This is a genomic window from Arthrobacter echini (genome assembly GCF_004803505.1).
Classification (GTDB): domain Bacteria; phylum Actinomycetota; class Actinomycetes; order Actinomycetales; family Micrococcaceae; genus Arthrobacter_D; species Arthrobacter_D echini.
Window position 1 is genome coordinate 1 of the sequence record NZ_SSWH01000012.1, and the last position, 57010, is coordinate 57010.

General features: G+C 68.6%; 54 protein-coding genes and 2 pseudogenes (1 of these 56 cut by a window edge). 38 read left to right on the forward strand and 18 right to left on the reverse strand.

Going from position 1 to position 57010, the window contains the following annotated elements; genetic code table 11:
* A partial coding sequence (locus tag E8P82_RS12385; protein WP_211096874.1) for a transposase occupies window positions 1-340 on the forward strand: 340 nt, incomplete at its 5' end.
* Window positions 341-470: 130 nt separating this feature from the next.
* Here E8P82_RS12385 and E8P82_RS12390 read toward each other — a convergent pair.
* The 3 genes from E8P82_RS12390 to E8P82_RS12400 all read right to left on the reverse strand — a co-directional run bounded on the left by E8P82_RS12390 (window position 471) and on the right by E8P82_RS12400 (window position 2427).
* Window positions 471-992 (reverse strand): PIN domain-containing protein, encoded by a 522-nt coding sequence (locus E8P82_RS12390; RefSeq protein WP_136455298.1) that lies wholly within the window; start codon window positions 990-992, stop codon window positions 471-473.
* Between the two features lie 41 nt (window positions 993-1033).
* Complete coding sequence (locus E8P82_RS12395; RefSeq protein ID WP_136455300.1) at window positions 1034-1495, reverse strand: helix-turn-helix domain-containing protein; 462 nt, start codon at window positions 1493-1495, stop codon at window positions 1034-1036.
* A 245-nt stretch (window positions 1496-1740) separates the two neighbouring features.
* A complete protein-coding gene (locus tag E8P82_RS12400) occupies window positions 1741-2427 on the reverse strand; it encodes a hypothetical protein (protein ID WP_136455302.1) in 687 nt (228 codons plus the stop codon).
* 136 nt (window positions 2428-2563) lie between these two features.
* Here E8P82_RS12400 and E8P82_RS12405 point away from each other — a divergent pair, with 136 nt between their 5' ends.
* Complete coding sequence (locus E8P82_RS12405; protein ID WP_136455304.1) at window positions 2564-2956, forward strand: helix-turn-helix domain-containing protein; 393 nt, start codon at window positions 2564-2566, stop codon at window positions 2954-2956.
* Window positions 2957-2987: 31 nt separating this feature from the next.
* On the opposite strand, the gene E8P82_RS12410 is transcribed toward E8P82_RS12405, so the two are convergent.
* From E8P82_RS12410 to E8P82_RS12420, 3 genes are all read right to left on the reverse strand, one after another.
* Window positions 2988-3599 (reverse strand): ClpP family protease, encoded by a 612-nt coding sequence (locus tag E8P82_RS12410; protein ID WP_136455305.1) that lies wholly within the window; start codon window positions 3597-3599, stop codon window positions 2988-2990.
* Window positions 3596-4210 carry a ClpP family protease gene (locus E8P82_RS12415; RefSeq protein WP_136455307.1) on the reverse strand — a complete coding sequence of 205 codons (615 nt, stop codon included), beginning with the start codon at window positions 4208-4210 and terminating at the stop codon, window positions 3596-3598. The genes E8P82_RS12410 and E8P82_RS12415 overlap by 4 nt, the downstream gene beginning before the upstream one ends.
* 150 nt (window positions 4211-4360) lie before the next feature.
* Entirely contained in the window at window positions 4361-5611 is a 1251-nt protein-coding gene (locus tag E8P82_RS12420; RefSeq protein ID WP_136455309.1) for an MFS transporter, read from the reverse strand.
* 72 nt (window positions 5612-5683) lie between these two features.
* Between E8P82_RS12420 and E8P82_RS12425 the strand changes: the two genes are divergently transcribed.
* Window positions 5684-6250: an ArsR/SmtB family transcription factor gene (locus E8P82_RS12425; protein ID WP_136455310.1), complete on the forward strand. Its 567-nt coding sequence runs from the start codon at window positions 5684-5686 to the stop codon at window positions 6248-6250.
* Window positions 6251-6411: 161 nt separating this feature from the next.
* Window positions 6412-7571, forward strand: a pseudogene (locus E8P82_RS12430) (Gfo/Idh/MocA family protein).
* 56 nt (window positions 7572-7627) lie between these two features.
* Here E8P82_RS12430 and E8P82_RS12435 read toward each other — a convergent pair.
* Window positions 7628-8956 (reverse strand): uracil-xanthine permease family protein, encoded by a 1329-nt coding sequence (locus E8P82_RS12435; protein ID WP_136455312.1) that lies wholly within the window; start codon window positions 8954-8956, stop codon window positions 7628-7630.
* A gap of 101 nt (window positions 8957-9057) precedes the next feature.
* Here E8P82_RS12435 and E8P82_RS12440 point away from each other — a divergent pair, with 101 nt between their 5' ends.
* Both E8P82_RS12440 and E8P82_RS12445 read left to right on the forward strand, forming a co-directional pair.
* Window positions 9058-9909 (forward strand): SDR family NAD(P)-dependent oxidoreductase, encoded by an 852-nt coding sequence (locus E8P82_RS12440; protein ID WP_136455313.1) that lies wholly within the window; start codon window positions 9058-9060, stop codon window positions 9907-9909.
* On the forward strand, window positions 9906-11273 hold the full coding sequence (locus tag E8P82_RS12445; RefSeq protein WP_136455315.1) for an aldehyde dehydrogenase family protein: 1368 nt from the start codon (window positions 9906-9908) through the stop codon (window positions 11271-11273). Before E8P82_RS12440 ends, E8P82_RS12445 begins: the two co-directional genes overlap by 4 nt.
* A 72-nt stretch (window positions 11274-11345) precedes the next feature.
* On the opposite strand, the gene pgm is transcribed toward E8P82_RS12445, so the two are convergent.
* Window positions 11346-12977, reverse strand: a complete 1632-nt coding sequence (pgm, locus tag E8P82_RS12450; protein ID WP_136455317.1) for a phosphoglucomutase (alpha-D-glucose-1,6-bisphosphate-dependent) — start codon at window positions 12975-12977, stop codon at window positions 11346-11348.
* A 158-nt stretch (window positions 12978-13135) separates the two neighbouring features.
* On the opposite strand from pgm, the gene E8P82_RS15055 reads away from it, so the two are divergent.
* On the forward strand, window positions 13136-13297 hold the full coding sequence (locus E8P82_RS15055; protein WP_168796572.1) for a hypothetical protein: 162 nt from the start codon (window positions 13136-13138) through the stop codon (window positions 13295-13297).
* A 218-nt stretch (window positions 13298-13515) separates the two neighbouring features.
* On the opposite strand, the gene E8P82_RS12455 is transcribed toward E8P82_RS15055, so the two are convergent.
* The 3 genes from E8P82_RS12455 to E8P82_RS12465 form a co-directional block, all read right to left on the reverse strand.
* Window positions 13516-15039: a long-chain-fatty-acid--CoA ligase gene (locus E8P82_RS12455; protein ID WP_136455319.1), complete on the reverse strand. Its 1524-nt coding sequence runs from the start codon at window positions 15037-15039 to the stop codon at window positions 13516-13518.
* Between the two features lie 258 nt (window positions 15040-15297).
* The gene (locus E8P82_RS12460; protein ID WP_136455321.1) at window positions 15298-16761 is read right to left on the reverse strand and encodes a peptide MFS transporter; all 1464 of its coding nucleotides are present in this window, start codon (window positions 16759-16761) and stop codon (window positions 15298-15300) included.
* Window positions 16762-16805: 44 nt separating this feature from the next.
* A complete protein-coding gene (locus tag E8P82_RS12465) occupies window positions 16806-18200 on the reverse strand; it encodes an amidase (RefSeq protein WP_136455322.1) in 1395 nt (464 codons plus the stop codon).
* A gap of 142 nt (window positions 18201-18342) precedes the next feature.
* Here E8P82_RS12465 and E8P82_RS12470 point away from each other — a divergent pair, with 142 nt between their 5' ends.
* The 4 genes from E8P82_RS12470 to E8P82_RS12485 all read left to right on the forward strand — a co-directional run bounded on the left by E8P82_RS12470 (window position 18343) and on the right by E8P82_RS12485 (window position 21080).
* A complete protein-coding gene (locus tag E8P82_RS12470) occupies window positions 18343-18669 on the forward strand; it encodes a rhodanese-like domain-containing protein (protein WP_136455324.1) in 327 nt (108 codons plus the stop codon).
* Entirely contained in the window at window positions 18666-19604 is a 939-nt protein-coding gene (pheA, locus tag E8P82_RS12475) for a prephenate dehydratase (RefSeq protein WP_136455326.1), read from the forward strand. Before E8P82_RS12470 ends, pheA begins: the two co-directional genes overlap by 4 nt.
* An 80-nt stretch (window positions 19605-19684) precedes the next feature.
* A complete protein-coding gene (locus E8P82_RS12480) occupies window positions 19685-20659 on the forward strand; it encodes a DNA topoisomerase IB (RefSeq protein ID WP_136455327.1) in 975 nt (324 codons plus the stop codon).
* A 106-nt stretch (window positions 20660-20765) separates the two neighbouring features.
* On the forward strand, window positions 20766-21080 hold the full coding sequence (locus E8P82_RS12485; protein ID WP_136455329.1) for a hypothetical protein: 315 nt from the start codon (window positions 20766-20768) through the stop codon (window positions 21078-21080).
* Here the strand turns inward: E8P82_RS12485 and E8P82_RS12490 are convergent.
* Window positions 21077-22210 carry a diacylglycerol/lipid kinase family protein gene (locus E8P82_RS12490; protein ID WP_136455330.1) on the reverse strand — a complete coding sequence of 378 codons (1134 nt, stop codon included), beginning with the start codon at window positions 22208-22210 and terminating at the stop codon, window positions 21077-21079. The two genes, E8P82_RS12485 and E8P82_RS12490, sit on opposite strands and share 4 nt — an antisense overlap.
* Before the next feature lie 67 nt (window positions 22211-22277).
* Between E8P82_RS12490 and serS the strand changes: the two genes are divergently transcribed.
* The 3 genes from serS (at window position 22278) to gdhA (ending at window position 25923) form a co-directional block, all read left to right on the forward strand.
* On the forward strand, window positions 22278-23558 hold the full coding sequence (serS, locus tag E8P82_RS12495) for a serine--tRNA ligase (protein ID WP_136455332.1): 1281 nt from the start codon (window positions 22278-22280) through the stop codon (window positions 23556-23558).
* 50 nt (window positions 23559-23608) lie between these two features.
* Entirely contained in the window at window positions 23609-24445 is an 837-nt protein-coding gene (locus E8P82_RS12500; protein WP_136455334.1) for an HAD family hydrolase, read from the forward strand.
* Window positions 24446-24588: 143 nt separating this feature from the next.
* Entirely contained in the window at window positions 24589-25923 is a 1335-nt protein-coding gene (gdhA, locus tag E8P82_RS12505; RefSeq protein ID WP_136455335.1) for an NADP-specific glutamate dehydrogenase, read from the forward strand.
* A gap of 33 nt (window positions 25924-25956) precedes the next feature.
* Here the strand turns inward: gdhA and E8P82_RS12510 are convergent, their stop codons facing one another.
* On the reverse strand, window positions 25957-26592 hold the full coding sequence (locus E8P82_RS12510) for a hypothetical protein (RefSeq protein ID WP_136455337.1): 636 nt from the start codon (window positions 26590-26592) through the stop codon (window positions 25957-25959).
* A 140-nt stretch (window positions 26593-26732) separates the two neighbouring features.
* Window positions 26733-27203 (reverse strand): annotated as a pseudogene (locus E8P82_RS12515) (inorganic diphosphatase); the annotation flags it as partial.
* 188 nt (window positions 27204-27391) lie between these two features.
* Here E8P82_RS12515 and dacB point away from each other — a divergent pair.
* The 23 genes from dacB to dhaM all read left to right on the forward strand — a co-directional run bounded on the left by dacB (window position 27392) and on the right by dhaM (window position 51404).
* The gene (gene dacB, locus E8P82_RS12520; RefSeq protein WP_136455340.1) at window positions 27392-28837 is read left to right on the forward strand and encodes a D-alanyl-D-alanine carboxypeptidase/D-alanyl-D-alanine endopeptidase; all 1446 of its coding nucleotides are present in this window, start codon (window positions 27392-27394) and stop codon (window positions 28835-28837) included.
* 118 nt (window positions 28838-28955) lie between these two features.
* Complete coding sequence (locus tag E8P82_RS12525; protein WP_136455342.1) at window positions 28956-30086, forward strand: zinc-dependent metalloprotease; 1131 nt, start codon at window positions 28956-28958, stop codon at window positions 30084-30086.
* Complete coding sequence (tilS, locus tag E8P82_RS12530) at window positions 30079-31167, forward strand: tRNA lysidine(34) synthetase TilS (protein WP_136455344.1); 1089 nt, start codon at window positions 30079-30081, stop codon at window positions 31165-31167. The genes E8P82_RS12525 and tilS overlap by 8 nt, the downstream gene beginning before the upstream one ends.
* A gap of 3 nt (window positions 31168-31170) precedes the next feature.
* Complete coding sequence (hpt, locus tag E8P82_RS12535) at window positions 31171-31722, forward strand: hypoxanthine phosphoribosyltransferase (protein WP_136455345.1); 552 nt, start codon at window positions 31171-31173, stop codon at window positions 31720-31722.
* Between the two features lie 176 nt (window positions 31723-31898).
* On the forward strand, window positions 31899-33956 hold the full coding sequence (gene ftsH, locus E8P82_RS12540; protein ID WP_136455347.1) for an ATP-dependent zinc metalloprotease FtsH: 2058 nt from the start codon (window positions 31899-31901) through the stop codon (window positions 33954-33956).
* A 102-nt stretch (window positions 33957-34058) separates the two neighbouring features.
* On the forward strand, window positions 34059-34676 hold the full coding sequence (gene folE, locus E8P82_RS12545; protein WP_136455349.1) for a GTP cyclohydrolase I FolE: 618 nt from the start codon (window positions 34059-34061) through the stop codon (window positions 34674-34676).
* 10 nt (window positions 34677-34686) lie between these two features.
* A complete protein-coding gene (gene folP, locus E8P82_RS12550; protein WP_136455350.1) occupies window positions 34687-35595 on the forward strand; it encodes a dihydropteroate synthase in 909 nt (302 codons plus the stop codon).
* Window positions 35592-36008: a dihydroneopterin aldolase gene (gene folB, locus E8P82_RS12555; protein WP_136455352.1), complete on the forward strand. Its 417-nt coding sequence runs from the start codon at window positions 35592-35594 to the stop codon at window positions 36006-36008. Before folP ends, folB begins: the two co-directional genes overlap by 4 nt.
* Entirely contained in the window at window positions 36005-36499 is a 495-nt protein-coding gene (gene folK, locus E8P82_RS12560) for a 2-amino-4-hydroxy-6-hydroxymethyldihydropteridine diphosphokinase (RefSeq protein WP_136455354.1), read from the forward strand. Before folB ends, folK begins: the two co-directional genes overlap by 4 nt.
* A gap of 6 nt (window positions 36500-36505) precedes the next feature.
* Window positions 36506-36988, forward strand: a complete 483-nt coding sequence (locus E8P82_RS12565) for a DUF3180 domain-containing protein (RefSeq protein ID WP_246021341.1) — start codon at window positions 36506-36508, stop codon at window positions 36986-36988.
* Entirely contained in the window at window positions 36981-37496 is a 516-nt protein-coding gene (locus tag E8P82_RS12570) for a PH domain-containing protein (protein WP_136455355.1), read from the forward strand. The genes E8P82_RS12565 and E8P82_RS12570 overlap by 8 nt, the downstream gene beginning before the upstream one ends.
* 56 nt (window positions 37497-37552) lie before the next feature.
* Complete coding sequence (locus tag E8P82_RS12575; RefSeq protein ID WP_246021349.1) at window positions 37553-39103, forward strand: PH domain-containing protein; 1551 nt, start codon at window positions 37553-37555, stop codon at window positions 39101-39103.
* Window positions 39090-40046, forward strand: coding sequence for a Rossmann-like and DUF2520 domain-containing protein (locus tag E8P82_RS12580; protein WP_211096875.1), 957 nt, complete (start codon window positions 39090-39092; stop codon window positions 40044-40046). The genes E8P82_RS12575 and E8P82_RS12580 overlap by 14 nt, the downstream gene beginning before the upstream one ends.
* Window positions 40047-40167: 121 nt before the next feature.
* Entirely contained in the window at window positions 40168-41187 is a 1020-nt protein-coding gene (panC, locus tag E8P82_RS12585) for a pantoate--beta-alanine ligase (protein WP_136455358.1), read from the forward strand.
* 103 nt (window positions 41188-41290) lie between these two features.
* Window positions 41291-42748, forward strand: a complete 1458-nt coding sequence (gene lysS, locus E8P82_RS12590) for a lysine--tRNA ligase (protein ID WP_136455430.1) — start codon at window positions 41291-41293, stop codon at window positions 42746-42748.
* A gap of 2 nt (window positions 42749-42750) precedes the next feature.
* Window positions 42751-42963 (forward strand): hypothetical protein, encoded by a 213-nt coding sequence (locus E8P82_RS12595; protein ID WP_136455359.1) that lies wholly within the window; start codon window positions 42751-42753, stop codon window positions 42961-42963.
* A 69-nt stretch (window positions 42964-43032) separates the two neighbouring features.
* On the forward strand, window positions 43033-43362 hold the full coding sequence (locus E8P82_RS12600; RefSeq protein ID WP_136455361.1) for a histone-like nucleoid-structuring protein Lsr2: 330 nt from the start codon (window positions 43033-43035) through the stop codon (window positions 43360-43362).
* Between the two features lie 122 nt (window positions 43363-43484).
* Window positions 43485-45992, forward strand: coding sequence for an ATP-dependent Clp protease ATP-binding subunit (locus tag E8P82_RS12605; protein WP_136455363.1), 2508 nt, complete (start codon window positions 43485-43487; stop codon window positions 45990-45992).
* A gap of 187 nt (window positions 45993-46179) precedes the next feature.
* Window positions 46180-48207: a S9 family peptidase gene (locus E8P82_RS12610; protein WP_136455364.1), complete on the forward strand. Its 2028-nt coding sequence runs from the start codon at window positions 46180-46182 to the stop codon at window positions 48205-48207.
* Between the two features lie 78 nt (window positions 48208-48285).
* Entirely contained in the window at window positions 48286-48795 is a 510-nt protein-coding gene (locus tag E8P82_RS12615; protein WP_136455366.1) for an amino-acid N-acetyltransferase, read from the forward strand.
* A gap of 212 nt (window positions 48796-49007) precedes the next feature.
* The gene (gene dhaK / locus E8P82_RS12620) at window positions 49008-50009 is read left to right on the forward strand and encodes a dihydroxyacetone kinase subunit DhaK (protein WP_136455368.1); all 1002 of its coding nucleotides are present in this window, start codon (window positions 49008-49010) and stop codon (window positions 50007-50009) included.
* Between the two features lies 1 nt (window position 50010).
* Complete coding sequence (gene dhaL, locus E8P82_RS12625) at window positions 50011-50661, forward strand: dihydroxyacetone kinase subunit DhaL (RefSeq protein WP_136455369.1); 651 nt, start codon at window positions 50011-50013, stop codon at window positions 50659-50661.
* Window positions 50658-51404, forward strand: coding sequence for a dihydroxyacetone kinase phosphoryl donor subunit DhaM (gene dhaM, locus E8P82_RS12630; RefSeq protein WP_136455371.1), 747 nt, complete (start codon window positions 50658-50660; stop codon window positions 51402-51404). The genes dhaL and dhaM overlap by 4 nt, the downstream gene beginning before the upstream one ends.
* Before the next feature lie 6 nt (window positions 51405-51410).
* On the opposite strand, the gene E8P82_RS12635 is transcribed toward dhaM, so the two are convergent.
* The 4 genes from E8P82_RS12635 to E8P82_RS12650 all read right to left on the reverse strand — a co-directional run bounded on the left by E8P82_RS12635 (window position 51411) and on the right by E8P82_RS12650 (window position 56336).
* Entirely contained in the window at window positions 51411-52409 is a 999-nt protein-coding gene (locus E8P82_RS12635; protein WP_136455373.1) for an HhH-GPD family protein, read from the reverse strand.
* A gap of 79 nt (window positions 52410-52488) precedes the next feature.
* Window positions 52489-53565, reverse strand: coding sequence for a DNA integrity scanning diadenylate cyclase DisA (gene disA, locus E8P82_RS12640; protein WP_136455374.1), 1077 nt, complete (start codon window positions 53563-53565; stop codon window positions 52489-52491).
* A 221-nt stretch (window positions 53566-53786) separates the two neighbouring features.
* Entirely contained in the window at window positions 53787-55172 is a 1386-nt protein-coding gene (radA, locus tag E8P82_RS12645; protein WP_136455376.1) for a DNA repair protein RadA, read from the reverse strand.
* 36 nt (window positions 55173-55208) lie between these two features.
* Window positions 55209-56336 (reverse strand): FUSC family protein, encoded by a 1128-nt coding sequence (locus E8P82_RS12650; RefSeq protein WP_136455377.1) that lies wholly within the window; start codon window positions 56334-56336, stop codon window positions 55209-55211.
* 246 nt (window positions 56337-56582) lie between these two features.
* Here E8P82_RS12650 and pstC point away from each other — a divergent pair, with 246 nt between their 5' ends.
* Window positions 56583-57010, forward strand: partial view of a phosphate ABC transporter permease subunit PstC gene (gene pstC / locus E8P82_RS12655; RefSeq protein WP_136455379.1) — the 5' end (the start) only. 505 nt of this gene lie beyond the right edge of the window; only the first 428 of its 933 coding nucleotides appear in the window; it begins with the start codon at window positions 56583-56585; its stop codon lies beyond the right edge, outside the window.

Here is a 57010-nt window from a genome sequence, read left to right on the forward strand (position 1 = left end):
AGACGCCACACACCGGAAACATGCCATCATCGAGCAGGTCAACGCCGACCTCAAGGACAGTGCCCTGGCGCACCTGCCGTCGGGTCATTTCGGGGCCAACAGTGCCTGGCTGGTCACCGCGGTGATGGCCTACAACCTCACCCGGGCCGCCGGGGTACTCGCCGCCGGGACCTTCAGGAAAGCCAGAACAGCAACGATCCGCCGCACACTCATCAACGTCCCGGCCCGCACTGCCTCCAGCGCCCGAAGGATCCGTCTTCACCTACCCCAAGCCTGGCCGTGGCACCAGGCCTGGGAGAAACTCTTCGCAGCCGTGCATCCACCACCGCAACGACCCTGACAAACAGCCCACCAGCCGGCAACGGCATCACCAAGGAACCACCGTGGAACACCACCGACAGCGAGGCCGGGCACTGAACAACACCCAAAATCCAGATACCCAGCGCACCGACCAACACCCCCGAAACCCATCACCGATCGGTGGATCGAGGCTTAGACCCCTCACGCCGTGACCAGTAGCTACATTGCTTCTTAGTTGCTGCGCTGACAGAGTCCGGTCTTCTTTGCTCAATGAGGCACAACATGTCGTCGGGAGTTAGGATCTCGAACTCGACGCTGTCCGCAAAATCTTCGAAATCGGAGATGTTGGATGTGACGAGATAGTCAACACGTCCATGTATGGCTGCGGCCAAGACGTGTGCGTCGAACTTGTCCTTACCTTCGAGGAACATGGGGTCGATAGAGTAGCCGGAGACTATCGCGTTGGGGAAGGACTCCGTGAGGAGTTGTCGCCATCGGCCAATCTGAGCGTCCGACGCGCCAGAGTGCTTACGTCTGCGGTTGTAAATGAACTCTGCTAGTACGTCTTCGCTCCACCGAAGGTCGATGCCTTCGATGCCGGAGTTCAGTGAAAGCAGACAAAACCAGTCACGCAGAGTACGGGGGTAAATGACGCTCGTGTCTAGGAAGAGGAGAGTGGGCCCCGGCTGCATGGTCTCAGCCTATGTGCAACGGGGCCACTCGAACAGGATTATCAGTCCTGGTTGAAGCTCAGTGCATCTTCGAAATTGCGCAGCGAATCGAATGAATCACGCTGCTTGCCAAGGCGGGCTTCGGCGAACTCATGTACGTCGGCGCGGTCGAAGCGTGTGTGGGAACCGACCTTGTGTGATGCTATGTCTCCGTTGGCGGCGAGTTTGAGCAAGGTCGGCCGAGAGATGCCAAGCGTTTTAGCGGCCTCTACACTTGTCATCGCCTTCGAGAACTGGGTGATACCGATGGATTGACCGGACGCCGCCAGTCGGAGAATCGTTTGCAGTAGGTTGCTGAGGTCTTCAGGCACGGTCACAGCCTCCCCTGCAGATGACTCGATGCGGATGATGAGGTCTTGGGCACCTACTTCATTGAAACGACGCGAAACCTCTTTGGCTTCAGCGGTTTGAGTAGATGTGACGTCAATGGTTCGAACGTTCTGGATGGCAGTAAGAGCAGCCATGAGGAGGTCTCCTTTTTCACTTATATCCAGCATGCGCCATATGTGTAATAAGTGCAAGTGGAGCGTTGATGGCATCGACGGATCGGCCGCCCGGATCCTCCTCGGGTGCCCTCCCTGCTGATTGAGGTGCGCATCCTGGTCGCTTCTTAGATCTGTCGGCGAGGTGTTCCTCCGGTCACGGCAACGTTCGTAGCGCTCGAAGGAGGAAGTTGATGAAGGAAAAGATCCCGCACGAGCGTCGGCTCTCACTCGCGCGAGGTGATGTCGCTGCTGAGCAGGATCCTGAAGGTGTGGTCCTCGGTGAGGACGTTGACAAAGCCCGAATCGACGCTGAGGACGTAGCCGGTGATGGTGCCGTCGGTAGTGCCGATCTGTTCCTCGGGTACCCAGGGCGTCTGGACGAGTGCTGCGACGAACAGTACGGAGACACCGGTGACCCAGCCGACGCTGGTCATTGCCTTGGAGAATACGCGGCGCACACTGCTTCTCTCCGGAAGGATGCGGATGAGGGCGAACATCCCGAACACAGCCGCTGCCGCGACAGGCAGCCACACGAGCTGGAAGCTCACGGTCAGGGCGATCATCGTGACCGCGGCCAGGACGGTGGAGAGTACGACGACGGCCTGACGACCGCGGGACGACCACACGAAGGTCGCGACCAGTAGCGGAAGGACGCCGATCAGGAGAATCGCCACCAGCAGGTATCCGGCCATGAGCGTCCCGACCAAGAGGGCGAGGCCGTCGCTGAAGCTGATCGTGGTACTGACGGCGAAGGCGGTGTTCCAGTCGTAGCCGGAGACGGCGAGGATCCGCAGGAGCAGGAAGACGAACGCCCACGCGGCCGCCGGCGCGACTGCACCGGCGAAGCGGGCAGCAGTCCCCGAGGAGTCGCCGGAGGCGGGGTCGTTCGTCTCGTCGCGGTCAGCTGTCACGACACGAGGCTACTGGTATCCGGTGCCGCTGGCCGATTTGCGCACGTGGCCATCGGCATCCCGGCGAGGAGGACGACGCTCTGCTCTGAGCAGAGGACCTGCCGCAGACTGGTGGAGCGCAGTACAGTGGTCCGGCATGAGCGAGATCACAGATCTGACGGCGTATCGGCTCAGGCGTGAGGGTGGGCACCGGAGCTCAGAGGTCATCGACGAGCGGCGGCCCGCCGAACCGCGAGCGGCAGCGCGCAACGAGCCGCCCCGAGTAGAGCCACTGCTCCGCGAGGTGTACGGCGAAGTACTCCGTGACAACCGTCGACGGCGGGGAGAGCGGCTCTCTGATGTCGCGAGCCGGGCCGCCATCTCCCCGCAGTATCTCTCCGAGATCGAGCGCGGGCGCAAGGATGCGTCGTCGGAAATCATCGCCGCGGTGGCTCGCGCTCTCGATGTACCGGTGCGGACGCTGAGTGCGCAGGTGACGTCACGGCTGATTCAGAGTGGTTCGTCGTCGCCTATCTGCCTCGCGGCCTGATCCCTGACCGGCATGGCACGGGGTGAAGGCATTACGCCGCCGGAGCCGCTTTCCGGTACGCCACGACGTGGTCGACCACGCCGTAGTCGACGGCCTGCTGTGCATCGAGGACGAGGTTTCGATCGGTGTCACGCCTGATCCGGGCGAGAGTCTTTCCCGTATGACCGGCTAGCAACTCGCTCAGCAGCGTCGTGATGCGCTCCACCTCGTCGGTCTCGAGGATCAGATCGGGGATCGTACCGCGTCCCGTGTCGATGGTCGGCTGATGCAGGACCACACGACCACGCGGCAGGATCGAGCGAGCGCCGGGTTCACCGCCGGCCAGCAGGACCGACGCCGTGAACGTCGCCTGTCCGATGCACGTTGTCCGCACCGGTGCCGTGACGTACTGCATCGCGTCGTACACCGCGAGCATGGCGCTGATCGAACCACCGGGCGAGTTGATGTACAGGTCGATCGGCAGGGTCTGACTTACGGATTCCAGCTGCAGGAGCTGGGCGATCAGGGCATTGGCGACGCCGTCGTCGAGCGGGGTACCAAGGTAGATGATCCGCTCCGTCAGCAGGCTGCTGAAGATGTCCAGCGTCTGCTGCGAACCATTGCTCTGCCGCACGGTGACGTAGGGAATCGTGTAGGAGCTCATCGTGATCCTCCCAGGCTCACGGCCGGCCGCTTGCCCGGTCGGATGTCGTCCAGGTGCTCGATGATGTGGTCCACGAACCCGTAGTCCCGAGCCTCCTCGGTCGTGAACCACCGGTCACGTTGGGAATCAGCGGTGATGCGATCGATCGTCTGGCCCGTGTCGGCGGAGATGAGACGGAGCACCGTGTCGCGCGTGTGGCGCAGATCGTCGGCCTGGATGGCGATGTCCATGGCCGTTCCACCGATGCCGCCGGATCCCCGATGCAGCAGCACCCGTGCGTGCGGCAGCGCGAACCGCTTGCCGTGCATACCGGCGCTGAGGAGGAACTGCCCTGCGCTCAGGGCCAGTCCGAGGACCACTGTGGAGACGTCGTTGGGGATGAGGTTCATGACGTCGCGGATGGCGAGCATGGCCGGCACTGAGCCTCCGGGTGAGTTGATCCACAGGCTGATGTCGCGGTGCGGATCCTCGGCGGAGAGCAGCATGAGCTGCGTGCAGAGTCTGTTGCCGCCTTCCTGATCCAGCTCCGTGCCGAGGAGCAGGATCCGATGTCCCATGAGCTGCTGGGTCAGGGTGTCGTCGAGGGATATGGGGGTGCGCTGTTCTGTCATAGGTTCAGCCTCGAGGCGGCAGACCCCGCGGACAAGAGGACGCCGCTCACGGCAGCGCTGCTCTCAGGCGCGCTGGAGGGCAGCTTCACCTGATGGCCGCAGCGCCGCCCAGGAACAGGGGTCGGATCGAACCCTCGACGACACCGGAGGTCACGCCACTTCGACCGCGTCCAGGGCAGGGTTGGTCAGGAGCGGCAGCAGCGCGACCAGGGCCAGGACGACGAGTGCCATGATGGCGAACGTGGGTTGCAGGCCCAGTGCCTGTGCCAAGAAACCGCCGAGAAGTGCGCCGATCGGCATGGTGCCCCAGCCCACGAGACGGTAGGCACTGTTCACTCGCCCGAGCAGTTCGTTTGGGGTGATGCGCTGACGTAGGGAAACGATGATGACGTTGCCCATGACGATCGCTGCGCCGCCGATGAAGAAACCACCGCCGACCAGGAGCGCACTGCTGGTCAGTGCCGGGGTGCCGATGAAGACGACGCCGCCCAGGATGGCGAAGGAGATCAGCAGTGCGCGGCCGATCCTTCGTTCTGCCCATCCCGCCAGCAGTGAACCGAGCACACTGCCGGCCGCGACGACGGAGAGCAGTACGCCGTAGCCGAGCTCGGTGAGTCCCATAGCGGACGCAGGACCGACGGCGAAGAGGACGAAGACGGCCATCATGGCGCTGGTGGCCAGGTTGAAGATGCCCGTGAAGAGGGCCAGAGCACGAAGGACCGCGTGACTCCACAGGAACCGCAGGCCCTCGGCGATATCAGCTCTCACGCTCGCGCCACTGGTCCGGGCGGGTTTGAAGGATCCGCGGACCAGCAGCAGTGAACCGAGGGCGACGACCCACATCGCTGCCTGCGCCCCGAAGGCGAGCATCACACCTGCCGCTACCAGGAGTCCGCCCAACGGTGGCCCCACGAACTGGTTGGTGGTCAGCTCGACGGCGTAGAGCCGCCCGTTGGCACGTGACAGCTGCTCCCTGCGAACCAGCTGGGGGAGGATCGACTGCGCGGCCGTGTCGTAGACCGTCTCCGCCGTGCCGATGCCGAACGCGACGACGTAGAGCAGCGCGATAGAGCCCGCGTCGAGGACGATGACTAGCACCAGAATGATGAGAAGGACGGCTCGAGCGCCATTCGCGGCGACCATCAGGACGCGACGGTCAGACCGGTCAGCCAGCGCACCGGCGATCAGCGCGAAGAGCAACCAGGGCAGGGTCAGGGCGAACGTGAGCCCCGCGACGAGTGCGGGGGACTGCGTGAAGCTGACAGCCACGAGCGGCAGGACGACGTGGAAGGACCCGTCCGCGAGATTCGACCAGCCCGACGACGTCCACAGGATCCAGAATCGTCGGCCGAGCACTCGCCCGACGTCGTCCTTATGGAGTGATGTCTCAGGTACCTTCATCGATGTAGATTCACACATCGATGGAGAAAATTCAATGGATGGGTCGATCTACATTCTTCCTATGCTTGTCGGATGAGCGATCAGTCGAAGAATCGGCAGCCATCGACGCAGGCGCCGCCCGAGGCCCGCCAGCGGCGTCCTGCGACAGCACGGGAGGCGAAGGCCCTCTCCCATCCACTGCGTCTGCGGATCCTGCGCCTGTGCGGGTTGGACGAGCTGACGAACAAGCAGCTGGCCGACAGGCTCGAGCAGGATCCGGGCACGGTGCTCTACCATGTCCGGCAGCTGGTGAACGCGGGCTTCCTCGAGCAGGGCGATGTCCGCACGGGGACCAGCGGGGCCCTGGAGAAGCCGTACCGCTCCACCGGACGATCCTGGTGGCTCAGTGACGCGCTCACCGGCACGGAGTCCGATGCCGCAATGGCGCCGGTCGAAGCGTTCCAGGAGGAGCTGCGCGAGGCTGGTCCGGAATCGATCAGCACACTCGCCCGGTTCACCCTCCACCTGTCGCCCGACGACGCCCGAGTACTCGACGAACGGCTGCAGGAGCTACTGGACGAGTACATCAGCACCGACGATGAGCGCAGCCACCTCCCGGTGCACGGAGGCATCGTCGTCCTCCACAGTCTTCGGCCGTAGCTTACGGACCATCTGCGCCACGAAGGAACCGGAGCTCATCCGGATATCCCCCTCGCACACCGCGCGCTGCCATTTCGCCGTCGAGGTCTCGAAGACCTGATGCAGTCGATTCTGCGGATGCTGAAACGATCAAGGCCAGAGAGCCGAGAAGGAGTCACCCAGTGGATTTGAAAGTAGGCGTGGTCGGATTCGGGCTACGGTCCGAGCTGTACCGGCACGCACACCACCCGGGCGAAGGCTCGGCGGTGACAGTCGTGTGCGATACCAGTGAACGCGGTCGTGCCGACGCCGCGGCCGAACTACCGGATGCTCTGGTCACTGCCGAGCTGGATGACCTGCTCAGCGCCGACCTGGACGCCGTCCTGGTCCTGACCCCTGACCATCAACACGCTGCCGTGGCGGTGAGGACCCTGGAAGCGGGCATCCCCACCTTCTGTGAGAAGCCCCTGGAGGTCACGCTGGAGGCCGTGGACCGCCTGCTGGAGACAGCCTTCCGCACCGGCACCAGACTGTACGTGGGCCACAACATGCGGCACATGCCGGTGGTTCGCCAGATGAGGGAGATCATCGAGAGCGGCGCCATCGGCGAGGTCAGGGCCGTCTGGTGCCGTCACTTCGTGGGCAACGGCGGGGACTACTACTTCAAGGACTGGCACGCGGAGCGCAGGAACACCACCGGCCTGCTGCTGCAGAAGGGCGCCCACGACATCGACGTCATCCACTGGCTGGCCGGCGGCTACACGAGGACGGTCTCGGCCATGGGGGATCTCGTGGTGTACGGGGACGTGGCATCCCGACGTGAGAATTCGGACCGCCGCCTGTCCGACTGGTTCTCCCTGGACAACTGGCCGCCGACCGCCCAGACGGATCTGAACCCCCGGCTGGACGTGGAGGACATCTCGATGATGCAGATGACGCTGGACAACGGAGTCCTGGCGTCCTACCAGCAGTGCCATTTCACTCCTGACTACTGGAGGAACTACACCGTCATCGGCACTGCGGGTCGGCTCGAGAACTTCGGGGACACTTCGGGCGACAAGATCAAGGTGTGGAACACCCGGAGCCAGGACGGCTTCGTGGACGCGGACCTGGAGGTGGAGATCGCGACGGCGGACGGAGGGCACGGTGGGCCGTCGACGGCGGCCCGACCGAGACCTCGCCGGTCGCTGCACGGGCTGCCGTCGCAGCCGGAGTCCTCGCGACGCAGTCGTTGCGCAGCGACGGATCGGCCCTCCAGGTGCCCGCGCTGCGTGCACCCGTGGTGGAATACTTCGCCAGGGGTCAGAACCGGAGCACGGGGTCGCCCAGCGTCCGCAGATAGCGCAGCGGCGTCAGCACGTACTCGCGGGCCGTTGTCGCATTCCCTTCGAACCCGGATCAGCCGAGCTTCGAGGGCCTGCTGCCGTGGTCGCGCGACTCGAGCTCCTCGGGACCTGCGACGTGTTCGCTGCCGCGGACCCGCGCGATCGCCGTCATGCCGTGGAAGATGAGCAGTGCAGCGGCCGTGCCGAGGGCGATGCCGGCGAAGCTCAGCTCGCCGATCACCCAGGTGAAGTCCGCGATGCCGATCACCAGGGCGACGCCGGCCGTGGAGAGATTGATCGGGTTGGAGAAGTCCACCTGGTTCTGCACCCAGATGCGCACACCGAGGATCCCGATCATCCCGTAGAGGACCACGCCCGCGCCGCCGAGCACCCCGGGAGGGACGGTGGCGATCAGCGCCCCGAACTTGGGGAAGAGGCTCAGCAGGATCGCGACGACGCCGGCCACCCAGTAGGCGGCCGTCGAGTATACGCGCGAGGCCGCCATGACGCCGATGTTCTCGGCGTACGTGGTGGTGCCCGACCCTCCGCCGGCCCCTGCGATCATGGTCGCCACACCGTCCGCCATGAGGGCGCGGCCGGTCAGCGGGTCCAGGTCGCGGCCGGTCATGGCCGCGACGGACTTCACGTGGCCGATGTTCTCCGCGACGAGGACGAGGACCACGGGGACGAAGAGCCCGACGACGGAGAGGTGGAACTCGGGAGTAGCGAAGTCGGGCAGGCCGATCCAGGCGGCAGCGCCGATGGCCGCGAGATCCACCTCCCCGCGGAGCAGGGCGACGGCGTACCCGGCGAGCACGCCGACGAGGATCGACAGCCGCCCGAGGATGCCCCTGAACAGGACGGTGACGAGCAGGATCGCGATCACCGTGACGAGCGCCGTGAGCGGAGCCTGCTCGAAGCTCGCCTTGGCCGTCGGTGCCAGATTGAGACCGATCAGGGCGACGATGGAGCCCGTGACGATCGGGGGCATCGCCACCTGGAGCCAGCGGGCACCGACGGTGTGCACGATGAACCCGATCACCGCCAGGGCGGCCCCGGCCATGATGATTCCGCCGAGGGCACCCGCGGCCCCGTGCTGGGACTGGGCCGCCGCGATCGGGGCGATGAACGCGAAGCTCGACCCGAGATAGCTGGGAATCCTGCCCGCCGTGATGACGAGGAACAACAGGGTGCCGATCCCGGAGAACAGGAGCGTGGTGGAGGGCGGGAAACCGGTGATCAACGGGACGAGGAAGGTCGCCCCGAACATCGCGACGACGTGCTGTGCGCCGATGCCGATGGTCCGGGGCCAGCTCAGGCGCTCATCCGGTGCCACGAAGCCGCCGGGCCGCACGTTCCTGCCGTCCCCGTGGAGAGTCCAGCCGATACCTCGTATGCTCATGGGTCTGCCTTCCGAAGGTCATCGCGGAGTCCCGGGAAATCCTACCGGCACCGTGCGGGCTTCGATGCTACGTTGCAGAACAACGAGAGAAGGGCTGGATCATGACATTCGCTGTTGCAGGACGCACGATCCTCATCACGGGGGCGGGCCGCGGCATGGGCAGGCTCTACGTGGAGCGCGCGGTCCAGGAGGGGGCTGCCGCCGTCGTCCTGTGGGACATCGACGGGACTGCCCTGGAAGAAGTGGTCGCGTCGCTGACCTCGAACGCGACCACATTGCACAGCTACGTGGTGGACGTCGCGTCCCTCGAGTCGATCGAGACCGCCGCGCAGGCGGTCATGAACGACGTCGGCGTGCCCGACATGCTGGTCAACAACGCCGGGATCGTCCGCGGCAAGTACTTCTGGGACCACGATCCCACGCACGACATCGACGCGACCCTGGACATCAACCTCGCAGGTCCCATGCACGTCACGCGGGCCTTCCTCCCGGGGATGATCGGACGGGGCACCCCGGGCAGGATCCTCAATGTCGCCTCGGCGTCGGGAACCCTGGCGGTGCCGCGGATGAGCGTCTACGCAGCCACCAAGTGGGCCATGATCGGGTGGAGCGACTCACTTCGCCTGGAACTCGTCGAGGCCCGCCATCCCATCGCCGTCACCACCCTGATTCCCAGCTACATCACGACGGGCATGTTCGAGGGCGCACGCGGGCCGCTGCTGACACCGCTGATGGAACCCGAGTACGTGGTCGACAAGGCCTGGCGCGGAGCGCTCGAGGGCAGGGCCCGCGTGCAGCTGCCCTGGACCGTCCAGCTCGCCGGAACCCTGCGCAATCTCCTGCCGCAGCCGGTGTGGGACGTCGTCGCCGGACGCGTCTTCCGCGTCTACAGCTCGATGGAGAACTTCACCGGGCGCCCGGTCGGCGCCCCTGACCGGAAGGTAGACCGATGAACGCCGCAACACTTCTCGCAGACCACCGCAGATTCTTCGACACCGGTGCCACCCGCCCCGTCGCCTGGCGCAGGGAGCAGCTGCAGTCGTTCCTGCGCATGCTCGCCGAGCGTGAGGACGATTTCACCAGTGCACTCGAGGAGGATCTCGGCAAGAGCCGCTCCGAGTCGTTCCTCTCCGAGGTGGCCGTGGTGCGGTCCGAACTGGACTTCGCACTCAAGCACCTGGAGTCCTGGATGGCGCCCGAGAAAGTCGCCGTGCCCGGGGGCCTGCGCCCGGCGCGAGCCTGGACCCAGGCGCGGCCCCTCGGCGTCGTCCTGATCATCGGGCCGTGGAACTATCCGATGCAGCTGGTTCTGGCCCCTCTCGTGGGTGCGCTCGCCGCGGGCAATGCCGCGGTGATCAAGCCCAGCGAACTGGCGCCGGCGACGTCGGCCGCGCTTGCACGCCTGGTCCCGCTGTACCTCGACCGCTCGGCGGTGTCCGTGGTGGAGGGCGGGGTGGAGGTGAGCACCGATCTGCTGGCCCAGGCCTGGGACCACATCTTCTACACGGGGGGCGAGCGCGTGGGGAAGATCGTCATGAAGGCGGCGGCGGAGCATCTGACGCCGGTGACGCTCGAACTCGGCGGCAAGTCACCCGCCGTCGTCGTGGGCGGCGATCTGCGCGCCATGGCCAGGCGCATCGCGTACGGGAAGTTCATGAACGCCGCCCAGACCTGTGTGGCCCCCGACTACGTCCTGACGACGCCGGACCGGGCGCCCGAGCTCGCCGAGGCGCTGGCCGAGGCGGTGCGGGACTTCTACGGCAGCGACCCGCAGGCATCGGACGACTACGGGCGGATCGTCAACGACGACCACTTCGACCGGCTCGTGGACCTGCTGCCGGACGGCACGGTGGTCTCCGGGGGCGGGCACGAGCGCGGCGAGCGGTACATCGAGCCGACGATCCTGCGCGAGGTGGACCCGGGATCGGCGCTCATGCAGGAGGAGATCTTCGGGCCCCTCCTGCCCATCGTCGAGGTCGAGGACCTGGACGCGGCCATCGAATTCATCGCCGCGCGGCCGCATCCCCTGGCCGCGTATCTGTTCAGCGACAGCGAGGAGCACCTGGACGAGTTCACGGAGCGGGTCCAGGCCGGCGGCCTGGCGCACAACGTGTCCACCATCCAGCTCGCGGTCCCGGGGCTGCCCTTCGGCGGCGTCGGAATGAGTGGTATGGGCAGTTACCACGGGTACGAGTCCTTCCGGACGTTCAGTCACCGTCAGTCCGTGTTCTCCAAGCCCACCCGGGTGGACACGCTCCGGCTGGCGTACCCACCCTTCGGTCCGCTCAAGCGGAGGCTCCTGCGCAAGCTCCTCTGAGGTTCCGGCCACCGGAACGACGGCACGTCCGACGGCGCTGATCCGCCGGCTCGTCGGACGCGTCGTCGGCACTCAGCCGATGACGCCGTCGACCAGCGCCTTCGCCTCGGCCTGCACCTGGGCCAGGTGCTCCTCGCCCCTGAAGGACTCGGCGTAGATCTTGTAGACGTCCTCCGTGCCCGAGGGCCGGGCGGCGAACCATGCGCTCTCGGTGGTGACCTTCAACCCGCCCACGGGGGCGCCGTTACCCGGTGCCTCCGTGAGGCGGGCCGTGATGTCCTCGCCGGCCAGGGTGGTGGCGGTGACGTCCGACGGCGACAGCTTGCCCAGGGCGGCCTTCTGCTCGCGCGTGGCTGCGGCGTCGATCCGCGCATACACGGGCGCGCCGAAGCGGTCGGTCAGTCCGGCGTAGTGCTGGGAGGGAGTCCTGCCGGTCACCGCGGTGATCTCCGAGGCCAGCAGCGCCAGGAGGACGCCGTCCTTGTCCGTGCTCCAGGGCCTGCCGTCCAGCCGCAGGAACGAGGCGCCGGCGGACTCCTCACCGCCGAAGGCGAGCTCGCCGCTGAGCAGGCCGGGCACGAACCACTTGAAGCCCACCGGGACCTCCTGCAGCACGCGTCCGAGATCCGCCGCGACACGGTCGATGATCGACGACGAGACCAGCGTCTTGCCGATCACCGCGTCCTGCCGCCAGTGAGGGCGATTCGCGTACAGATACTGGATGGCGACGGCGAGATAGTGGTTGGGGTTCATCAGGCCGGCGTCGGGCGTGACGATCCCGTGGCGGTCGGCGTCGGCGTCGTTGCCCGTGGCGATGTCGAACCGGCCTGCCTGCTCGATCAGAGACGCCATGGCGTAAGGCGAGGAGCAGTCCATGCGGATCTTCTCGTCCCAGTCCAGCGTCATGAAGGCCCATTGCGGGTCCACCGTGGGATTGACGACCGTGAGATTCAGGCCGTGGCGCTCGCCGATGGCGCCCCAGTAGTCCACGGATGCCCCGCCCATGGGATCGGCTCCGATGTGCACGCCGGCGGAGCGGATGGCTTCGAGATCCAGCACCGACGGGAGATCTGCCACGTAGTGCTGCAGGAAGTCGTAGCTGCCGATGCCCTCGGCGGTGCGGGCCTGCGCGAGCGGGATGCGCCTCACCTCGCGCAGACCGCCCTCGAGCAGGGTGTTGGCCCGGTTCGCGATCCAGGTGGTGGCGTCGGAATCGGCCGGTCCGCCGTGCGGCGGGTTGTACTTGAACCCGCCGTCGGCCGGCGGGTTGTGCGAGGGCGTGATGACGATGCCGTCGGACTGCTCGGTGTGCGCGGCGTTGTAGGTGAGGATCGCGTGGGACACCGCCGGGGTGGGGGTGTACGCGCCACGGGCGTCGATCAGGACGGTGACGCCGTTGGCGGCGAGAACCTCGAGCGCGCTGTTCTGCGCGGGCTCGGAGAGGGCATGTGTGTCCTTGCCCATGAAGAGCGGCCCGGTGATGCCCTGGCCCGCCCGGTACTCGACGATCGCCTGGGTGATCGCCAGGATGTGCCCTTCGTTGAAGGACGACTTCAGCGACGACCCGCGATGGCCCGAGGTGCCGAAGGCCACGCGCTGTGCCGGCTCGGAGAGGTCCGGTTCGACGTCGAAGTACGCGTCGAGCAAGCTGGTTATGTCGACGAGGTCGCTGGGAAGGGCTACGGTGCCCGCTCGATTTGCCATGGCCCCAGCATGTCAAACAAGAGGAGCGATTACACCCGTCCTCCGGCCGCGGCTCCGAAGTGTTACGCAGAACCCCGCAGGTTGCCGGGTCGATGCTGGTCAGTAAGCTGATGAACAGCCCCCGACCAGGGAGCGGACGCAGCACGGAAGGCACCGACATGAGCGAGAATCATAGCGATACACCGTCCAACGATCCCGAGGAGCAGGGCGCGGAGGAAGCCGGAGCACTCGACGAGCAGAGGGAGGGCGGCTACGGCGGACCGGATCCCGAAGAAGAGGTGGCGCCGGGCTTCGAGGCGGACAACGAGAACGGTTCCTGACCGAGAGCTGACGCGCTCGGCCGAGTCGTCAGCGACTGCGGTCGGGACCGGCCCGGGCGTGACTGCGGGTCTGTGCCGCACGGGCTCGCGGTCAGGACCCACTGCCGGGGTCGCGGAGTGCCCGCGGCCCCGGCAGTCCTCTGTCCGATGGCTGTGTCTCCGAGGTCCTGACCGGGCGCCGGGCCGCATGGTTCTCCCGGTCAGGACGCAGTCTCCGGTCAGACGGTGATCTCGCGCTTGAGGATCTTGCCCGTGGGACCCTTGGGCAGCGCGTCGACGATCACCACGCGGCGCGGGTACTTGTAGGCTGCGACACGCTCCTTCGCGAAGTCGACGATCTCCTGCGCGAGCGCATCGGAGGCGGCGTCGTCGGCCGGGGTGTGCTCGGACTTGATGCCGACGACGGCCACGATCTCCTCACCGTGCAGCTCGTCAGGTACCCCGATCACGGCGGCCTCGGCAACGGCGGGATGCTCGTAGAGCACCTCCTCCACCTCCCGCGGGTACACGTTGTACCCGCCGCGGAGGATCACTTCCTTCTTGCGGTCGACGATGAAGATCAGACCGTCCTCGTCGAAGCGTGCCAGGTCACCGGTGCGGAACCAGCCGTCGGGGATCGCGGCCCTGGTGGCCTCCTCGTTCTGCCAGTAGCCCTTCATCACGCAGTGCCCGCGGACGGAGAGTTCCCCGACGTCGCCCTGTGGCACCTCGTTGCCCTCGCCGTCGAGCATCCGGACCTCCACGCCCTCCACGGGTGTACCGATGGAGCCGGGTTTGCGGAGCTCGCCCACACGGTTGAAGCTGACGATCGGGGAGGTCTCGGACAGGCCGTAGCCCTCAAGCAGATCGGCCTTGAACACGCGCTCGAACTCGTGCAGCACCTCGACCGGCAGCGCCGACCCGCCCGAGACGGCGAGGCGGACGGAGGAGAGATCGGTAGAGGTGACACTCGGGGTGCGCAGCATGGAGACATACATGGTGGGTACGCCCTCGAAGATCGTCACGCGATCCCGCGCGATGATCTCGAGCGCCTTGCCCGGTTCGAACCGCGGCAGGAGAGTCAGGGTGGCGCCGGTGAGGACGGAGGCGTTGAGGGCGCACGTCTGGCCGAAGATGTGGAAGAACGGCAGGCCACCGAAGAGCACCTCGCCCTCCTTGGTCCCCATCAGGTCGCGGGACACCTCGGTGTTGCGGGCGAGATTCGTGTGCGAGAGCGTAGCGCCCTTGGGCCGGCCGGTGGTCCCCGAGGTGTAGAGCACGACGGCGGTGTCCTCGCCGTCGCGGTCCACGACGTCCGGTGAGGGCTCGGCCGCCGAGACCCGCTGCATGAAGGCCCCGCTGTCCACGGTCACCACGTCGACGGACGTGCCGCTTTCGTCCCCGGCTGCCTCGGCGCCGGCGTTCGCTTCGCCGATGACGCCCTCCCAGGCGAAGGCGAGCCTCGCGCCCGAGTTGGTCAGGTGATAGGCGACCTCGCGGCCCTTCAGCAACGGGTTCAGCGGTACGACGACGGCGCCGGTCCGCAGCACGCCGTAGTAGACGAAGGCCATCTGCGGGATGTTCGGCATCATGAGTGCCACGCGGTCGCCCCGCTCGATGCCGTACTCACCGAGGATGGTCGCGATCTTCTGGCTGAGCAGCTCCAGGGCGCCGAAGGTGATCTCGACGTCGTCGAGCTTGATGGCCACCACCGACGGGCTCCTCTTCGCGGTGGACACCAGATTGTTGGCGAGGTTGGTCACTCGATCTCCTTCGATCATTCGTTGTGCAGCAGCGGCTGGTCACGATGTTACCGGTGAGTAGCAGTCTGTGGGATCGCGGAGTGTCGTGCAACAGCACCCAGCTCCGGTCTCCTGCGGCAGAGCACGACGCCGGGGCCGGTTCCGGGGTGATTGGAGCCTCAAAGGGCGTGTCGCGCCACGACGCGCCGTCTCATCAGCGGGACATGGAGCGGAAGACCCCGAGTCCGGGACGGCCGGGCCGCGGGCGCGACCCCTGAGCTACCCGACGCCGCTCATGGACTTCCGGATGGCGGGGGCTCCGGCCAGGAGGGCTCCGCCGAGCACGATGGCCGCGATCCCGCTGAAGGCGAAGTACGGGACCTCCGTCTCCGCCGAGTAGAAGCCTGCCAGCAGTCCGGAGACCGTGGTGCCGAGCGAGATGGAGAGGAAGAACAAGGCCAGCATCTGCGTGCGGAACGCCTCGGGTGCCAGCTTGGTGGTGACGGAGAGCCCGATCGGCGAAATGAACAGCTCCGCCCACGTGAACAGCAGCAGGATGCCGGCGAGGGCTATCAGCGGTGTGCTGTTCGGCCCGCCTCCGGCGAACGGGATGAACGCGAGGAACGCCAGGCCCATGACCATCAGACCGAGGGAGAACTTCACGGGCGACGAGGGCTGACGCTTGCCCAGACGTGTCCACACCGCCGCGAAGATCCCGGCGAAGACGATGATGAAGATGGGGTTGATGGACTGCACCATGCCCGGCGGCATCTCCCATCCGAGGATGGTCCGGTCGAGGCGGCTCTGCGAGTACAGCGCCACGACGGTGAACTGCTGCTGGAACAGGGACCAGAATGCGGCGCTGGCCAGGAAGAGCGGCATGAACGAGTACACCCGGCGTCGTTCGACGGCGCTCACCTTGCGGCTCGAGAGGATCACCGCGAAGTAGGCGATGGTGGCGGCGATCGCGGTGTACGCCATGATGCTCGCCAGATTGTCGGCGTTCAGGAGCCCGGTGGCGACGGCGACGCCGAGCAGCACCAGGACCCCGACGGCGATACCGATCCACCGCGGGTACGACGCCCGCGGCAGGGGATCCTCGACCTCGTGCGCGGCGGCGGGCAGGCGCCTGCGCCCCACGGAGTACTGGATGAGTCCGGCCGCCATGCCGATGGCGGCGAGCCCGAAGCCCACGTGGAAGCCGTACGCGTCCCACGCCAGGTTCGTCAGCAGCGGCCCCACGAGGGCGCCGATGTTGATGCCCATGTAGAAGATGGAGAAGCCTGCGTCACGGCGGGTGTCACCGGGCTCGTAGAGCGTCCCCACGAGCGAGGATGCGTTGGCCTTGAGGCCGCCCGAGCCGACACCCACGAGGATCAGGCCGATGGACAACCCCACCACGCCCGGCAGCAGGGCGAGGGCGATATGGCCGCACATGATGATGACCGCCGAGAAGAAGAGCACGCGCTCGGATCCCAGGATGCGGTCGGCGACCCAGGCGCCCAGGATGGTGGAGAGATAGACCCCGCCACCGTACGCGCCGACCAACCCGGCGGCCGTGCCCGGGGCGAAGGCCAGTCCGCCGTCCGCGAGGGAATACGTCATGTAGTACAGCAGCAGGGCCTGCATGCCGTAGAACGAGAAACGCTCCCAGAGTTCCACGCTGAAGAGATTCGCGAGCATCCGTGGGTGACCGAGGAATGTCCTGCCACCGGGGGCTGCGGTCTGCTGGGAGGTGCTCATCAGTCAATGGTCCCGCCCGGCGGGAGGCGAAGCAAGCGTGCGGGCTACCGGCGTAGGGCCTCGAGCTGGGCGGCGACGGCGAGCAGGTGCGCCTCCTCGCCCGGGCGGCCGATGAGCTGCACGCTCATCGAGACCCCGTCGGGGAGAGTCAGGGTGGGTATCGTCACGGCCGGCAGTCCGCAGACATTGACCATCGAGGTGTAGGGCGAGTACTGGCACTGCCGTTCGTAGTCGGTATCGCCGTCGGCGTCCGTGTACCAGCCGATGGGGCGCGGCGACATGGCGACGGCCGGGGTCAGGATCATGTCGTAGGCCGAGTACTGCCGGATGGTCTCCTGCTCGAAGGCGCGCAGGACGTCGACCGCGCCCGCCAGATCGGCAGCACTTCTCCTCAGCGCGCGACCGCGGAGGACCCGCGTGATGTCCGTCAGGCGGTTCTCCCGTTCGGCGGGGATCGGCAGGGTCGCCAGTGACGCCGTCCACACGAGCTGGAAGGCCTCGTGATAGCGGCTGTCGTACGTCAGATCCGTGTCGACGAGGTCGTGGCCCGCGTTCTGCAGCAGGGTGATCCCGGCGCGGACGGCGTCGACGGCGGCGCTGTCCAGCCCGATGTCCATCGCGGTGGAGAACGGCGAGACGGTGCTCAGCCCTATGCGGAACCGGCCTTCGGCGCGCAGGGCTGCGTCGGTGAACGAGCCCGGATACCGCGAGGCGGCGCTCGTGGGACGGTAGCTCGGCTCGTGGACCAGCGCGTCGAGGAGCATTCCGGCGTCCACCGCGGAGCGGGCGAGAGGCCCGGCGACGACGAACTGCCCGAGGTCCGCCTGTCCCGACCCGGAGGGGACACGGCCCCGGTTCGGTTTCAGTCCCACCAGGCCGGTGGCAGCCGCCGGGATGCGGACCGACCCGCCGCCGTCGGTGCCGGGGGCGAACGGGAGCATTGCGGCCGCCACTGCTGCGGCGCTGCCTCCCGAGGAGCCGGCCGGGCTGAGCTCTCGGTCGAGCGGGTTGCGGGCCGGAGGCGCCAGGCGGTTCTCGCTGTAGCAGCTCAGACCGAATTCGGGGACCTGCGTCTTGCCGAGACTGATGGCTCCGGCGCGGCGCAGGACCGCAGCCAGTGGCGCGTCCTTCGCCGCGATCGACGGCTCGAGTGCGGCAGTGCCCAGCGTGGTCCGGACGTCGGCGACGTCGGTCAGGTCCTTGTGCGCCAGCGGCATGCCGTGCAGCGGGCCGAGGGCCGCCCCGGAGGAGCGCAGTCGATCGGCGTGGTCGGCGGCGCGCAGCGCATGGTCATGCGTGACGGTGATGAACGAACCGAGGTCGGGGTTCAGTGCGTCGATGCGGCGCAGGAAGTGCTCCGTCACCTCCCGCGCGCTGACGGCCCCACGGGCGAGAGCGTCCTGGAGGGCCAGGGCGGAGAGTTCGTGCAGATCGGCCATGGGACTCCAGTCGGTTGAGGAGAGGACAAGGACCACTATAGAAGCCGCTCACCCGGGTCGGTCCGGGCAGGCGGGGCATGCACGGCAACGCCACCGACGGCGGACATGGCGTCGGTGCGGCAGAGCGTGAAAAGGTGGATCCATGAGCGAATTCGAGAGTGTACCGGTGACCGCTGTTCCCGAGGGTGCGCGCATCCTCGACGTCCGAGAGGACTACGAGTGGGAGGCAGGGCACATCGACGGCGCACTGCACATCCCGCTCGACGAGCTTCCCGCCCGCGTGGAGGAGCTGGATCCCGACGAGACCCTGCACGTGATCTGCCGCACCGGGGGACGCTCGCAGCGGGCGACGCAGTGGCTCGAGGGCCACGGCTACACCGCCATCAACGTCAACGGCGGCATGGGTGCCTGGCTGGACGAGGGCAGGCCCATGGTGTCGGAGTCGGACGGAGAGCCGACCGTCCTGTGAACGGTGCGGACGTCCCCTCCTACTCCTATCTCGGGCCGGAGGGCACCTTCACCGAGGCTGCCCTCCTGAAGGTGCCGGGGGCCGGGCACGCACGCCGGGTCCCGGCGTCGACCGTCGGTTCGGCGCTCGACGCCGTCAGGTCCGGCGCGGTGGATGCTGCCATGGTGCCCATCGAGAACTCGGTCGAGGGCGGGGTGAGCGCCACGCTCGACTCGATCGCCGTCGGTGATCCACTGCGGATCGTGCGCGAGGAACTCGTGCCCATCACCTTCGTGCTCGCTGCACGAGCGGGTACGGCGCTCGCCGACGTCCGCCGTATTGCGACACACGGCCACGCCTGGGCCCAGTGCCGGGCCTGGGTCGACGGACATGTACGTGACGCAGAATATGTCCCGTCCTCGTCGACCGCGGCCGCTGCCCGGGACCTGGCAGCGGGTGAAGGAGGCTTCGATGCCGCGATCTGCTCCCCCCTCGTGGCGGGTCGGCTCGGGCTCGCCGTCCTGGGGGAGGACATCGGGGACATCTCCGACGCCGTGACGCGCTTCATCCTGGTGGGCGGACCCGGAGCGCTCCCGCCGCGCACCGGTGCGGACAGGACGACGCTCGTGATCCCCCTGCCCGTGGATCACCCCGGGGCGCTGATGCAGATCCTGGATCAGTTCGCGGCGCGCGGCGTGAATCTGAGCAGGATCGAATCCCGGCCCACCGGGCAGTTCCTGGGTGACTACTTCTTCAGCGTGGACGCCGACGGTCATGTCGAGGACGCACGCGTGGCCGATGCGCTCAAGGGACTGCACCGGATCAGTCCGGGCCTGCGTTTCCTCGGATCCTATGCGCGGGCGGATCGCCGCTCACCCGCCGTCGAGCGGCACACGTCCGACGACGCCTTCACTGCCGCCGACGAGTGGCTCGGCACGATCCTCGACGGGCGCTGACGACACCCCGCCGGTCGGAGGACGCATGAGCGCAGTAGGCTGTGGACCGATGTCCACCCCTCCCGGAAGGCCGGTCCACGATGGCTCGATTGCGCCGGAGCAATACGCGCAGACCCGGTATCACCCGCCGTCGCCACGGGAAGGGTTTCAGCTACCGCGCCCCGGACGGAAGCCTTCTGCGGGACCGGGAGGAGATCGGGCGCATCAAGGATCTGGTCATTCCGCCGGCCTGGCAGGACGTGTGGATAGCCCCCTACCCGAACGGGCACGTCCAGGCGATCGGCACCGACGAGGCCGGCCGGCGCCAGTATCTCTACCATCCTTCGTGGCGTGAGCAGAAGGACCGCGAGAAGTTCGATCGCGCCCTCGATTTCGGCGCGAAACTCACGAGTGCGCGCCGTGCGATCACCCAGCACCTCAGGAGCGAGGGGGTGGGCCGCGAGCGGGCCTTCGCGGCTGCCCTGCGGATCGTCGACGCCGGAGCCCTGCGAATCGGCTCGGCCCAGTACGCCGAGGCCAACGGGTCCTTCGGCGTCACCACGCTGCTCGTGGAGCACTGCACCGTGGAGGGGGACGTGATCACCTTCGACTTCCCCGGCAAGAGCGGCCAGCACTGGGACACGCGTCTGGAGGACGAGGATCTCGCGGCGGCCCTGCGACCCATGCTGGAGCGCGAGGACGCCGACACCGTGCTCGCGTGGCAGGCGGAGGATGGCAGCTGGCACCACGTGGACGGCTCCCAGCTCAACGAGTTCCTCCGCCAGGTCACCGGCGGGCCGTTCACAGCGAAGGACTTCCGTACCTGGCAGGCCACGGTCGTAGCCGCCATGTCACTGTCCCGGCAGGACCTGTCGGCGACGAGCCGCACCGCACGGCAGAAAGCCGTCACCGCCACCATGAAGGCGGTGGCGGACCATCTCGGGAACACGCCCACCGTTGCCAGGACCTCCTACGTGGACCCGCGGCTCGTGGACCGCTTCATGGCCGGGGAAGTCATCCCGATCACCACCTACTCCGCCTCGGAGAAAGCGGTACAGGAGCTGCTGCGCGACTGAGCTCCCGGGTGGGCTCCCAGGGCAGCGCGCGTTTGTCACGGCCGCGATCCTCAGTACGCTTGCCATGGGCGCTCAGGAAGCGCATCCCCCGACGAAAGGCAGCATCATGACCGAGAACGCTCATGAAGGACACATCGTGAATCCCGACGCGGGCCGCGCGTCGACGTCGGATCCCGACCGGCCGGGCGACGCCGGCGACCAGGGCAACGATCTCCGCTTCGCCGAGGAGCAGCGGCTCATCACTGAGCAGGCGGAACCGGGTCAGGAGGAAGGCAGCTACACCAGCGCCGATGTCGAGGGCGACTCCGGCGGATACACCTCCGCGCAGGATCCCGCCGAGGAGGGCGAGTACACCGACAAGGACACGGCGCGTATCGACGAGCCGGAGAGCCAGGGCGAGTACACCGACCGCGACCGCTAGGAGCGCAGCGGGATCCGTTCCGGAGCCCACCGCGACGAGCGTCGCTGGCCGGTCGAGGAGCCTGCTGGTCCTGGAGCCGACTGCGGCACCCGGACCAGCAGTGCAGCCGGATCGACCCTTGCCGTGAACGAGGTGATGGAGCCTGACGCGTCGCCGTCCAGCTGGGTGGCGATCGGCTCGGCGGAACGGACGGAGATCTGCTTCGCGCGGTAGTAGCTGAGCACGGGAATGCCGCCGCGGCGGCGCAGGAGGATCTTCGCGGCCATCCAGACCCAGCCGAGCAGGCTGCGGGGACTGAGTACCACCACGTCCAGGTAGCCGTCGTCGATCACGGCATCGGGGACGAAGTCCACACCCGCAGGCAACTTCCCGCAGTTGGCCACCAGCAGACTGCGCACCTTCCGGCTCTGCGGGGGCCCCCCGTCGAGGCTGATCGATATCCGGCGGCGCCGGCCCGGCAGGTGCCGCACCCCGGCCTCGCTGTAGGCGAGCCAGCCGAAACGCTCCTTCAGCTCCTGCTTCGCGTCCGTGACCACGCTCGCGTCGAAGCCCGCCCCGCCCATGACCAGGAAGACGTGCTCGGAGCCGGCCCCGCTCTGCTCGTCGCTCAGCGTGATCAGGCCCAGATCGATGCGGCGCTCGTACCCGTGCAGGGCGAGGCGGAGGCAGCCGGCGATGTCGTTGTACGGAAGACCCAGATTGCGCACCAGGAGATTCCCGGTGCCCAGCGGCAGCAGGCCGAGCGCCGCGGGTCGGTGGGCCAGGGCCCTCGCCACGGCCCGCACCGTCCCATCACCTCCGGCGGCGAGGACGACGTCGGCCCCCGCCGCGAGTGCGCGCTCCGCCTGCCCTGTCCCGGGGTCCTCGACGGTCGTCTCGAGGATCAGCGGAGGCTCCCAGCCGGCCTCCGCACACGCATCGATCACGAGCCGGCGGGTGGTATCGGCGTGCAGCTTGGACGGATTGATCACCAGGGCGACCTGCGCGGGTCCTGCGGCAACCCGGACGGGCCGGTTCACGGATGCGGTGGGCGCCGGTCTCTGGTGCAGCCGCCGCACGGACCAGTAGGACTGGATGGACGCGGCGGCAGCGGATGCAGCGGCCGTTGCGGCAAGCAGGTTACGGCGCATGGTCCCCCCACCCTAGCGGGCGCGGGCTGCGGCGGACGGACGGCGGGCTTTCGGTAGTCTTGTCGGTGTGATCGACGTCAACGACCTCCGCCAGAATCCCGAGCAGTACCGAGCCTCCCAGCGCGCCCGCAGGGCGGAGGAGTCGATGGTCGACGGCCTTCTCGCCGCGGACACCCGCCGCCGTGACGCCGTGACCTCCTACGAGAGGCTCCGGGCGGAGCAGAATGCCTTCGGCAAGCGCGTGGCACAGGCTTCGGGCGAGCAGAAGCAGGTCCTGCTCGCGGAGGTCAGGGACCTGGCGGCGGCCGTGAAGAGTGCGGCAGCCGACGCCGAGAGCGCCTCCGCGGAGCAGGACGCACTCCTGCGCGCCCTGCCGAATCTGGTGCAGGACGGCGCCCCCGAGGGCCTCGAGGAGGACTACGTGGTCCTCAGGACCGTGGGGACGCCACGCGACTTCGGCGCCGAGGGCTTCGAGGCCCGCGACCACCTGGAACTCGGTGAGCTGATCGGGGCCATCGACATGGAACGCGGTGCGAAGGTCTCGGGTTCCCGCTTCTACTTCCTCAAGGGTGTCGGTGCCCGGCTCGAGGTGGCCCTGCTGCGCATGGCGCTCGACCAGGCGATCGAGTCGGGCTTCACGCCGATGATCACCCCAACGCTCGTTCGCCCCGAGATCATGCAGGGCACGGGCTTCGACGTAGCGCACGACGCCGAGATCTACCGGCTCGCCGACGACGACCTGTACCTGGTCGGGACCTCCGAGGTGGCGCTGGCCGGGTACCACTCCGACGAGATCATCGACCTCACCGCCGGTCCCCTCCGGTACGCCGGGTGGTCCTCCTGCTATCGCCGGGAGGCCGGCTCGCACGGGAAGGACACCCGCGGCATCATTCGCGTGCACCAGTTCAACAAGGTGGAGATGTTCACCTACACCACGGTGGAGGACGCCGCGGCCGAGCACGAGCGCATGCTGGCCTGGGAGGAGGAGATGCTCGCGAAGGTCGAGCTCCCGTACCGCGTCATCGACACGGCTGCCGGCGACCTCGGGATGTCCGCCGCCCGCAAGTTCGACTGCGAGGCCTGGGTCCCGACCCAGAATGACTACCGCGAGCTGACCTCCACCTCGAACTGCACCACGTTCCAGGCCAGGCGGCTGAACATCCGCGAGCGCCAGGACGGCGAGGGCCAGAAGGGCACGCGGGCCGTCGCCACGCTCAACGGCACGCTCGCGACCACGCGCTGGATCGTGGCGATCCTCGAGCACCACCAGAACCCCGACGGCTCGGTCACGGTGCCCGCGGCGCTGCGCCCGTATATGAACGGGCTGGAACTCCTCCCGGTCCTCTGAGGCTCCGCGCGCCCGCATGCAGGCGTCAGTGGGGTCTGGTTCACTGGAGTATGACCTCTTTGATCAGTGCTGGCAACGATGACCAGCAGGAGAACACCAGGAACTACCTCGTAGCGCTCGACGTCGACGGCACGCTCGTGGACCACGACGGCTCGATGACCGAGGAGGTACGCGACGCCGCGCAGGCCGTCGTCGAGGCCGGACACGACGTGATCATCGCGACCGGCAGGTCCCTCGGCGCCACGCTTCCGGTGATCCACCTGCTCGGGATCACCCGCGGTCACGCGGTCTGCTCGAACGGCGGGGTCACGCTGCGGATCGACGCCGGGCTCCCCGAGGGGTTCGAGGTCCTCGAGCGCATCACCTTCGATCCCGCCCCTGCCCTCTCCGCACTGCGCGAGCGACTGCCGACCGCCAAGTACGCTCTCGAGGACGATCACGGCAGATTCCTCGCGACCGAGAGCTTCCAGGATGCGAGCTTCGGCTCGGAGACCCGGAGCGTGGACTTCGAGGAGATGCTCGCGAGCCGTGCGGTTCGCGTGGTCGTCTTCAGCACCGACTCCTCGGCCGAGGAGTTCGGCGATGCCGTGGCCTCGATCGGACTCCACGGGGTCACCTACTCGGTCGGCTGGACGGCGTGGCTGGACATCGCGGCGTCGGGTGTCACCAAGGCCAGTGCCCTGGAGGTCCTCAGGCAGCGGCTCGGGACACGACCCGAGGACACGGTGTCCGTGGGAGACGGCCGTAACGACATCGAGATGCTCCAGTGGGCCGGCCGCGGTGTGGCGATGGGGCAGGCACCCCAGGAGGTCCGGGCGGTCGCCTCCGAGGTGACGGGCAGTGTGTACGACGACGGCGCCGCCAAGGTGCTGCGCTCCCTGGTCTGACGACTCCCTGGCCCGGCCCGGGAGCGCGGCGCACGGCCGCCGTAGATGTCGGGGTTGCTTAATCTCTTTATGATCCGGTCCGTACTTCGCAGTACTCTTCCCGAGGGCAATATCGCCCGGGCACCAGATATGCGGAGGGCACCATGACAGTCGAGCTCGAGACCATCAGGGCGGAAGTGTTCCGCCGTAATCCCGGCGAGGCCGAATTCCACCAGGCCGTCGACGAGGTCTTCGCTTCGCTCTCCCCGGTGCTGAAGAAGCACCCGAAGTTCGAGGCGGCGGCCGTCCTCGAGCGGCTCTGCGAGCCGGAGCGGCAGATCATCTTCCGCGTGCCGTGGGTCGATGACGCCGGTCAGGTGCGCATCAACCGCGGCTTCCGCGTGGAGTTCAATTCCGCGCTCGGCCCGTTCAAGGGCGGGCTGCGGTTCCATCCGTCGGTCAATCTCGGGATCGTGAAGTTCCTCGGGTTCGAGCAGATCTTCAAGAACGCCCTGACCGGAATGCCGATCGGCGGCGGTAAGGGCGGGTCGGACTTCGACCCCCGCGGCCGCAGCGACGGCGAGGTCATGCGGTTCTGCCAGTCCTTCATGACCGAGCTCTACCGGCACCTGGGCGAGTACACGGATGTCCCTGCCGGGGACATGGGTGTGGGGACGCGCGAGATCGGCTATCTCTTCGGCCAGTACAAGCGGATCACCAACCGCTACGAGTCCGGCGTCCTCACCGGCAAGGGCATGGGGTGGGGCGGTTCCCTCGTGCGGCCCGAGGCCACCGGCTTCGGCACGGTCCTGTTCGCCAACGAGATGCTCGCCACGAAGAACCAGAGCCTCGAGGGCCAGCGCGTGCTGGTCTCGGGTTCGGGCAACGTGGCCGTGTACGCCATCGACAAGGCGCAGGCCCTCGGCGCGACGGTGGTGACCTGCTCCGACTCCTCCGGCTACGTGGTGGACGAGCGCGGCATCGACACGGAGCTGCTCAAGCAGATCAAGGAGACCGAGCGCGGCAGGGTCAGCGAGTACGCCGAGCGGCGCGGCGCCGTCTTCGTGGACAACGGCTCGGTGTGGGACGTGCCCGCCACCGTCGCCCTGCCGTGCGCCACGCAGAACGAGCTCGATGATGCGGCGGCCAAGCGGCTCGTGGAGTCCGGAGTGGTCGCCGTCGCCGAGGGCGCCAACATGCCCGCTACGCCCGCTGCGGTCTCGCTCTTCCAGGAGGCGGGCGTCCTCTTCGGTCCGGGCAAGGCCGCCAACGCGGGCGGGGTGGCCACGTCTGCGCTCGAGATGCAGCAGAACGCCAGTCGGGACGCGTGGTCCTTCGAGTACACGGAACTCCGCCTCGAGGAGATCATGGTCGGCATCCACGAACGGTGTGCGCAGACGGCGGAGGAGTACGGTGCGCCGGGCAACTACGTGACCGGTGCGAACATCGCCGGGTTCGTCAAGGTGGCGGACGCCATGCTCGCCCTCGGCGTGATCTGAGCCGGCCCGGTCCGTACGGCCTGCCGGCTCACGTCACGGCCGGTAGGCCGGGCTCGCACCCGGGAGTTCGGCCGGTCCGTGCGCCAGATCGAGCAGGCGGGCCGCCGCGGGCCGCGTTGCCCATTCCTCCGTCCAGTGGGAGCGGACGACGGCGCGGCTCACGGCCTGCGCAGTGACGCCCAGCTCCTCGGCGACGTACTTCTGCTGACCCCGGGCGCCCGGGGTCAGCAGGTCCAGGACCGTCCACTCGGCGTCGGTACGCGTGTGGACGATCTGCCCGAGGAGACGCAGGACGGCTTCGGCCTCCGCCGCGATCTCGCCGTCGGGACCCTCGACGGCCAGCGGAATCCGTTCCCCTGATTTCCGGGCACGCTCCACGGCGCGCCGCGCGTGGACGAGCCCGTACCCCTGTGCGTCCACGATCCGCTCAGGCACCGGTGGGGTGAGTCCGCCGACGCCGATCCCCACGTGCCATCGGCGGGACCGCAGGGCACGCAGTGCGGCGTCCACCGCGGTCGTCGCGGAATCCACGACCCCCTGTACCTCGTCCCCCACCGACCGCTGGAACGGGACCACGGTCGGCAGGTAGCGCAGTGCCCTGAGGAGCTCGTCGACGAGATCCCCGACCTCGCGGGAATCACGCTGGTTGATGGTCAGGACGAAGTGCATGACGCCGGCACGGAGCGCGGGAGATGTCGCGGATCCGGCTAGCGGCCCTCGGGGGCCGGTGTGTCGGTGGCGTTGTCCGCCTCGACGTCGACGTCGCGGCCCTGCGGCTGGTCCTCCTCGCTGCCCTCTCCGATTTCCCTGAAGCGCCTGAGGGAGGCCTCGACCTCCGCCTCCGCCTCCTCGCGGCCCGCCCAGTCGGCAGCCTCGACCCACTTGCCCGGCTCGAGATCCTTGTACCTCTCGAAGAAGTGCTTGATCTCCTCGAGCAGGAAATCGGGGACGTCCGAGAGTTCCTGGATGTGGGCGAAACGGGGATCGACCGGAACGCAGAGCACCTTCGCGTCCCCGCCGCCGTCGTCGGTCATGTTGAACACACCGATAGGGCGGGACTCCACGAGGACCCCCGGGACCAGGTCGAAGTCCTGCAGCATCACGAGAGCGTCCAGCGGATCGCCGTCCTCTCCGAGGGTGTTCTCGAAGTAGCCGTAGTGCGTGGGGTACTGCATGGAGGTGAACAGGACGCGGTCGAGGCGCAACCGGTGTGTCTCATGGTCTATCTCGTACTTCACGCGTGAACCCTTGGGGATCTCGATGGTCACGTCGAGCTTCATGGCAACTCCTGGGGATCGGTCGGTGCCGGGCGGCGGCAGCGCCGAGCCGGTCTAGTGTGTAGTCGTCAGCTCCCAACATATCCGTCGGCCGCCGGTACCGGGGTATCCGGCCGACAGCCGTGTTGGGTCATTCCGGACACGTTCGACGACGTCGGGCGCCGACCGGCGACACCTCGCGAAAGGACACCATGACGCGCCCGCTCGCCCTGCTGGCCGGGCTCCTGCTGCTCCTGGTCGGGTCGATCGTGGTGCCGGCCGTCGTGGATCCTGCCCCGTCCGGGCCGCCACCGGTCGTACCGGCCCAGCAGCTCGTGCCGGCGACGGTTCCCGTGCCCGACGTCGTGACGCCGCTGTCCGCGTCGGCGCCGGGCCCCGATCCGGCCACGCTCGCCATGCAGCTCGGGACCGCACTCCGGCTCGAGGGCCCCGGGGACTTCGCCGGGACGGTCGTCGATCCCAGCGACGGCAGCGTGCTCTTCTCCCGGGACGCCGGGCGCCTGCAGGCACCGGCCTCGAACATCAAGGTGTTCACCGCCGCCGCGGCCCTGACGTACGCCGAGCCCGGAGACCGGCTGACGACGTCGGTCCTGCTCTCCGGCGCCCGGCCCGGCGTCCTCTACCTGCACGGCGGTGGTGACGTCCTCCTCGGGGCCGGGGACTCGGCGCCGGACGCCGTCGTCGGGCGGGCCGGACTCGGCACACTCGCCCGGGAGGCGGCCGAGGCGCTCGCTCCCGGTTCCGGCCCGTACGAGGTGCGTCTCGACGACAGCCTCTTCGTCGGCCCGGCCCTGAACCCCACCTGGGCCCAGGGGGACATCGATGCCGGGCAGATCGCGCCGGTGCATGCCCTCGCCGTCGACCCCGCCGGGCCGGGGCAGGGGTGGGCCGGAGGGCCGCACTCGCAGGACGCAGCCCTCGACGCCGCCGGGACGTTCGTGGCCGCGCTCACCGCGGCGGCTGCCGAGCGCGGCATCACGATCGATACAGGCAGCACAGGCAGCACGAGCAACACCGGCGTGCAGCGGGAGAGCGCACCCCGGGACGCCGCACTCCTCGCCGCCGTGGAGTCGGCACCGCTCCAGGATCAGGTACGCCACATGCTCGAGGCCTCCGACAACTACCTCGCCGAGGCGCTGGCCCGCATCGCGGCCCTCGGCAGTGGCCGGCCGGCGTCCTTCGACGGGGCCACACAGGCCCTGACCGCTGTCGCGGCATCTCTCGGTGTGCCGGTCGAGGGACTGCTGATCGGTGACGCGGCGGGCCTGTCCGTGGAGAACGCCGTGTCCCCGGAGCAGCTGGCGGCACTGATCCGCGGCATCACCACGAGCGCCGACCCTTCCCTGGCAGCGGTCGCCCGATCGCTGCCGATCGCAGGCGCCACGGGAACCCTGACCGAGCGGTTCAGCGCATCCGAGAGTGCCTCCGGCTCTGCCTCCGCCGCGGGTGCCGGCGTGGTGCGCGCCAAGACCGGGACGCTGAACGCGGTCACGGCCCTGTCGGGCTACACGGTCACCGTCGACGGCCGCCTGCTCGTGTTCTCCTTCCTCGCCGCGGGACTCGACGGCAACACGGCCGAGGCCCGGTCCGCGGCCGACGGCGCTGCGGCGGTTCTGTCCACGTGCGGCTGCCGCTGAGCACCCCGGTTGCTGCATCTGGTTCCGGACACGCGGTTCCGGACACGCAGTGGCACCTCCCGCCCCGTTTCGCGCTCTCCCGCGTGGACCTGTCCGCGGGATGTGATCGAATAGGCGCATGTCCAGCAACGAGACCGCAGTACCCCGCCCGCAGCTGGTGAACTGGGACATGGCTGCCTCCACCGCGGCGTCCCTGACGCCCGCCGGACCGACCATGGAACCGGCCGAGATCGCCCGGTCCGTGCAGAACATCCGCCGGCTCGCGGACGAATCGGTGGCCCACGTCCATGCCATCTCACGACTCGATGCGGCGCGCGACCTCCGCGACTCCGAAGTCCTCGTCATCGACCGCGCGTCATGGTCCCGGGCCAACGCGCAGAGCTTCCGCACCCTGCTGGAGCCTGCCCTGGACCAGCTCGCGGCAACGCGTCCGGACGTGATGCGATCGGCGTCGCTCGCGCTGGGCGGCACCCTCACCGGAGCCCAGCTCGGCACCGTCCTCGCCTTCCTCTCAAGCAAGGTGCTGGGGCAGTACGATCCGTTCGTGGCATCGCGTCACGCTCAGGGTGGCCGGCTCATGCTCGTGGCGCCGAACATCATCTCGGTGGAGCGTGAGCTCAACGTGGACCCCTCGGACTTCCGTCTCTGGGTGTGCCTCCACGAACAGACGCACCGGGTGCAGTTCGCAGCCGCGCCGTGGCTCAGGGACCACATGAGAACCCATATCGGTGAACTGACCTCGGGTCTGATGGACAAGGCCGATTCCCTCTCGGAGCGGCTCGGCACCGCAGTGCGGAATCTGACCACCGCACAACGGCCGGACCGGACGGCGGTAGCCGGGCCGGGACCCCGGGACACCGGACTGCTGTCCATCCTGCAGGGTCCCGAGGACAGGGCCAGGCTCTCGCACCTCACCGCCGTCATGAGCCTGCTCGAGGGACACGCGAACGTGGTGATGGACGGCGTGGACGGGAGGATCGTCCCCTCGGTCAAGACCATCCGACGGCGCTTCAACGCCCGCGGCACGTCCCGCGGGCCCCTCGAGAAGCTCATCCGCCAGCTCATGGGCCTGGACGCCAAGATGCGCCAGTACAGCGACGGTTCCCGCTTCGTGCGCCGCGTGGTCAGCCAGACAGGGATGGACGGCTTCAACGCGGTGTGGGAGGCGGAGGCCAACCTGCCCACCGAGCAGGAGATCCACGCTCCCGACGAATGGATCGACAGGATGAGCCTGCGGCGTGATGGCTAGGCGCCCGCGACTGCTGCCGGTGGTCGGCACCGCGCGCAATCTGCTCACCAGGAGCCTCGAGGGGATCCTGGCGCAGACGCCTGTGACCGACGCGGACCTCCCCCTCCTCCTCGTCGCCTGCAGCGGCGGCCCCGACTCCCTCGCCCTCGCAGCCGTCGCAGCGCACCTCGCGCGCACGGGGAGGGCCAGGGTCGGCGCGGTCGTCGTCGACCACGGACTCCACCCCGACAGTTCGGCGATCGCCCACCGAGCTGCGGCGACCGTGCGCGCCCTGGGTCTTGACCCGGTGCAGGTCCACAGCGTCACCGTGGACCACGACGGCGGTCCGGAGGCGGCCGCCCGCGGTGCCCGGTACGCGGCGCTGGACTCCGCTGCGGCGGCACTGGGTGCATCCGCCGTCCTCCTCGGGCACACGCTCGACGATCAGGCGGAGCAGGTGCTGCTCGGTCTTGCCCGTGGGTCCGGTACGCGGTCGCTGGCGGGCATGCCCGCACGGCGTGGTTCGTACCTGCGTCCGTTCCTGGACCTGCGGCGTACCGACACCGAAGCCATCTGTGGCTTCTACGCCCTCGAGCCCTGGCGCGATCCCGCCAATGCCGACCCCGCCTTCGCGCGGGCCCGCGTGCGCGGCGAGGTCCTGCCGTTCCTCGAGGACCGGCTCGGGCCGGGCATAGCCCAGGCCCTGGCACGGTCCGCGCGGATCCTCGGGCAGGACGCCGATCTCCTCGCCGAGCTCGGCCTCGAGGCGTACACCGCGCTGCGGATCGAGGGCGACGACGGCGAGGTGCTCCTCCCCGAGGACGGGCTGCGCGCCCTGCCGGCCGCGCTGCGCCAGCGGGTCCTCGCCCGGGCGGCACTCGAGCTCGGGGCGGTCCAGCCGAGTTTCGAACGCCTGCGCGCCGCGGAGTCGCTGCTGCAGCGGAAAGGCTCCGCCGGGCCGGTGCAGCTCGGCGGCAAGGTGAGTGTCCGCCGGCAGGTGCGGGGCCGCTCGGTTCTCCGGGGAGAACCAAGCTATGGCAATCTTGTTCTCGGCAGCAATGGTGACGGCGTGAGGACATCGCGCCGTCCGACCCAGGAGTAATCGGTGGATTCCAACGACGTCCGGTCAGATCTCAAGCACGTCCTCTACACCAGGGAAGAGATCCAGCAGCGCGTCACCGAGCTCGCGCAGGAGATCGACGCCGACTACCAGGGTCGCGACATCCTCCTCGTGGGTGTCCTCAAGGGTGCCGTCATGGTCATGGCCGATCTCGCCCGAGCATTGCACTCGCATGTCACCATGGACTGGATGGCGGTCTCGTCCTACGGATCCGGAACGCAGTCCTCCGGCGTGGTCAGGATCCTCAAGGACCTGGAGACCGATCTGCTGGGCAAGCACGTCCTGATCGTCGAGGACATCATCGACTCGGGGCTGACGCTGTCCTGGCTCAAGGCGAACCTGCTCTCGCGCGGACCCGCCTCCGTGGAGATCTGCACGCTGCTGCGCAAGCCCCACGCTGCCAAGGTGGAGATCGACGTCAGGTACGTGGGCTTCGAGATCCCCAGCGAGTTCGTCGTCGGCTACGGGCTCGACTTCGCGGAGAAGTACCGCAACCTCGATTTCATCGGCACCCTGGCGCCCCACATCTACGAATAGGGCTTTCCCCGCTGCGATGCAGTACGCCCAGAGGGAACTATCGGCACCGGCTGCGCGTGATGCAGCACGGACGGTGTATATCTTGTGAAGTCCGGCGGGCGTCGCGGAATTGTAGCGCGCGCACAGATTTCTGACACGTATCAGCAGGAGGGACAGGGCTCGCTGCCCTGAGGCGAATGAAATTCAAGAACATCTTCAAGGGGCCGGTCGTCTGGATCGTCCTCGCGGTCGTGGCTCTCCTGCTGGTCCTGCCGAGTCTCTTCGGGGCGGGTAACTCCCGCGTGGACACCAATGTGGGTCTGCAGCTCCTCGAAGATGGCCAGGTGGCACAGGCCAAGATCTACGACGGCGAACAGCGCGTGGACCTCACCCTGCGCGAGGACTACGAGGATCAGGGCACCAGCGTCCAGTTCTTCTACAGCATCGCCCGCGCCGAGGACGTCGTGGATGCCATCAACGCCTCCGGAGCCGATAGTTTCACCGATCAGCCGGCCGAGAGCAACTGGTTCCTCAGCCTGGCCGGCCTGATCTTCCCCATCCTGATTCTCGGCGTCATCTTCTGGTTCCTGCTCAGCCGCATGCAGGGCGGTGGGTCCAAGGTCATGCAGTTCGGCAAGTCCAAGGCGAAACTGATCTCCAAGGACATGCCTCAGGTGACCTTCGAGGACGTGGCCGGCTCCGACGAGGCGGTCGAGGAGCTCCTCGAGATCAAGGAGTTCCTCCAGGAGCCGGCGAAGTTCCAGGCACTGGGCGCCAAGATCCCCAAGGGTGTGCTCCTCTACGGCCCTCCCGGTACCGGCAAGACGCTCCTGGCCCGGGCCGTGGCCGGCGAGGCCGGCGTTCCGTTCTACTCCATCTCCGGTTCGGACTTCGTGGAGATGTTCGTCGGCGTGGGTGCATCCCGCGTGCGGGATCTGTTCGAGCAGGCCAAGAACAATTCTCCGGCCATCATCTTCGTGGACGAGATCGACGCCGTCGGTCGTCACCGTGGAGCCGGTGTGGGCGGCGGGAACGACGAGCGCGAGCAGACCCTGAACCAGCTCCTGGTGGAGATGGACGGCTTCGATGCCACCACCAACGTGATCCTCATCGCGGCGACCAACCGCCCCGACGTCCTGGATCCGGCGCTGCTGCGCCCGGGCCGCTTCGATCGTCAGATCGGGGTCGAGGCTCCCGACATGAAGGGACGTGCCCAGATCCTCGCCGTCCACTCCAAGGGCAAGCCGATGGCTCCGGGCGTGGACCTGAAGGCCGTGGCGAAGAAGACGCCGGGCTTCACGGGCGCCGACCTGGCGAACGTCCTGAACGAGGGTGCTCTGCTCACGGCGCGCTCCAATGCGCAGCTCATCGACGATCGTGCGCTCGACGAGGCCATCGACCGCGTGATCGCGGGCCCGCAGAAGCGGAGCCGCGTCATGAAGGAGCTCGAACGGAAGATCACGGCATACCACGAGGGCGGGCACGCGCTGGTGGCCGCCGCGCTGCGGAACACGGATCCGGTGACCAAGATCACCATCCTGCCGCGCGGGCGCGCACTGGGCTACACGATGGTCATGCCGAACGACGACAAGTACTCGGTGAGCAGGAACGAACTCCTCGATCAGCTCGCCTACGCCATGGGCGGCAGGGTCGCCGAGGAGATCGTGTTCCACGATCCCTCCACGGGCGCCTCGAACGACATCGAGAAAGCCACGGGCACCGCGCGGAAGATGGTCACGCAGTACGGCATGAGCGAGCGTATCGGCGCCGTCAAACTGGGCCAGGGGTCCTCGGAGCCCTTCCTCGGCCGCGACATGGGCAACGACCGCGACTACTCCGACCAGATCGCCCTCGTGGTCGACGAGGAGGTACGGCGCCTGATCGACAACGCCCACGACGAGGCCTACCAGATCCTCACCGAGAACCGCGATGTCCTGGACCGTCTCGCGCTCGAGCTGCTCGAGCGGGAGACCCTCAACCAGGCGGAGATCGCCGAGGTCTTCTCCGACGTGCGCAAGCGGAGTCTGCGCGAGGTGTGGCTGTCCAAGGGATCCCGCCCCGTGCACTCGCTCCCGCCGGTCACCACCCGCAAGGAACGCGCCGAGGCGCTCGAGAGCGGTCAGCCCGCCCCGAACACCGTGGCTCCGCAGGACCAGATCGCCGCGGCCCACATCCCCGGGGACTTCGATGTGCATGGCTCGGACCTGCCCTCGGACGAGTCCCCGGGCAGCGACCCGGGGGGCCAGGAGAGCTAGCCAGGACTAGGTGATCGGCAGTACAGCGGGTACTGTGCCGTGTCCGATGAAGGCTCCGATCAACAGTCCGCGGAACGTTCCGACGAAAGGGGGAGAAGGCTCGTGACAGACTTCGACGACGACGAGATGGACGCGGCTCTGGCCGCCGCCGGTCAGCCGGTCGACCAGGAGCGCATCCGCCGGGCGGTCAGGGAGATCCTCGTGGCCATCGGGGAGGATCCGGACCGCGACGGTCTGCTCGAGACGCCCACACGGGTGGCCAGGGCCTACGCCGAGATCTTCGCAGGACTCCATCAGGACGCCGGCGAGGTGCTGTCCACCTCGTTCGACCTGAATCACCAGGAACTCGTGCTGGTCAAGGACATCCCGTTCTACTCGACCTGCGAGCACCACCTCGTGCCCTTCCACGGCACGGCGCACCTCGGCTACATCCCCTCGGAGGAGGGCCGCGTCACCGGTCTGAGCAAGCTCGCCCGGCTCGTGGAGGTGTTCGCCCGCCGCCCGCAGGTCCAGGAACGGCTGACGACGCAGATCGTCGATGCGATGATGGAACACCTCACTCCCAAGGGCGCGATCGTCGTCGTCGAGTGCGAACATCTGTGCATGTCCATGCGCGGGGTCCGCAAACCCGGCGCGAAGACGGTCACCTCCGCGGTACGGGGCCAGATCCGCGACACGGCGACGCGCGCCGAGGCCATGAGCCTCATACTCGGAAGATAGGACTCACAGCATGGATTCTCTCGCCGCAGCACCCGGCACCGGACCGGCGACCTCGCCCCTGCCCGTCATCCGCACGGTACGCGCCCCCCGGACCACCGCCGATCTGCCTGCGGACCGCGCCCTGGTCCTGGGGATCCTCAACGTGACGCCGGACTCGTTCAGCGACGGTGGCGATCACGCGACCACCGACGACGCCGTCGCGCACGGGTTGCGCCTGCACTACGGCGGCGCCGATATCATCGACGTGGGTGGCGAGTCGACGCGACCCCACGCGGACGAGGTACCCCTCGAGGAGGAACTGGCGCGCGTGCTGCCCGTGGTGCGGGCGCTCGTCAGTGCTGGAGCGCTCGTCAGCATCGACACGCGCCACGCGGAGACGGCCCGGCAGGCACTCGACGCCGGAGCGGGAATCGTCAACGACATCTCGGGGGACGGGTACGACCCGGACATGCCCGCACTCGTCGCCGAACGGCAGGTGCCCTACATCCTGACGCATCGCAGGGGTACCGCGAAGACCATGGACGGCATGGCGCAGTACGGGGACGTGGTGGCCGAGGTCGCCGCGGAACTCACCTCCCTGCGCGACCGGTTCGTCGAGGCCGGCGTCGACGCCGGGCAGATCATCCTCGATCCGGGAATCGGGTTCGCCAAGACCGACGAGCACAACTGGGAGATCCTGCGCAATCTCGACGTGTTCCTCGGTCTGGGGCACCGGGTCCTCGTCGGTGCCTCCCGCAAGCGCTTCCTCGGCACCCTCCTCGCCAGCGCCGGCAGGACCGCCGCGCCCGCCGAGCGCGACCACGCATCCCTCGCCGTCGCCACCCTCGCGGCGGCCTCCGGCGCCTGGGGTGTGCGTGTCCACGATCCGCAGGCAGCGCTCGACGCCGTGAAGGTCGCAGCCGCCGTGGGCGTGCGGTGACCGACCGGGGAACTGCGGACGAGCCCGGACGGCCGGGCTCGCCGTCGGGCCGGCTCGACACCGTGGTCCTGCAGGGCATCACGGCCAAGGGCCACCACGGCGTCTTCGCGCAGGAGCGCCGCGACGGGCAACCCTTCGTGGTCGACCTCGTGCTCCACCTCGAGCTGCAGCCCGCAGGCACCAGCGACGATCTCTCGCGCACGGCCCACTACGGCGAGCTCGCGCAGCGCGTCCATGACATCATCGGCGGCGAACCCTTCGAGCTGATCGAAGCACTGGCAGAGACCATCGCCACGGACGTCCTCGGCGGCTTCCCCGTGGAGTCCGTCGACGTGACGGTCCACAAACCGCGTGCGCCGATCCCGGTTCCCTTCGGTGACGTGGCCGTGACGGTGCGCAGGAGCCGGCCATGAGCGAACAGGTGCACTCCGTGCTGGCACTCGGGAGCAATCTGGGCGAGAGCAGGGACACACTGGTGAGCGCCGTCGAGGATCTCGTGGAGCCCGACGAGGTCCGTCTGCATGCCCTCTCGCCCGTGGTGCGGACCAGGGCGGTCGGTGGTCCCGAGCAGCCCGACTACCTGAACATGGTGATCGAGGTGGAGACGAGCCTCGGCCCGTTCGAGCTGCTGGCGCACTGCCAGGGGGTCGAGGAGAAACACCGGCGACGGCGCACCGTGCGCTGGGGGCCCAGGACACTCGACGTGGACATCATCACCTACGGTTCCTGGACCTCGGACGACGACGTCCTTACTGTCCCGCACCCACGTGCCGCTTCCCGCGCCTTTGTCCTGCAGCCCTGGGCATGGATGGACCCCCGGGCACGACTGGCAGGTCGACCCGTCAGCGAGCTTGCCGCCCGGGCCCCGGATCTTCCGGGCCTGACACTCCTCGAGGAGGACTAGGACGCGGTGAGCTCTCTTCGCTTCCGCTGGCTCGGCCTGGTGTCCCTGATGGCAGGGCTGCTCGGGTGGCTGGCGAACTGGCTGGCAACGCGCAACGGCTACGGAGCGCCCACCCTGCCACTGACCTCCCTCGTGACCACCGCGGTGATCATCGCCATCACCCTGGTGTTCGGTGGCAGGGTGCTCCGGTGGAACAACGGCAGCCGGGACCGTCCGCTGGATCCGATCCTGGCGGCACGGACGCTCGTGCTGGCGCAGGCCTGCGCCTACGCGGGTGCGGTGAGCCTCGGGTGGCACGCGGGGATCTTCGTGGATCAGCTGGCGCTTCTGGCGGTCCGCTCCACCACCGCACCGCTGTGGGGGTCGATTGCACTGATGGTGGGCGGCATGGTGATGATTATGGTGGGGCTGGTCGTCGAGAACTTCTGCCGACTTCCGCCCGACGACGACACAGGTGCCATGAGCCGGGACGAGGGGGAGTATGCGTAGCGAACCGATCGACCCGTCCGGGCTCGAGTGGTCCAGGGTCTCCCCGAAGTACCTGAGGGTCAGGGTCCTCGGCTGGCTGCTGGGCTCGCTGATCTGGCTGGTCATCGCGAGCGTGCCGCTGGTGCTGCGCCTGACCGGAGTGTGGGAACCCTTCCCGCCCGGATGGCTCGCCTGGTCGCTTCCCGCGCTCGTCCTCGTGATCGCGCTCTGGCGCGGGGTGCTGCTGCCGCGACAGGTCGCGGCCATCGGCTACGCCGAGCGCGACGACGACCTCCTCGTCCGCCAGGGGGTCTTCTTCCAGCGCACCATGGTGGTGCCCTACGGGCGCATGCAGTACGTGGACATCGCCGTCGGACCACTGCAGCGCGCATTCGGCATCTGCACGCTCAAGCTGCATACCGCCTCTCCGGCCACCAACGCCCTGATCCCCGGCCTGCCCACCGAGGAGGGCACCAGGCTGCGCGAGCAACTCTCCGCACGCGGAGAATCCAGGCTGGCCGGGCTGTGACGGAGCCCGCAGGACCCTCGCCACAGGACCCGGACCTCACGGCTGCGGGGCCGGTGGTGAACGACCGACAGGGTCAGGGATCAGCGCCGCAGCGCGCCCCGGACGCCGTTGATTCATGGCGGCGAGTGCACTTCATCTCCCCGCTGGTCCGCGGCTGGATAGCCCTCGTGGCCATCCTGTACTTCGTGGGACGCGAATGGCTCGAGGGGCTCTTCGACCCGGGGACGAGGGGCCGCGGCCCGCTGCCCGAGGGTGTGGGACTCCTGCTGGCCGCGGCCGTGCTGCTCGGCATCGTGCTCCTCGTCGCGGCGGCCTTCTTCGTCTCCTGGTACTTCACCCGCTACCAGGTGACGGATGAGCACGTACGCGTCCACTCGGGTGTGCTCTTCCGCCAGCAGCGGCAGGCGAGGCTGGACCGGGTCCAGGCCATCGACGTCATCCAGCCGCTGCTCGCCCGCATCTTCGGGCTCGCCGAACTGAAGTTCGAGGTGGCCGACGCCGGCGAGTCGGCAGTGCGGCTGGCGTTCCTCAAGCTCGACGACGCCACGAGGTTGCGTGCCACCATCCTGGCCAGGGCGGCGGGCGTGGAGACCGATCCGGAGCATCCGGAGAACATCGTCGAGGCCCCCGAACGGGAGGTCGTGGCACTGAAGCCGGGTCGGGTGATCGGCGCGGCGGTCCTGTCGGGCTCCACCATCGTGCTCGTCGTGGGGGCGACGTCGGTGTTCGTCCTCGGCGTGGTCCTGGACGCGCCGTTCGTCGCCACCTCCTTCATCCCGCTCGCCATCGGGGTGGGCGGCGCCTACTGGTCGGCGCTGAGCACGGGCTACAACTTCCGCGCCGCCACCTCGCCGGACGGCATCAGGATGCGCTACGGGTTGCTCGACACCAGATCCCAGACCGTGCCGCCGGGGCGCGTGCAGGCGCTCGGCATCGTGCAGTCGCCGCTGTGGCGGACGAAGGGCTGGTACCGCGTCAGCGTCAACGTGGCGGGCTACGGCCTCGCCGCGTCGAACGACGGACAGGCCCGTGCAACTCTGCTGCCGGTCGGCACGCGGGAGGAGGTGTTGCAGATCCTCGCCCTGGTGCTGCCCGATCCCGGGACCGAGCGCCCGGTGGAGCTGTTCTCCGCGGGGATGACGGGCAGGGACGACGTCGAGGGCTTCCGCACCACACCGCGTCGCGCACGCTGGCTCGCGCCCCTGGCCTGGCGCCGGAACGGCTTCGCGGTGACCTCCACGGCACTGCTGATGCGCTCCGGAGTGCTGTGGCGCCAGCTCGTCGTCGTGCCGCACGAACGCACGCAGTCCCTCTCGATCGAGCAGGGGCCGCTGGACAGACGCTTCCGGGTGTCCAGTCTGCAGTTCCAGACCACACCGGGGCCCGTGACGCCGCGGGTCCTCCAGGCGGACTCGGGAACGGCATGGGAACTGTTCCACGGGCAGGCGGCGCGCGCTGCCGAGGCGCGCCGACGAAGCGCACCCGAGCAGTGGATGAAACCCGTCGTCGAGCCGACGCGATCGAGTGAGCCCGGTGAGACCATGCCCGAGGCGCCGCGCTATGTTCCCGACCAGACCCGGGAAGGAGCCCCGCATGAGCTCCGCTGATGCGACGCGGCGCCCGGGGCGGCTCGGAGTGGGCGTCATCGGGGCGGGCAGGGTCGGTTCCGTGCTGGGCGCCGCCCTGCGCTCGGCCGGTCACGCCGTCATCGGTGTCTCGGCGGTGTCGGAGGCGAGCCGGGAGCGTGCCGAGAACCTGCTGCCGGGCGTGCCGGTCCTCGAGATCCCCGACATCATCGAACGCGCCGAGCTGGTGCTGCTCAGCGTGCCCGACGACGCCCTCCCGGGGCTGGTCGAGGGGCTTGCGCAACTGAAGGCCTGGCAGGCCGGGCAGCTCGTGGTGCACACCTCCGGACGCTACGGTATCGGCGTGCTCGGCCCTGCCCGCGCCGCCGGAGCCATCCCGCTGGCCATCCACCCGGTCATGACGTTCACCGGGCTCAGCCTCGATCTCGGGCGTCTTCCGGACAGCGCGTTCGGGATCACCGCGCCGTCCGCCGTGCTGCCGATCGCCCAGGCGCTGGTGGTGGAGATGGGAGCCGAGCCGGTGGTGGTCGAGGAGGAATCACGTGTCCTCTACCACGCGGCTCTCGCGCACGCCTCGAACCACCTCGTCACGATCGCCGCCCAGTCGGCGCAGCTGCTGGCCGATCTCGGCGTCCAGGACCCGGACCGCATGCTCGGACCTCTCATGAAGGCGTCGCTGGAGAACGCACTGGCCGCAGGTGAGGGCGCCCTGACCGGTCCTGTGGCGCGCGGGGACGCCGGCACCGTCGTCGCTCATCGGGCGGCCCTCGAAGGACACGATGCACCCGACGTCCGGCAGGCGTACCTCGGTATGGCCCGGGCAACGGCGGTTCGCGCGCTCGAGCGCGGTATCCTCTCCCCGGCGCAGGGCGAGACGATCCTCGCGGCGCTCGCCGACACGCCCGGAGGAGGCGGTGCACAGGGCCTCCGGCTCGGTGGTCCGCCGGACGGGTCGTCCTCCTGATCCCCGACTCGCTCCACGTCCGACTCCGCTGATTCCGGCAGCACGTCCGCGCCCTGACGGCGCGATCCGGGCTCCACAGACTCCACCGACTCCACCGACTCCACCGCCCCGAAGGATCCCCATGACCGAGACCGGTACCCCTCCCACTGCAGGTACCACCACCGCAGCCACCTCCACCGCGGGCGTCCCGCGCCTGGTCCCCACCTCCGCGGAGCTCCGCACGGTCACCACCGCACTGCTGCAGGAGGCCCGGGCGCGTTCCTCGTCCGGCACGGTCTCCCTCGGCCTGGTTCCCACGATGGGCGGCCTGCACGAGGGCCACGCGGCCCTGGCCCGCACGGCACGCCGGGCCGACGACGTCGTCGTCGCCTCGATCTTCGTGAATCCGCTGCAGTTCGGTGAGCAGGCCGATCTGGAGCGCTACCCCCGCACGCTCGACGCCGACCTCCGGCTGCTCGGGGAGTGCGGCGTCGACGTCGTCTTCGCACCGTCCCTCGAGGAGATGTACCCGGGGGGAGAGCCCCTGGTCCGCGTGAGCGCCGGCACGATGGGCGAGGTGCTCGAGGGCGCGTCCAGGCCGGGCCACTTCGACGGCGTGCTGACCGTGGTGGCCAAGCTCCTCAATCTCGCCAGGCCCTCGACGGCGGCGGAGTACCGGGCGTACTTCGGGCGGAAGGACGCCCAGCAGCTCGCCCTCATCCGGCGCATGGTGTTCGATCTCGATGTTCCCGTGGGCATCGAGGGTGTGCCGACGGTGCGGGACCAGGACGGACTGGCGCTCTCCAGCCGCAACCGCTTCCTGGGAGCGGAGGAACGCCGGTCCGCCCTGGTGCTGCCGCGCGTGCTGCACGACCTGCACGCTCAGGCGCTGCGCGGTGAACCACTCGACCTCGGGGCAGCGCGGGAGAGGATCAGTGCCGCGGACGGCGTGGACCTGGACTATCTCGACGTCGTCGATCCCCTGTCGTTCTCGATGCACGGCAACTCCGCGCACGGCGACAGGGAGCACAGCAACGGGGCGTCGGGCAGCGCCGGGCACGGCGAGGGGATGAGTGGACCCGAGCGCTCGCTCGCCGTCGTCGCGGCGCGGGTGGGCGCAGTGCGGCTCATCGACAACATCGACCTGCCGACGCATCGGTGATGCCCGCCGGTCAGCGCCGGGACGGCGCGGCCGGGCCGGCGTCGTAAACTTGTCTTCCGTGACCAGTGACCAGACCCTTCCCGTGGACGACCTCAGCGAGCAGATGCGCTTCCGACTCCAGAAGCGCGAGGCTCTGCTGGATGCCGGGATGGAGCCCTACCCGGTGCGACCGGAGCGGAGCCACTCGCTCGCCCAGGTCAGGGAGCAGTTCGGGGCGCTCGAGCCGGGGGAGTCGAGCGGACAGCAGGTCGCCGTCGTCGGGCGGGTCGTCTTCATCCGCAACTCGGGCAAGCTGTGCTTCGCCACCCTCCAGGAGGGCGAGGGCACGAGGCTGCAGGTCATGCTCAGCCTGGCCGAGATCGGCAGCGATTCCCTCGCGGCGTGGAAGTCCCTGGCGGACCTCGGGGACCACGTGGCGGTCCACGGCGAGGTCATCAGTTCGCGTCGGGGTGAGCTCTCCGTCATGGCCGATGCATGGACCATGGCGTCGAAGGCCCTGCGCCCCCTGCCGACCCTCCACGCGGGCGTCAACGATCAGACGCGCGTGCGCCAGCGCTACGTCGATCTCATGGTGCGGGAGGAAGCGCGCCAGATGGTCCGCACGCGCGCCGCCATCACCCGCACACTGCGCGAGACGCTCGAGCGGCACGGATACATCGAGGTGGAGACCCCCGTGCTCCAGCTCGTCCACGGCGGGGCGACCGCGCGGCCCTTCGAGACGCACCTGAACGCGTTCGACCAGAAGATGACCCTGAGGATCGCGCTCGAGCTGTATCTCAAGCGTGCCGTCGTGGGCGGGATCGACCGCGTGTACGAGATCGGGCGGATCTTCCGCAACGAGGGAGTCGACTCGACGCACAGTCCCGAATTCACGATGCTCGAGAGCTACGAGGCCTATGCCGACCAGTTCGTGATGGCGGAGCGGATGCAGGAGATGATCCTCGCGTGCGCCGACCTGCTGGGCTCGCGATCCATCGAGACGGAGCAGGGCACCATCGAGCTCGACGGCGAATGGGCATGGCTCGGCGTCTACCCCGGCCTGTCCGCGCAGGTGGGCCAGCAGGTCACTCCGGAGACCGACGCCCAGGAGCTCCGCTCGATCGCCGAGCGCCACGAGGTTCCGCTCGATCCCGCGTGGGGAGCGGAGAAGATCGTGCTCGAGCTCTTCTCGGAGATCGTCGAACCCACCCTGATCCAGCCCACCTTCGTCTACGACTACCCCCCGGCAGCACAGCCGCTCGCCCGTCCGCACAGGGAGCACCCGGGACTCATCGAGGCGTGGGATCTGGTCATCGGGGGGATGGAACGCGGCACGGCCTTCTCGGAGCTCATCGATCCGGTCATTCAGCGCGAACGCCTCACCATTCAATCCCGCCGTGCCGCAGCGGGCGATCACGAAGCGATGGAACTCGACGAGGATTTCCTCAGGGCGCTCGAATACGGCGCACCGCCCATGGGCGGTATCGGTCTCGGCATAGACCGTCTTGTGATGCTTTTCACGAACGTCGGAATTAGGGAAACGATTCTCTTCCCCATTCTCAGGCCCGAGGGAGGGCAGTAGGGGTGGAATATGTGGCGGTCCTGCTCCCTTCGGCCGTTCTCGCCGTTCTTTTCTACTTCGTCATCAGGGCGATCTTCAATGCCGATCGTTCCGAGCGCGAGGCGATGAGGCACGCCGAGATGATGCAGGACGAGCAGGAGGCCCGCGACCGGGCGAGCGGGCGCGACAATAACGACGGCGGCAGAATGGACCCGGATAAGAATGGTCGTCTTTGACCTGACCGAATGAGTACTTCATACTCATTTACGGGGGTACTGATTTTCAGGGACCATTAGGAGTGCATTATGGCGCAGAAGGTAAAAATCATTCTCATCGATGACCTCGACGAAGGAGAAGCCGACGAGACGGTTCGGTTCGGCCTCGACGGAGTGCAGTACGAAATCGATCTTTCGCAGCAGCACGCCTCCGAACTCAGGGAAGCTCTCTCGGAATACGTGAATGCCGCACGCCGCAGCACCCAGGGCAAGCAGCAGCGCTCCAGTGCGCCGTCGTCCTCACGCAACCAGGAGGCAGCACAGATCCGCGAATGGGCGAAGGAGAACGGCTACAACGTCTCCTCCCGGGGCCGGGTCAACAGCGAGATCGTCGAGGCGTACCGAGCAGCACAGCGCTGACGCCCTCGGCAGGCGCCGGGGCACCGGTAGGCTCCGGCGTTTTCTCGCCTGTGGCGAACACGCCCCCAAAGCACGTGCGGTGCCCGTAGCATCGAATTACACGTTAGCTAGGAGTGTGTCTGATGTTTGAGAGATTTACGGATCGTGCCCGTCGTGTTGTTGTGCTGGCCCAGGAAGAGGCCCGCATGCTCAACCACAATTACATCGGCACCGAGCACATTCTGCTTGGCCTGATCCACGAGGGTGAGGGTGTCGCCGCCAAGGCGCTCGAGTCGTTGAGCATCTCCCTCGGTGCCGTCCGGGAACAGGTTCAGGAGATCATCGGTCAGGGGCAGCAGGCCCCGTCCGGTCATATCCCGTTCACCCCGCGCGCCAAGAAGGTGCTGGAGCTGTCCCTGCGGGAGGCGCTCCAGCTCGGCCACAATTACATCGGTACCGAGCACATCCTGCTCGGTCTCATCCGTGAGGGTGAGGGTGTCGCTGCACAGGTACTCGTCAAGCTCGGCGCGGACCTCAACCGGGTCCGTCAGCAGGTCATCCAGCTGCTGTCGGGATACCAGGGCAAGGAGCCGGCCGCTGCCGGCGGTCCTGCCCAGGAGGGAACCCCCGCCGGCTCCGTGGTCCTCGACCAGTTTGGCCGGAACCTCACCCAGGCGGCGCGCGAGTCCAAGCTCGACCCGGTCATCGGGCGCGAGCACGAGATGGAGCGCGTCATGCAGGTGCTCTCCCGCCGGACCAAGAACAATCCCGTCCTGATCGGTGAGCCCGGCGTCGGCAAGACCGCTGTGGTCGAGGGCCTCGCCCAGGCGATCGTCCGCGGTGACGTGCCGGAGACGCTCAGGGACAAGCAGCTCTACACGCTCGACCTCGGATCGCTGGTCGCCGGTTCGCGGTACCGCGGTGACTTCGAGGAGCGCCTGAAGAAGGTCCTCAAGGAGATCCGTACCCGCGGTGACATCATCCTGTTCATCGACGAGATCCACACCCTCGTGGGTGCCGGTGCCGCCGAAGGTGCCATCGATGCGGCGTCGATCCTCAAGCCCATGCTCGCTCGTGGTGAACTCCAGACCATCGGTGCGACGACGCTGGACGAGTACCGCAAGCACATCGAGAAGGACGCCGCCCTGGAACGTCGTTTCCAGCCGATCCAGGTGGCCGAGCCCTCCGTGGACCACACCGTCCAGATCCTCAAGGGTCTGCGTGACCGGTACGAGGCACACCACCGCGTGTCCATCACGGACGGTGCGCTGAGCAGCGCGGCATCCTTGGCCGAGCGGTACATCTCTGACCGGTTCCTGCCGGACAAGGCGATCGACCTGATCGACGAGGCCGGAGCGCGGCTGCGCATCCGCCGCATGACCGCGCCGCCTGAGCTCAAGGACATGGACGAGCGCATCGCCGACGTCCGGCGTCAGAAGGAGTCGGCCATCGACTCCCAGGACTTCGAGGGCGCGGCTTCCCTGCGGGACACGGAGCAGAAGCTCCACGACGAGCGCAGTGACAAGGAGCGTCGCTGGAAGTCCGGCGGGCTCGACGACGTCGCCGAGGTCGACGAGGAACTGATCGCCGAGGTGCTGGCGAACTCCACGGGCATCCCCGTGTTCAAGCTGACGGAGGCCGAGTCCTCCCGACTGCTCAACATGGAGGCCGAGCTGCACAATCGTGTGGTCGGCCAGGACGAGGCGATCAAGTCGATCTCGCAGGCCATCCGACGCACGCGCGCCGGCCTGAAGGACCCGAAGCGTCCGGGCGGTTCGTTCATCTTCGCCGGTCCCACCGGTGTGGGTAAGACCGAGCTCGCCAAGGCGCTCGCCGAGTTCCTGTTCGGGGACGAGGATGCGCTGATCACCCTCGACATGTCGGAGTACTCGGAGAAGCACACCGTCTCGCGGCTCTTCGGTGCCCCTCCGGGATACGTGGGCTACGAAGAGGGCGGGCAGCTGACCGAGAAGGTCCGCCGCAAGCCGTTCTCCGTGGTGCTGTTCGACGAGGTGGAGAAGGCCCACTCGGACCTGTTCAACTCGCTGCTGCAGATCCTGGAGGACGGTCGCCTGACCGACAGCCAGGGACGCATGGTGGACTTCAAGAACACCGTGATCATCATGACCACCAACCTCGGAACCAGGGACATCTCCAAGGGTGTCATGACGGGCTTCCAGTCCGGCACGGACACCACCACCAGCTACAACCGGATGAAGGCCAAGGTCCAGGAGGAGCTCAAGCAGCACTTCCGCCCCGAGTTCCTCAACCGTGTGGATGACACCGTGGTGTTCCCGCAGCTCACGCAGGACGAGATCGTGCAGATCGTCGATCTGTTCGTCGAGCGGCTCGGCAAGCGCATGGCGGACCAGGGGATGACGCTGGAACTCACCCCGGCTGCCAAGGTGCTGCTGGCCACGCGTGGTTACGATCCGGCGATGGGTGCGCGGCCGTTGCGCCGCACCATCCAGCGCGAGATCGAGGACCAGCTCTCGGAGAAGATCCTCTTCGGCGAGATCATCGCGGGAGAGCACATCGAGGTCGACGTCGAGGGTGAGGGTGTCGACGCCCGGTTCACCTTCGTGGGCCACGGTGCGCCCAAGGCACTCGAGGATCTGCCGGCGGCCCTGGAGGCGACCGTCCCCGAGTAGGACGCGCTCCGCGCCTGGCAGCACCACCTGCAGTACGGAACCCGCCCCGGGTCACCAGGGCGGGTTCCGCCGTCTGCGGGTGAATCCCACACTTCGAGGGAGCGGGTGGCCGGTCAGGTGCTGCCGGCACCGGATCCCTTCGGGAGTGCGTGGTGCACCGGGCCACGGACGGTGGTAGAGATGACCCATGAGCACCCCTTTCTCCTCCCTCGATCAGTTCGTCGCCGTCCCCCGGGTCGGCGGACTCGTCCTCGACAGGCAGGGAACGCGACTGGTCACCTCCGTGACCACCGTCGATACGAAGGGCACCGCCTACCGGACAGCGCTGTGGGAGGTGGATCCCGAGGGCAGGCAGCCCGCCCGCCGGCTCACGCACAGCGCCGCCGGGGAGACGGGGGCGGCGTTCCTCCCCGGTGGCGATCTCCTGTTCACCTCGGCCCGGCCGAACCCGGATGCCGCTGAGGGCGACGGTGAGGAACGCCCTGCGCTCTGGCGCCTGCCGGCCGGAGGCGGTGAGGCATATCTGCACCTGGCGCGTCGTGGCGGAGTCTCTGGGGTCACAACGGCGGCCGCCGCCGATGTCGCCGTCGTCACCGCCGGTGTCCTTGCAGGCTCGACGAGCGAGGAGGACGACGCCGATCGCCGCGCCGGACGCGAGGACGCCGGAGTGGCCGCCGTCCTGCACGCCGGATACCCCGTGCGCTACTGGGACGCCGATCTCGGCCCGGAGGAGCCGCGGTACTTCGACCTGCGGGAGCAGGGCGGCGAGACCGGAGCGCTGGAGGATCTCGTCCCGGCCGCGCGCGCAGGGCTGCGGGACGCCGAGCCGGTCCTGAGTCCCGACGGAGCAGTACTCTTCACGGCGTTCACGGTTCCTGAGGAGTTCGGGTCCCAGCGCACCGTGCTCGCGCGCGTCGACCGCGCGAGACGGGAGTTCGGCGTCCTGCTCGATGATCGGGCGAACGACTATCATCCCGGGCCGGTGAGTCCGGACGGGAACCACCTGGTCGTGGTCAGTGAACGGCGCACCACGGCCGAACTGGCCCCGAAGAGCACTCTGCTGCTGCTCCCCACAGCCGGCGGCGACCCCGAGCCGCTGGCAGCGGACTGGGACCGCTGGCCCGTTCCCCAGGCATGGCTCCCCGACGGCTCCGCCCTCGTGGTCACGGCCGACGACGACGGCGGGGCACCGGTCTTCCTGATCGACGTCGCAACAGGGTCCGTGCGCCGGCTGACGCAGGACACCGCCGCCTACTCCGACGTCCGGGTCGCCCCCGACGGGCTCACGGCCTACGCCCTGCGCAGTTCGTACCTGTTCCCGCCCGAGATCGTCCGCGTGGATCTTGCCTCCGGCGCCACCGAGCGGCTCCTGAACCCCACCGAGCGTCCGGAACTGCCGGGCACCCTCGAACGCGTGGACTCGGTCGGGGAGGACGGCCGAAGCGTGCGCTCGTGGCTCGTACTGCCCGAGGGAGCCTCCGCCGGGTCGAAGGTCCCGGCGCTGGTGTGGGTCCACGGCGGGCCCATCGGATCCTGGAACGCCTGGAGCTGGCGGTGGTGCCCCTGGGTCATGGCGGCGCGGGGCTACGCCGTCCTCCTGCCCGATCCGGCCCTGTCCACCGGCTACGGGCAGCACATGGTCGACCGCGGCTGGGGGCAGTGGGGCAGCGCGCCGTACACCGACATCATGGCTGCGACCGACGACCTCGTGGCACGGGAGGAGATCGATGCCGCGCGCATCGCCGCCATGGGAGGCAGTTTCGGGGGCTACATGGCGAACTGGATCGCCGGGCACACGGACCGCTTCGCGGCAATCGTGACCCATGCCGGTCTGTGGGCACTGGACCAGTTCGGGGCCACGACGGATGCGGCCTTCTACTGGAAGCGGGAGATGACGCCCGAGGCGATGCTGCGGAACTCGCCGCACCGGCACGTGGGGAGCATCGGCACGCCGATGCTCGTCATCCACGGGGACAAGGACTACCGCGTGCCCATCGGTGAGGGATTGCGCCTGTGGTACGAGCTCCTCTCGGCCTCGAAGCTGCCGGCGGCCGACGACGGGACCACAGTGCACCGTTTCCTGTACTTCCCCGACGAGAACCACTGGATCCTCAAGCCGCAGCACGCGAAGATCTGGTACTCCGTGATCGAGGCCTTCCTGGCCGAGCACCTCCTCGGCCAGGAGCGCGACCTGCCGCCGGAGCTGGGGCTGTAGGCGGGCCGGCGCCGTGCCGTTCCGGCGTCGTGCTGATCCGGAGTGAGGGTACGCCGTGATGATTTGTAGAGTGGGCGGATGAGCCTGCCCTTCACCGTCCGCCGTGCCCGCACCTCGGACGTGCCGGCGATCAAGACCCTCATCGCGCCGCTCGCGCAGGAGCGCATCCTGATCGCCAAGGAGACGGTGGCGTACTACGAGGCGCTGCCGGAGTTCCGGGTCGCGGAGGATGCCGACGGCGCGCTGCTCGGCTGCGGTGCGCTGCACATCATGTGGGAGGACCTCGCCGAGGTGCGCACCCTGGCGACGTCGCCGCCTGCCCGCGGAACGGGGGTGGGACACGCCCTGGTGGAGGAGCTGCTGGCCGGGGCACGCGATGTCGGGGTCAGCCGCGTCTTCTGCCTCACGTTCGAGGTCGACTTCTTCCGCCGCCACGGGTTCTCGGTCATGGAGGACCAGTCCGTCGTCGACCCGGTGATCTACTCCGAGCTGCTGCGCTCACACGACGAGGGCGTCGCCGAATTCCTGGACCTGGCGCGGGTCAAACCGAACACGCTCGGCAACACCCGGATGATCCGGCGGCTCTGAACGTCGTACCCGGTGGCTCGGCGATGTCCGCTCGGGGTGACCGGGGTAGACGGCAGGGAGGCCCGGGGTCGCACGTGCGGGCGGCCCCGTCCACACCCTAGGCGCGCGCACCGGCGGGCGGTAACGTGGCCAGTGTCCACGCGGTCATCGAGCGGCCATCGCGTCACGGGCCGCAGCCGTGCCCGTCCGTCCGCAGCGAAGGAGCACCCGTCGTGAAGAAGCTCATCAATGACCCCAGAGCAGTGGTGGAGGAGTCGGTCGAGGGCTTCGGGATCGCCCACGCAGACCTCGTGACCGTCCACCCGGACCCCCTGTTCGTGGTGCGCAGGGACGCGCCCGTGCAGGGGAAGGTGGGCCTGGTCTCCGGTGGGGGAAGCGGGCACGAACCGCTGCATGCAGGCTTCGTGGGACGGGGTATGCTCGACGCCGCCGTTCCCGGCGCCGTCTTCACCTCACCCACACCCGATGCCATCATTCCCGCGACGACGGCCGTGGACGGCGGGGCAGGCGTCCTGCACATCGTCAAGAACTACACGGGCGACGTCCTGAACTTCGAGACGGCGGCGGAGATGGCGGCAGCGGACGGCGTCGACGTGCGCTCGGTGCTCGTGAACGACGACGTCGCCGTCGAGGACTCGCTGTACACGGCGGGGCGCCGCGGGGTCGGCGGAACGGTCCTCGTGGAACGTATCGCCGGTGCGGCCGCCGAGCGGGGCGATGATCTGGACTCCGTCGCAGCGGTGGCGCAGCGGGTGATCGACGGAGTCCGCTCCATGGGCGTGGCACTGACCGCGTGCACCGTCCCGCATGCCGGGGTGCCCAGTTTCGAGCTGACGGAGGACGAGATCGAGATCGGCGTCGGCATCCACGGCGAACCGGGCCGGCACCGCATCGCCATGGAGGACGCCGACGGCATCACGCAGCGCCTCCTGGATCCCATCACGTCCGATCTGCAGCTCGTCTCCGGTGACCGGACGATCGTCATGGTCAACGGGATGGGCGGAACCCCGGCCGGCGAGCTGTACATCGTGTTCCGGAGGGTGGCGCAGCTGCTCGAGGGCCTCGGCGTGAGGATCGAGCGATCGCTGGTGGGCAACTACATCACGGCCCTCGAGATGCAGGGGGCGTCGCTGACCGTCCTGCGTGCCGACGACGAGATGCTCGAGCTGTGGGACACACCGGTCCACACCGCCGCGCTGCGCTGGGGGGTGTGACGTGGCCGAAGTGCTCGACACCGCGTGGGCCCTGCGCTGGATCCGGAACACGGCGGACGTGATCTCCGCCGAACGCACCCAGCTGATCGAGCTGGACCGGGCCATCGGCGACGCCGACCACGGCGAGAACCTGGACCGCGGCTTCACGGCGGTGATCGGCAGGATCGACGCCGGGGAAGCCTCTGCCACCCCGGCGAGCGTGCTGAAACTGGTGGCCATGACGCTGATGTCCACCGTGGGCGGCGCGGCCGGACCGCTCTACGGAACGGCCTTCCTGCGCGCAGCGACCGCGCTCGGCGACGCGGAGGAGGTCGACGCCGCGCTCGTGGCGACCCTGGTCGGCGCCGCCCGCGACGGTATCATGGCCCGGGGCAAGGCCGAGGTGGGTGACAAGACCATGGTGGACGCCTGGACCCCTGCCGCGGATGCGGCACGGACCGCAGCCCAGGATGGTGCCACGCCGGCGGACGTGCTGGCTGCTGCGGCCCGGGCGGCCGAGGCCGGCGCCCGCGGCACCGAACCGCTGATCGCCCGCAAGGGCAGGGCGAGTTACCTGGGCGAGCGCAGCGCGGGGCATCGGGATCCCGGCGCGGTGTCCAGCGCCCTGATCCTGCGGGCCGCGGCCGACGCCGCGCAGGAAGGCTCCGCGTGAGCGTCGGTCTGGTGATCGTCTCCCACAGCGAGAAGATCGCCGAAGGCGTTGTGGAGCTCGCGGCGCAGATGGCGCCCGACGTCGTGATCGTCGCGGCGGGGGGAGTCGCGGGCGGGGACGGCGACGCCGCTGGTCGCATCGGAACCAGCTTCGAGCGCGTCCAGTCCGGTATCGGGCGGGCGATGGGCGGGGACGGCGTCGTGGTGCTGACCGATCTCGGCTCCGCCGTCATGACCGCGGAGATGGCACTGGAGTTCCTCGACGCCGAGGCGCGCGGATCGGTGCGGCTCGCCGAGGCCGCCCTGGTCGAGGGAGCTGTCGCTGCCGCCGTGCAGTCCCAGTCGGGCGCGTCCCTCGAGGATGTGCTGCGTGCAGCGGAGGCCGCCGTCGTCTCGATCCGTCCCGACGAGCTCGAGCCCTTCGTCAGTCAGGGCGCAACGGGCCGTGGGAAGCCCGATTCTCCCGGCGCCGCCTCCTCCGGGTCGCACGTCAGCGGTGTGTTCACGCTCCCGAACCGGATGGGTCTGCACGCCCGTCCGGCCGCGCTGCTCGCCTCCGGTCTCCTGGAGCTGGACGCGGACGTGACGGTGAACGGCGTGGACGCCACATCGGTGATGCTCCTGATGAGTCTGGGGCTGGGCCAGGGCAGAACCGTCTCGGTCGAAGCCAGCGGACCCGACGCGCAGGCCGCGCTCGAGTTCATCGGTGACGCGGTCGAATCGGGGTTCGGCGAACCGTCCTGATCCCGGTCAACCGGGCAGGCGGATGCCGCCGTCGGTCTCCTGCGCCAGGCCATCCGTGAGGAGACCGGCCAGAGCCCGTTCGTGCTGCTCGCTCGGAGCCCGCAGCCCGTGCAGGGCCCTGAGCGCAGCGTGGAGCGGGCCGATCTCCGCCGGCTCCCCCATGGCCAGATCGACCGGAGCCTCGATGAGGACATGGCGCGGAACAGGAGTTTCGGCAGTACGCAGCACCGCGACGATCGCTCCGCGCACCTGACGATCCGTCCCTGCCCAGGACTGCCCCCTGGGCGTGTAGTCCGCAGTCGGCCGGCCCGCGGACACCCAGGCACAGGCGTCCAGGACCGGGCAGTCCCGGCACGCCGGCGCCCTGGCCGTGCACGTCACCGCTCCGAGTTCCATGACCGCGGCATTCCACCGCACCGACAGTGCGTCGTCGTCCGGCAGCAGGGCTTCCGCGCGTCGCATCTCGGCGGCTGTGAGCGCCGGGGCGGGTAGGGCCGCGCCCGCGAACAGGCGAGCCTGCACCCGCCTGATGTTCGTGTCCACCACCGTCTCGCGTCGGTGGAACGCGAAGGCCGCGACGGCGGCAGCGGTGTAGGCTCCCACGCCCGGCAGGGCCAGGAGTTCCTCGCGGGTCGTCGGAACGGAGCCGTGGTGGTGCAGCACGATCGCCGTCGCCGCGGCATGGAGGCGCAGCGCACGACGCGGGTAGCCCAGCCGGCCCCAGTGGCGCACGGCGGCGCCTGCCGGTTCGGCGGCAAGCGCGGCGGGAGTGGGCCAGCGCTCGAGCCAGTCCTGCCAGAGAGGCAGCACGCGCACCACCGGGGTCTGCTGCAGCATCACCTCGCTGACGAGAATGCCCCACGGTGAGCACTCGGGGTCCCGCCAGGGCAGCTCGCGGGCCGCCTCCGCGAACCAGTCCGTCAGGCGCCGGTGCACCAGCCGCGTCCTCCGGTCGGCGTCGCCGGTACCGTACTCGGAGTCCGGGACGCTTGTCTCGGTGTTCATCACTGCTCCTGGGTCGAGGTGTGCCGGCGCGTGCCCGCGGCCGACGTCGTGCCGGGCCTACAGGTCTGCAACAGGACCGCTAGAGGAAGCGGTCGAGCAGGCTCGTCTCCGCGATCCTCGACAGGCCTTCGCGGACGGTCCTGGCGCGCTGTTCGCCGATGCCGTCCACGGCCATGAGGTCCTCGATGTTCGCCGCCATGAGATTCTGCAGCCCGTCCAGGCGGTCCACCAGGCGATTGGCGATGGCGGGCGGCACGGCCTTGATGCCCGAGAGCAGGCGGTAGCCCTTGGGCTGGATGGTGGTCTCCAGCGAGTCGACGCTCGAGGCGAAACCGAGCACCCCGGCGATGGTCCCGAGATCGAGCAGCTCCGTGGAACTCAGGCCCTGCAGGGTCGCTGTGCGCTCCTCCAGAGTGGCGGCACTGGAGCCGGTATCCATGTAGTCGCGTACGACCATCTCACTGCCCGGGCCGAGCCCGGTGGTGAGCTCCTCGACCTGGAGCGAGAGCAGGCGGCCGTCGACGCCGAGCTCCAGGACGTACTGGGAGATCTCCTCGGAGATCCTGCGCACCATCTCCTGGCGCTGCAGCATCACGGCCACGTCACGGACCGTGACCATCGCCTCGATCTCCAGGGCGGAGAGCGAGTTGGTCACCTGGTCCAGGCGCGAGCGGTAGCGCTCGAGCGTCGCCAGGGCCTGATTGGCGCGGGCGAGCACGGGTTCGGAGCCCTCCAGGACGAAGCGGATGCCGTCGATGTAGAGGGCGATGATCTGCATGGACTGGCTGACACTGATCACGGGCACACCGGTTTGCTTCGCGACCCGCTCCGCGGTGCGATGCCGTGTGCCCGATTCCTGCGTCTCGATGGTGGGGTCGGGCACGAGCTGTACTGCGGCACGGATGATCCGGCCCGCATCACGGTCGCAGACGATCGCGCCGTCCATCTTGGCCAGTTCCCGCAGGCGGGTCGGCGAGAAATCTATCCCGATGTCGAAACCGCCGGAACAGATGGCATCCACGGTCTTGTCGAAGCCGAGCACGATCAGTGCTCCCGTGCGCCCCCGCAGGATGCGCTCGAGGCCGTCGCGCAACTGGGTTCCCGGGGCTACTCTTGCGAGGGTAGCCTTCAGCGAGTCCTCCGGACTGCGAGCCATCGGCCATCCTTTCGCCATCCGCACTGTCGGAAGCCCGGCGCGGACGGGCGGGCGCCGACCACAGGCGGACGGCAGCTGCGTCGTCTCGCGCAGCCGGTCACAATACTACTGGCGTCCCGGATCACCGCGGCGCAGGGTGCCGCCCGCGACGAGTGACCTGCCACCATGCGGGACTCCGCGGTTCTGCGGTTCTGCGAACAGCACCACGCTGGACGGCCGTACTAGAACAGCAGGGCCAGTGCTTCGGCGAGCGTGGACACCTCCCGCACCGAGAAGCCCGCCGGAACAGGGCCCGTGCCCCCGGGCGACGCCGGCACGACCGCATGCGTGAAACCGAGTCTCTCCGCCTCGAGGATCCGCCGGTTGATGCCGGGCACGGGCCGCACCTCGCCGGCCAGCCCCACCTCACCGAAGGCGATGAGCCGGGCCGGGAGCGGGTGATCCGTCTTGGCGGAGGAGATGGCCAGGGCGACGGCGAGATCCGTCGCCGGTTCGGTGAGCCGCACCCCACCCACCGTGGCCACATAGCTGTCGTCCTTGTGCACCGAGACCGAGGCGCGGCTCTGCAGCACGGCCAGCAGCATCGCCACACGGGAACTGTCGAGTCCGCTCGTGGCCCTGCGGGGCTGCGAAGTGGACGACTCCGCCAGCAGCGCCTGGACCTCCGCGACCAACGGGCGCCGCCCCTCGAGCGTCACCGTGATGCAGGTGCCCGAGACCGGATCCTTGGTCCGCGAGACGAAGAGGCCGCTCGGGTCCGCGAGTCCCTCGATCCCGGCGTCCGTCAGATCGAAGCAGCCCACCTCGTCGGTCGGACCGTAGCGGTTCTTCACCGCGCGCAGCAACCGCAGGCGTGAGTGGCGTTCGCCCTCGAACTGGCAGACGACGTCGACCAGGTGTTCGAGCAGCCGCGGACCGGCGATCGACCCGTCCTTGGTCACGTGGCCCACGAGGAGGGTGGTCATGCCCCGCGCCTTCGCGGCGCTGATGAGGGAGGCCGCGACCTCGCGGACCTGCGTCACTCCGCCTGCACTGCCGTCGACGGCGGCGCTGCTGAACGTCTGGACCGAGTCGACGATCAGCAGGGCCGGGTCGATCGACTCGACCTGGCCGAGGGCCTGGCCCAGATCGGTCTCGGCGCTGAGGTAGAGCGAGTCCGCGACGGCGTCGATCCGGTCCGCCCGGAGTTTCACCTGCGCCGCCGACTCCTCGCCCGTGACGTAGAGGACGTCCTTGCCGAGCCGCGCCACCCGTGCAGCGACGTCGAGCAGGAGTGTCGACTTCCCCACGCCGGGCTCCCCTGCGAGCAGGATCACGGCTCCGGGGACGAGGCCGCCGCCGAGAACGCGGTCGAGTTCGTCGATCTTCGTCGGCTGGAAGCCGGACAGCGTCGCGTCGACGTCGGCGATCCGCCTGGCCGGTGTGGTGACGACGGTCGCCGCCGTGGTGCGGGCCGCGACCTGCCCGGTCTCCTCGACCGTTCCCCACGACTGGCATTCACCGCAGCGGCCCACCCATTTGGCGGTGGTCCAGCCGCACTCGGCGCAGCGGTAGTTGGGGGTGTTGCTGCGACCCGCACGGGCAGCAGGGGAGGTCTTGGTTGCCATGCACTCAGGCTATCGGCGCTCACCGACAGGCGAGTTTCAGAGCCGTGGCAGGAAGGCTGCGGCGTCCTCGTGGGAGAGGCCGGTGGCCTCGAGCAGATCCACGACCAGCGGTCGCAGGAGCAGGACGAGCCCTTCACCCTCGAGACGTCGGATGTGCAGGGGCTCGGGATGGAGCTGGTCGGCGACGGCGGCGAGCTCGATCCGCGCCTGGCGGAGATTCAGACTGCGCTCCGTGGCATCACGACCGGACAGCGCCCGGCTGAGGAGGTCCACGCCGTCGGCGGCGTCCTCCAGCGCCTGGCCGAGGTGTTCGATGGCCTCGTCCGTCAGTGCCGCATGATTGATCACCGAGGTCAGACGCCGCGAGAAAACGCGGCTGTTGCGGACGGCGAGGTCGATGAACCCGACGGCCTGCCGGAGGGACCCCAGTTCGTCACGGTGCCTGCGGTACGCCGGAGAGATCCGGGCTACCTCCTCGGCAGAGCGCATGCTGGTGGTCAGGCCCTCGAGTGTGGAGTGGGTGGCCCGCGCTCGCACGAGGGCGTGCCAGGCACGGGTCGCATCGCTCTCCCGCAGGGCGACGGCGCCCTCCCTGAGGACGTACGAGAGCTCACCCAGGAGCCCGCGGACATCCGTCTTGGGTTCCCGGCGCGGATCCCGGGGTACCAGCATGGTGATGACGAGGGCGAACAGACCGCCGACGACGGCGTCGAGGCTGCGCGTGAACGGGCCGCCGTCAGGAGCCGGGAGCAGGACCACGAGCAGTGACTGCAGCCCGAGCTGCGTGGTGAAGATGGTGCCACTGTCCAAAAAACGCGCCAGGAGGATGGAGACGAACAACACGAGAGCCGCCTGCCACAGACCGGTACCGAACAGGGTCAGGAGGATGTCGCCCACCGCGATGCCCAGTGTGCAGCCCACCGCGACCTCGAGGACGCGGCGAACCCGGGGGTCGCGGGAGAAACCGAGTGCGATCATGGACGAGGTCGCCGCGAACAGGGGTCCTTCATGACCCAGGACCTCCTCCGCGAAGGCATAGGCACCGACGGCGCCGACGGTCATCTGCAGCGCGGTGACCACCGACGACGAGCTGCGCCTGAATCCGATTCTCGTGCGTTTGCGCAGGAACGCGAGGGTTGCGGAGAGTCCTCGGCGTGGCGGCATGGACCCAAGTCTATGAGGTGCTTCGATCTGGGGTCCGGACCCGGGCGGACGGCTCGGGCAGTGAAGGGCAGCGTTGTTCATCTCCCGTTAAGGAACCCCCGCCAATGGCGTCATCTGCCTGTCCTACTGTCGGGGACGTATGCCGGTCCTCCACGTCGGTACCGGGTGCCACCCGAGGATCACGTACCGTGACATCTGTTCCGAGCGCGCAGCGCCGCCCATCATCTTCGTTCCGAAGGGTTACTCGTGTCGACCACCACTCTGACCAGAAGTGATCCTGCAGGTAGATCCGGAGACAGGGTCTTCTCCGCGGCCGCCCTCGGAGCAGGTGTCCTGATCCTTGCGGTCCTGTTCGGTGTAGCGCTCTTCCTGATCCTTCAGGCGCTGCCGGTCGCAGGCGCCGATCCGGCCGAGATCACCGGAGGTGAGGGCTTCGCGGCCTACATCTTCCCGATCGTCGTCGGTACCGTCATCGCCGCCGCCATCGCCCTGCTGCTCGCGACTCCGCTGGGGATCGGTGTCGCCCTGTTCATCTCGCACTACGCTCCCCGGCGTCTGGCCATGACCTTCGGGTACGTCGTCGATCTGCTGGCCGCCATTCCCTCGGTGGTCTACGGGGCGTGGGGTTATGCGGTCCTCGCGCCGAGACTGGCGACCGGCTACGGCTGGCTCGC

Bases quoted from the DNA above. Each gene is read 5' to 3' on its own strand.
- E8P82_RS12445 (WP_136455315.1), top strand. From the start codon at position 9,906: ATGAACGCCGCAACACTTCTCGCAGACCACCGCAGATTCTTCGACACC.
- E8P82_RS12605 (WP_136455363.1), top strand. From the start codon at position 43,485: ATGTTTGAGAGATTTACGGATCGTGCCCGTCGTGTTGTTGTGCTGGCC.
- E8P82_RS12410 (WP_136455305.1), bottom strand. From the start codon at position 3,599: ATGAGCTCCTACACGATTCCCTACGTCACCGTGCGGCAGAGCAATGGT.
- disA (WP_136455374.1), bottom strand. From the start codon at position 53,565: ATGGCTCGCAGTCCGGAGGACTCGCTGAAGGCTACCCTCGCAAGAGTA.
- E8P82_RS12580 (WP_211096875.1), top strand. From the start codon at position 39,090: ATGAGCTCCGCTGATGCGACGCGGCGCCCGGGGCGGCTCGGAGTGGGC.
- ftsH (WP_136455347.1), top strand. From the start codon at position 31,899: ATGAAATTCAAGAACATCTTCAAGGGGCCGGTCGTCTGGATCGTCCTC.
- E8P82_RS12440 (WP_136455313.1), top strand. From the start codon at position 9,058: ATGACATTCGCTGTTGCAGGACGCACGATCCTCATCACGGGGGCGGGC.
- folP (WP_136455350.1), top strand. From the start codon at position 34,687: ATGGATTCTCTCGCCGCAGCACCCGGCACCGGACCGGCGACCTCGCCC.
- E8P82_RS15055 (WP_168796572.1), top strand. From the start codon at position 13,136: ATGAGCGAGAATCATAGCGATACACCGTCCAACGATCCCGAGGAGCAG.
- folK (WP_136455354.1), top strand. From the start codon at position 36,005: ATGAGCGAACAGGTGCACTCCGTGCTGGCACTCGGGAGCAATCTGGGC.
- E8P82_RS12485 (WP_136455329.1), top strand. From the start codon at position 20,766: ATGACCGAGAACGCTCATGAAGGACACATCGTGAATCCCGACGCGGGC.
- tilS (WP_136455344.1), top strand. From the start codon at position 30,079: ATGGCTAGGCGCCCGCGACTGCTGCCGGTGGTCGGCACCGCGCGCAAT.
- pgm (WP_136455317.1), bottom strand. From the start codon at position 12,977: ATGGCAAATCGAGCGGGCACCGTAGCCCTTCCCAGCGACCTCGTCGAC.
- E8P82_RS12610 (WP_136455364.1), top strand. From the start codon at position 46,180: ATGAGCACCCCTTTCTCCTCCCTCGATCAGTTCGTCGCCGTCCCCCGG.
- lysS (WP_136455430.1), top strand. From the start codon at position 41,291: ATGCGCTTCCGACTCCAGAAGCGCGAGGCTCTGCTGGATGCCGGGATG.
- E8P82_RS12480 (WP_136455327.1), top strand. From the start codon at position 19,685: ATGGCTCGATTGCGCCGGAGCAATACGCGCAGACCCGGTATCACCCGC.
- E8P82_RS12405 (WP_136455304.1), top strand. From the start codon at position 2,564: ATGAGCGAGATCACAGATCTGACGGCGTATCGGCTCAGGCGTGAGGGT.
- E8P82_RS12510 (WP_136455337.1), bottom strand. From the start codon at position 26,592: ATGCACTTCGTCCTGACCATCAACCAGCGTGATTCCCGCGAGGTCGGG.
- E8P82_RS12415 (WP_136455307.1), bottom strand. From the start codon at position 4,210: ATGACAGAACAGCGCACCCCCATATCCCTCGACGACACCCTGACCCAG.
- E8P82_RS12490 (WP_136455330.1), bottom strand. From the start codon at position 22,210: ATGCGCCGTAACCTGCTTGCCGCAACGGCCGCTGCATCCGCTGCCGCC.
- E8P82_RS12500 (WP_136455334.1), top strand. From the start codon at position 23,609: ATGACCTCTTTGATCAGTGCTGGCAACGATGACCAGCAGGAGAACACC.
- E8P82_RS12465 (WP_136455322.1), bottom strand. From the start codon at position 18,200: ATGGCCGATCTGCACGAACTCTCCGCCCTGGCCCTCCAGGACGCTCTC.
- E8P82_RS12425 (WP_136455310.1), top strand. From the start codon at position 5,684: ATGAGCGATCAGTCGAAGAATCGGCAGCCATCGACGCAGGCGCCGCCC.
- panC (WP_136455358.1), top strand. From the start codon at position 40,168: ATGACCGAGACCGGTACCCCTCCCACTGCAGGTACCACCACCGCAGCC.
- E8P82_RS12525 (WP_136455342.1), top strand. From the start codon at position 28,956: ATGTCCAGCAACGAGACCGCAGTACCCCGCCCGCAGCTGGTGAACTGG.
- E8P82_RS12650 (WP_136455377.1), bottom strand. From the start codon at position 56,336: ATGCCGCCACGCCGAGGACTCTCCGCAACCCTCGCGTTCCTGCGCAAA.
- E8P82_RS12395 (WP_136455300.1), bottom strand. From the start codon at position 1,495: ATGGCTGCTCTTACTGCCATCCAGAACGTTCGAACCATTGACGTCACA.
- E8P82_RS12435 (WP_136455312.1), bottom strand. From the start codon at position 8,956: ATGAGCATACGAGGTATCGGCTGGACTCTCCACGGGGACGGCAGGAAC.
- E8P82_RS12570 (WP_136455355.1), top strand. From the start codon at position 36,981: ATGCGTAGCGAACCGATCGACCCGTCCGGGCTCGAGTGGTCCAGGGTC.
- E8P82_RS12600 (WP_136455361.1), top strand. From the start codon at position 43,033: ATGGCGCAGAAGGTAAAAATCATTCTCATCGATGACCTCGACGAAGGA.
- dacB (WP_136455340.1), top strand. From the start codon at position 27,392: ATGACGCGCCCGCTCGCCCTGCTGGCCGGGCTCCTGCTGCTCCTGGTC.
- E8P82_RS12390 (WP_136455298.1), bottom strand. From the start codon at position 992: ATGCAGCCGGGGCCCACTCTCCTCTTCCTAGACACGAGCGTCATTTAC.
- E8P82_RS12460 (WP_136455321.1), bottom strand. From the start codon at position 16,761: ATGAGCACCTCCCAGCAGACCGCAGCCCCCGGTGGCAGGACATTCCTC.
- E8P82_RS12635 (WP_136455373.1), bottom strand. From the start codon at position 52,409: ATGAACACCGAGACAAGCGTCCCGGACTCCGAGTACGGTACCGGCGAC.
- gdhA (WP_136455335.1), top strand. From the start codon at position 24,589: ATGACAGTCGAGCTCGAGACCATCAGGGCGGAAGTGTTCCGCCGTAAT.
- E8P82_RS12470 (WP_136455324.1), top strand. From the start codon at position 18,343: ATGAGCGAATTCGAGAGTGTACCGGTGACCGCTGTTCCCGAGGGTGCG.
- E8P82_RS12420 (WP_136455309.1), bottom strand. From the start codon at position 5,611: ATGAAGGTACCTGAGACATCACTCCATAAGGACGACGTCGGGCGAGTG.
- radA (WP_136455376.1), bottom strand. From the start codon at position 55,172: ATGGCAACCAAGACCTCCCCTGCTGCCCGTGCGGGTCGCAGCAACACC.
- E8P82_RS12615 (WP_136455366.1), top strand. From the start codon at position 48,286: ATGAGCCTGCCCTTCACCGTCCGCCGTGCCCGCACCTCGGACGTGCCG.